Here is a 55,587-nt window from a genome sequence, read left to right as displayed (position 1 = left end):
CGGACGCCCGGTCCAGCCCGGGGCGTGCCGCCGGGGAGAGGTCCACGAACTCCAGCTCATGGCCCGGGAACAGCTCCCGGCAGTGCTGCTGGGCCTGCTCGAGGGTCTTGTCCGGGGCAAAGCGGTAGTTGATCTCGACCGAGGCCGCGTCCGGGATCACATTGCCCGCGGTGCCCCCGCTGATGCGGATCGCGTTGAGCCCCTCCCGGTACGCCAGCCCCTCGACCTCGATCGTGGCCGGCTCGTAGTCGGCCAGCACGGACAGCACGTCGGCGAGCTTGTGGATCGCGTTGTCCCCGCGCCAGGCCCGGCCCGAGTGCGCGGCCAGTCCCTGCGGGGCGATCACGAAGCGCAGCGTGCCGTTGCAGCCGCCCTCGACCGTGCCGTCGGTGGGCTCGAGCAGCACCGCGAAGTCCGCCTGCAGCAGGTCCGGGACGCTGCGCTCCAGACGGGCCAGCCCGGACTTGGCCGAGTCGACCTCCTCGTGGTCGTAGAAGACGTAGGTGATGTCCCGGCTCGGCTCCGTGAGCTCGGCCGCCAGGCCGAGCTGCACGGCCACCCCGCCCTTCATGTCGGTGGCGCCGCGGCCGTAGAGCGTGAGATCGCCGTCGTGGTCCTCCCAGCTCGAGGGCACCGTCCCGCGCGAACCCGCGGCGGTGGGCAGCGGCACCGTGTCCAGGTGACCTGCCAGCACGACGCGTTCGGCCCGGCCCAGCTCGGTGCGGGCGATGATCGCATCGCCGTCGCGGTGCACGCTCAGGTGCTCCAGCCCCCGCAGCGCCTCCTCGACCAGGTCCGCCAGCGGCGTCTCGTGATCGGACACGGACTCGACATCGATCAGCGCGGCCGTGAGCTGCGCGGGATCCGCGGCCAGGTCCAGGGACTGCGGGCGTCCTTCGGGGCTCGAGGGGGATTCGGTGGCGGCGGGTGACTCGGGGCTCGACATGACGCCACCATATCGGCCGACGCGCAGTCCCCGGCCCCTGCGCTGACCGGGCCTATCCGTAGGATGGGCACCATGACTGCAGCCACCCCTGCCCCCAGCAACAACGAGACCCGCCACGCGGCCGGCATCGGCCTGGCCAGCGTCGTCGCCGAGGGCCCCGCGCCGGGACGATCCTGGACGTCTGGTACCCGGCCCCCGTCCTGGGCCAGGAGCCCGACCGCTCGCTCGACGGCGACCTCCGCCGTTCCGCGCTGCCGGATGCCGATCGCAATGTCACGGTCGAGGTCGTGGACCGCGTGATCGACCTGGATGCCGCTCCGGTCGATGCCGCCGACGTCTACCTGCGCCTGCATCTGCTCTCCCACCGCCTGGTGCAGCCCAACACGATCAACCTGGACGGCGTGTTCAGCCTGCTGGCCAACGTGGCCTGGACCGACCGCGGCCCCGTGCTGGCCGAGGAGCTGAACCTGGCCCGCCTGCGCATGCGCTCCACCGGTCACGTCAGCGTGCTGTCCGTGGACAAGTTCCCGCGCATGGTCGACTACGTCGTGCCCTCCGGCGTGCGCATCGGCGACGCCGACCGCGTGCGCCTGGGCGCCCACCTGGCCGAGGGCACCACCGTCATGCACGAGGGCTTCGTGAACTTCAACGCCGGCACGCTCGGCTCCGCCATGGTCGAGGGCCGCATCTCCGCCGGCGTGGTCGTGGAGGATCACACCGACATCGGCGGCGGCGCCTCGATCATGGGCACGCTCTCCGGCGGCGGCAAGCAGCGCATCCGCCTGGGCCAGCGCGTGCTGCTCGGCGCCAATGCCGGCGTGGGCATCTCCCTGGGCGATGACTGCATCGTCGAGGCCGGCCTCTACCTCACCGCCGGAACGCGCGTGCAGGTGCTCGAGGACAGCGCGCAGGAGGCCCGCACCGTCAAGGCGCTCGACCTGTCCGGGGTGTCGAACCTGCTCTTCCGACGCAACTCCACCAGCGGCGCCGTCGAGGCCCTGCCGCGCGGGGGCCGCACGGTGGAGCTGAACGACGCCCTGCACAAGAACTGATCTGTGCGCGCCGGAGCCGGGCTGGCTCCGGCGCGCTCCACCGCGCCCTGTTCATCGGGGGCTGGGCGCAACGCATCCAGCTGAAGGAGAGACATCCGCATGCGCATCCTTGTCACCGGGGGGACCGGCTACATCGGCTCGCACACCGTCCTGGCACTGCTCCAGGCCGAGCACGACGTCATCGTGCTCGACAACCTGGCCAACTCGTCGAAGACGAGCCTCGAGCGCGTCCACCAGCTCGCCGGCCGGGAAGTGCTGGGCTTCGAGGAGGTCGACCTGCTCGATCAGCCGGGGCTGAACCGCGTGTTCGAGCAGTGGAAGCCGGAGGCCGTCATCCACTTCGCCGGTCTGAAGGCCGTGGGCGAGTCCAATGAGAAGCCGCTGTGGTACTACTCCAACAACGTGGGCGGCACGCTGAACCTGCTGCACGCCATGGAGGACAGCGGCTGCCGCACCATCGTCTTCTCCTCCTCCGCGACCGTCTACGGCGACGTCGAGACCATGCCCCTGACCGAGAAGCTCGACAAGGACGCGACCAACCCGTACGGGCGCACCAAGGAGCAGATCGAGGACATCCTCGCGGACATCGCCGCCTCCGACGATCGCTGGAACGTGGCTCTGCTGCGCTACTTCAACCCGGTGGGTGCCCACGAGTCCGGGATCATCGGCGAGGACCCCACGGGCATTCCCAACAACCTCATGCCCTTCGTGGCGCAGGTGGCCGTGGGGCGGCGCGAGAAGCTCAAGGTCTTCGGCGGCGACTACCCCACCCCGGACGGCACCGGCGTGCGCGACTACATCCACGTGGTCGACCTGGCCGACGGCCACGTCCGCGCCCTGGAGTGGCTCGCCGACCACGGCGGCGCCAAGATCTGGAACCTCGGCACCGGGCGCGGCTACTCCGTGCTCGAGGTCCGCGAGGCCTTCGAGAAGGCCTCCGGGGTCGAGATCCCCTACGAGATCGTCGACCGCCGCCCCGGCGATGTGGCGATCAACTATGCCGACCCCGCCTCCGCCCTGGCGGATCTGGGCTGGTCCGCCGATCGCGACATGGACACCATGTGCCGCGACCACTGGAACTGGCAGAAGGCCAACCCCATGGGCTACGGCTCCTGAAGCCACCCCGCCCAGTGTGCGCGAGCGGGCACGACGACGGCGGGCCGCCTCCCAGCTCGGGAGGCGGCCCGCCGTCGTCGCAGCGCGGTGCACCGTGGTAAGTGCCAGTTCAGAGGGCCGATGGCTGCCGGCAGGACGCCCTGCCCTCTCCACCATGCGCACCGGCAGCACCTCGTCGCGGCAGGCGGCGTGCGCTCCCCCGGTCTGCCCGAGCCTCTGCAGGATCAGGCGGGCGGCCCTGCGTCCGATCTCCTCCGGGTCCTGGGCGACGGCGCACACCGGCGGCGTCAACGATTCGGCCATGGGGAAGTCGCCGAAGGACACGAGCGCCATGGGGCTGTGCTGCAGCGCCGGGACGAGCAGCATGCTGGCCCGCGCGTTCGACGAGAAGACGGCGCTCGGCGGATCATCGGCCTGCACCAGTTCCGCCACGGCGCGCTCGGCGGAGCCACGGTCGATGACCCCCAGGCGGATGAGGTCTCTCGAGGTCGGCAACCCGGCCCGGCGCGGCGGGCGCCTCGTCGGCCAGGTATGACTGATCGCCGGAGATCGGCGCGATGATGACACCGCTGGGGGCGCGTCGCAGCACGGAGCGGATCAGCTCCGGCTCTCGCGCCAGATCCTCGCCCAGGCTTGTGACTGAGGTGCACATGTCCGCCCCGTGCGCCTCTTCGTCTGCGGCGCGCACGATCGCCGCGAAGAACGGGTCGAGCAGATCAGGGACCGCCAGGCTGATCATCGGCGAGCGCCCGGAGCGGAAGGCCTTGGCCATCGGGTTGGGCACGTAGTCGAGCTCGGCCATGGCGCGCAGGACCCGCTCGCGCGCCTCCGGTCGGACCTGGGGGTCGTCGTTGAAGACCCGCGAAACGGTCTTCTGGCTGACCCTGACATGGGCCGCAACCTCCCGCATGGTCGTCATCTCCGGTCTCCTCCTCAGCCGGGCAGACAGCGTGACTCATTGAAGCAGAAGAAGACCTGAGCACGATTCAGCGGCTCGTGTAGCCCCCGTCGATCGGCAGGCACACGCCGCTGATCAGCGCGGCGTCCGAGCTGAGGAGGAAGACGATGGGGCCGGCGATCTCGTCCTCGGTGGCCCAGCGGCCCAGGGGCATCTGCTCCAGGAACGGTCCTTCGATCTCCGGACGGCCCCAGTACCAGGCCGACATCGGCGTCATCACCACGGTGGGGTTCACGCTGTTGACCCGGATGCCGTGCTCGCCGAGCTCCAGGGCACTGACCCGGGTGATGTTGTCCATGGCCGCCTTGGAGGACCCGTAGGCGATGTGACCGGCCAGCCCCACCAGGCTGGCCTGGCTGGACACGTTCACGATCGCTCCGCCCCATCCGCCGCAGTTGACGACCCCGTCCAGATCGCGACCCTCGATGGCCGTCCGGATGAAGTCCTCCTCGGTGAGCTCGAAGGGCAGCGGCCGGGCGCCGGTCTCCTCCGCGAGCGCCGCAAGCGCCTCCTCGTCGCGCCCGGCGGCCAGGACCGTCGCGCCCTCTTTCCGCAGCCTGCGCACGGTGGCGCCGCCGATCCCTCCGCTGGCTCCGGTGACGAGGACGGTGCGTCCGCTGAAGCTGTCCCTGATGGCTCTCCTGCCGGTCGATGTGCGGGGCGCTTCGGTGAGCCGTCACGTCGGGCACCGATGTGATGGGCGGCAGTCCAACACGGAACGACTCCGGTGTCATGTGTTCTATGTCATAGTTGACTCCGGAGTCATACCCTCATAGCGCCCCGGAGCAGCACCTGACGAGGGGCATCGCCCAGGACCGCCGATCGGGCGGGACGGCGTGGGGATGGGGAGGAGCCTGCGATGGAGCACGGATCAGCACCCCCGGGCGCGAGCGTCCGGGCCGAGCCGCCCTTGGCCGAGATGCACCGGCGCGCGGAGGAGCTCGTCGCTTCCGGCAACCGCCGCATCCTCGGCATCACGGGCCCGCCGGGAGCCGGCAAGTCGACCGTGTGCCGATCGCTGCTGCAGCACCTCGGCTCCCAGGCCGTCGTGGTCGAGATGGACGGCTTCCACCTGGCCGATGCCGAGCTGGAGCGCCTCGGCCGGAGGCAGCGCAAGGGAGCCCCGGACACCTTCGACGTCTCCGGCTTCGCCGCCCTCCTGTCCCGGCTGCGCGAGCAGCCCGAGCCGGTCGTCTACGCGCCGCGCTTCGACCGAGGCCTGGAGGCGGCCATCGCCGGCTCCACCCCCGTCGCACGGGACGTTTCCCTCGTCATCACGGAGGGCAACTACCTCCTGCACGACCAGGACGGATGGGAGCAGATCTCGGCGCTGCTGGACGAGTGCTGGTTCCTGGACGTCCCGCCATCCGAGCGCGAGCGCCGCCTGGTCGAGCGCCGGCTGATGCACGGCGACGATCCCGAGCACTCCAGGCACTGGGTGACGACGGTGGATCAGGTCAACGGACAGCTGGTGGACAGGTCCAGGCCCCGCGCCCATCGGATCTTCTGAGCCGAGCCCCGCTGTCACGGGGCGCGCGGCCCTGCTCCACCCCCGGTCCCCTGCTTCCCAGCCATTCCGCCCGCTGCGGATGCATCCCCAGATGAGCCCCGCACCGTCCTGACAGCCGTCGGGATCCACCCACCCATCCGCCCGAGCCGCGCTCGGAGAGTCCCTGACAGGGGAAGATCACATGTCCACACCATCGGAAACCTCGCATGACAATGTCACCGCTTCCCGCGGGGCCAACGGACTCGTCATCCGCAGCGCCATCGTCGCCGCGCTGGGCGGTCTGCTCTTCGGCTTCGACACCGCCGTCATCTCGGGAACCACCGGCTCGTTGCAGCGGGTGTTCGACCTCGGCGGATTCGGACTGGGATTCACCGTCGCCACCGCTCTGATCGGCACCGTGATCGGCGCGCTGTTCGCCGGGATCCCCGCCGACAGGTTCGGACGCAAGAACGTGCTCTTCGCCATCGGCGCCCTGTACTTCGTCTCCGCGATCGGCAGCGGCGTCGCCTCCGAGTCCGTCGCCGGATGGTGGTTCTTCATGGTCGCCCGGTTCGTGGGAGGACTCGGCGTGGGGGCCGCCAGCGTGGTCGCGCCGATCTACACATCGGAGATCTCACCGGCCCGACTGCGAGGCCGGCTGGTGGGGCTCGTGCAGTTCAACGTGGTGCTCGGCATCCTGCTGGCCTACCTCTCGAACTGGCTGATCGCGCAGACCCTCAGCGAGACGATTGCCTGGCGCTGGATGTTCCTCGTGGAGGCAGCCCCGGCCCTCGTGTTCTTCCTCCTGGTCTTCACGCTTCCCGAGAGCCCGCGCTGGCTGCACGCCAAGGGCCAGCAGGACAGGGCTCTGAGCGTGCTGGCCAGGCTGACCCGTTCGGAGCGCGAGCTGGCTGCGGAGACGGCCGAGCTCGAGCACTCCGCGGAGGCCGAGCTGTCCATGCCCCACGAGAAGCTGTTCTCCAGGCGCTACCGCAAGGTGATCCTGCTCGCCATCGCCATCGCCGCGTTCAACCAGCTCTCGGGGATCAACGCGGTGCTGTACTACGCCCCAGCCATCTTCGAGATGGCCGGAGCGAGCGGCGACGTGGCCCTGCTGCAGTCGATCGTGGTGGGACTCGTCAACCTCGTCGCCACGATGGCCGCGCTCGTGGTCATCGACCGCTTCGGCAGGCGCCGTCTCATGCTCGTGGGATCCATCGGCTACGTGATCTCCCTGGGTGCCGTGACCGCCGCCTTCTTCACCGGGGACCCCGAGGCAGGGATGAGCTCGGGGGCATCGGCCCTCGTCCTCGCTGGACTGATCCTCTTCATCGCCGCCCATGCCTTTGGCCAGGGCTCCGTCATCTGGGTGTTCATCTCCGAGATCTTCCCCAACCGGGTGCGGGCCAAGGGCCAGGCGCTGGGCAGCTTCACGCACTGGTTCTTCGCCGCTGTCACCTCCTGGACGTTCCCCGGCGTGGCGGCGACCTTCGGCGGCGGGGCCGCCTTCCTCATCTTCCTGATGTGCATGGTGGGCCAGCTCATCTGGGTCCTGAAGGTCATGCCCGAGACCAAGCAGGTGCCCCTCGAGGAGATGGCGGACACGCTGAGCCTGCCGAAAGCCATCGCGAAGGAAGGGTGATCGGCCTTCCGGATACGACGACGGCGGGCCGCCTCCCAGCTCGGGAGGCGGCCCGCCGTCGTCTCAAAGGCCTGCTCGGTGAGCGGCGCGGGCCCGGGAGCCTCAGCAGCCCGCGCCCGCGCGTCCGATCACTTGGTGGGGTAGTCGCGCGCGCCATCGCCCACGTAGAGCTGGCGCGGACGCCCGATCTTGGTCTCGGGGTCCTGGACCATCTCGCGCCACTGGGCGATCCAGCCCGGCAGGCGCCCGATCGCGAACAGCACCGTGAACATGCGCTCCGGGAAGCCCATGGCCTTGTAGATCAGGCCGGTGTAGAAGTCGACGTTCGGGTAGAGCTTGCGCTCCACGAAGTAGTCGTCCGCCAGGGCCTTCTCCTCCAGGCGCATGGCGATGTCGAGCATCTCGTTGTCGCCGCCCAGGCGCTCCAGGATGTCGTGGGCGTAGCCCTTGATGATCTTGGCGCGGGGATCGTAGTTCTTGTAGACGCGGTGCCCGAAGCCCATGAGCTTCACGCCGTCTTCCTTGTTCTTGACCTTCTCCATGAAGTCCTCGGGCGACAGGCCCTGGTTCTGGATCTGGTCGAGCATGGCCAGCACGGCCTCGTTGGCGCCGCCGTGCAGCGGGCCGTAGAGGGCGTTGATGCCGGCGGAGACCGAGGCGAACATGTTGGCCTCGGAGGAGCCCACCAGGCGCACGGTGGAGGTCGAGCAGTTCTGCTCGTGATCCGCGTGCAGCATCAGCAGGATATCCAGGGACTTGGCCAGCGCGGGGTCGATCTCGAGGTCCTCGGCCGGGACGCCGAAGCACATGCGCAGGAAGTTCTCCGCGTAGGACAGCTCGTTGCGCGGGTAGAGCATGGGCTCGCCGATGGACTTCTTGTAGGCGTAGGCCGCCAGCGTGGGCACCTTGGCGAGCAGGCGGATCGTGGAGATCTCGACGTGCTGGGGATCGTGCGGATCCAGCGAGTCGGCATAGAACGTGGACAGCGCCGAGACCGCGGAGGACAGCACCGGCATGGGGTGGGCCGAGCGCGGGAACCCGTTGAAGAACATCTTCAGGTCCTCGTGGACCATGGTGTGGGTGGTGACCCGGTGCACGAAGTCCTCGTACTGCTCTTGCGTGGGCAGCTCGCCGTAGATCAGCAGGTAGGCGGTCTCCAGGAAGTTGGAGTGCTCCGCGAGCTGCTCGATCGGGTAGCCGCGGTAGCGCAGAACGCCGTTCTCGCCGTCGATGTAGGTGACCGCCGAACGCGCGTTCGCGGTGTTCATGAAGCCGGGGTCATAGGTGACCGCACCGGTCTCCTTGCGCAGGGCGCCGATCCCGATGCCCTCGTTGCCCTCGGTGGCACCCAGGACGGGCAGCTCGAGGGGCGCGCCCTCGGAGATGCTCAGCTGGGCCGTGCGGCCGTCCTTGCCGGACTCGGTCATGGGTCTCCTCCATAGTCTGTGAGCCCATGGGGCTCACCTGGTCCCGTTGCGCACCGGTCTTCTGCGGGGGCGTCGGGTCATGGGAGCCGGCGACGTCGCTGTCGCGCGGCGGCAGGTCAAGGGGCGTGTGCAGACACGCCATCGGATGCCAATCTACCCGTACGTCGCCCGCCCCCGCCAATCTGGGACGCGCCTCGCGAGCCCTCGGCGGGGCCCGGGCGCAACTCAGTCGGCGGCGGCCTGCAGCCTGGCGACGGCGGCGTCGATCCGCTCGTCGGAGGCCGTCAGCGCGATCCGGATGAAGCCTGCCGCGGCGTCTCCGTAGAAGACCCCGGGGCCCACCACGATGCCCAGCTCGGCGAACTGACGGACCAGGTCCCATGTGTCCTGCCCCGTGCGGCCGTCGCGCCTGCACCACAGGTAGAGCCCGGCCTCTGAGTGCTCGATGCTCAGCCCGAACGCCTCGACGGCTCGGCGCAGACGATCGCGACGAGCCCGGTACAGCGCCTTCTGCGCGACCACGTGGGCGTCGTCGTCGAGCGCGGCGCGCATGGCCGCCTGCACGGGGGCCGGCACGATCATGCCCGCGTGCTTGCGGGAGTTCACCAGCCCGGCGACGATCTGGGCGTCGCCGGCCACGAAGGCCGCGCGGTAGCCCGCGAGGTTCGACTGCTTGGACAGGGAGTAGACCGACAGCAGGCCCGTGAGATCGCCTCCGGACACGCGCGGATCCAGCACCGAGGGCACGGCCTGGCCGTCCTCCTCGCGATCCCACTCGCCCCAGCCCAGCTCGGCGTAGCACTCGTCCGAGGCCACGACCGCACCCAGCTCGCGAGCCCTCTCCACCGTGGCGCGCATGGCCTCGGCGTCGGCGACCGCACCCGTGGGATTGCCCGGCGAGTTCAGCCAGATCAGGCGGACCCGATCCAGCACGTCCTGTGGCAGCTCCGAGAGATCATCTGCGGCCACGTGCTCCGCACCGGCCAGCTGCGCCCCGATGTCGTAGGTGGGGTAGGCGGCCGAGGGACGCACGACGACGTCCCCGGCGCGCAGTCCCAGCAGCAGGGGCAGCCAGGCCACGAGCTCCTTGGAGCCGACCGTGGGCATGATTTGCTCGGGGTCCAGTCCGGGCACGCCGCGACGGCGGTCGTACCAGCGGGCGATGGCCTCGCGCAGCGCGGGGGTGCCGTGGGTGGTCGGGTAGCCGGGGGCGTCGGAGGCCGCGGCCAGCGCGTCCTGGACCACCAGCGGCGTGGGGTCCACGGGCGTGCCGATCGACAGATCGACGGTCCCCTCCGAGTGCTCGGCGGCGATCCGCCGGTACGGGGCCACCGACTCCCAGGGGTACTCGGGCAGGTCCAGGCCGAAGGCGCGGGGCTGCTGAGTCACGGGACTCAGTCCTGGTTCTGCGGGGGCAGGGCGGCGATGCCCGGGTGGTCCTTGCCGGTGTTGCCCAGGCGGGCGGCGCCGCCGGGCGAGCCGAGGTCGTCGAAGAACTCGACGTTGTACTTGTAGTACTCGGCCCACTCGTCCGGGGTGTCGTCCTCGTAGTAGATGGCCTCGACGGGGCACACGGGCTCGCAGGCTCCGCAGTCCACGCACTCGTCGGGGTGGATGTAGAGGCTGCGCTCGCCCTCGTAGATGCAGTCGACGGGGCACTCTTCCACGCAGGCCTTGTCCTTGACATCGACACAGGGCTGAGCGATCACATAAGTCATGGTGGCGACGGTCCTTTCTCGCGGAGTTCTCCGCCCATTCTACGGGCGAGCGCCCGGTGGCCCGCCCCGCGCGTCATACGCCGATACTGTGAGGCCCATGACGTCCCAGCCTCAGCAGGACCCCGCACGGAGCATCGCCCTGAGCCGCTTGGCCGGCGCAGCGCTCGGCACCCGGTTCAGCGTGCGCTATGCGCTGCCGACCGGGGACCCGTCCGGCAAGGGACGCACGGACGCGATCGGCACGCTCGTCTGCCGGCACGACGATCCCCCCGCCGTGACCCTGCAGACGCGCAGCGGGCAGGTGCTGATCCCGCTCGAGCTCGTCAGGCTCGCCCGCGAGGTCCCGCCTCCGGTGCCGCGCCGACGGCCCCGCTGACGTCCTCAGGGCTGACGAGCGGCTCGGCGTCGAAGGCCTCCGCGGCCTGCTCCGCCAGGTCCCGGCGCACCGCCGCACGACGCCGACGCCACCAGCGACCCACCAGGACCACCGAGACCAGCGTGACCACCAGGATGCCGCCGAACCACAGCAGCCCGGCCAGCCCGATCGCCGAGGTGGTCGATAGGACCACGAGCGGCGAGTCCTGACGGCCGAAGGCCAGCACGAAGGCGGCTGCGTAGGCCACGATCCCGGGCACCGCGGCGGCCCAGATGCGCCGCGTGGTGGTCCCCGACCACACCGACAGGCTCAGCAGGAGGGCCAGCGCCAGCGGGGCGCCCCACGGGATCCACACGCCGTCGCCGAAGCGGGCGATGTTGCCGTGCACCGCCGTGCCGACCACGCCCGCCAGCATGCCGCTGACGATCGCGATGGTCGCCGAGACCGGCACGGACGCCTGATCCACCGACGAACGGCCGCGTCTGCGGCCCTGCTCATCCCATTCGCCGTTCATCGAGCAGGCTCCCGCGGCGCGAGCCTGGCGGCGTCGCCTCCGATGAGACGGAAGGTCTCGGCCTGCGGCATGGTCTGCGGCACCCGGTTCGAGAGCTCGTAGCGCGGATTCGCCGGATCATCGCCCGTCTCGATCTGGGTGGCATGGGCGCGCATGGCCGCGTGGCGGGCGGCGCGCGAGGCCTCGTCGGCGCGCACCACAGCCTGCGGGCGCTCGTCCTGCGGATCCGGCTGGCCCTCGATCGCCCAGGCCAGAGGCCTCAGGGCCGGCTCAGCGCAGGACTCGTCCTCGAGCAGCTCGAGCGCCCGGGCCAGCACGCGCGCGGTGCGCACGTGATCGGGGTGGCCGTAGCCGCCGTCGTCGTCATAGCTCAGGACCGCATGCGGGCGGATCTCGCGCAGGGCCGCTGCCACGTGGGCGGCGGCCTGATCCACGCCGACCGCCGTGAGCGCCTTCGGCGAGACGTCCTCGGCGGGCTGGGCCCGGCCGTCGGGGCCCCAGGACATGCCGGAGTCCATGAAGCGGTCCCCGCCGCCCGGGAAGCCCGTCTGGGCGTCCAGGGCGGGCGACTGGCCCGCGTAGACGTGGTGCTCCACGCCCAGGGCACGGCAGGCCGCGGCCAGCTCGCCCTCGCGATAGGCGCCCAGGGCGGTGCCGCCGTCGTGGTTGTCCGGGTGCCCGACCTCCAGGTGGGCCAGCTCCGGGATCATCACCTCGCCGCGCTCCCCGCGGGTCATGGTGATCAGGTGGACCTGCGCCCCGGCCTGGGCCAGCGAGGCCAGCGCCAGCCCGGAGACCAGGGTCTCGTCGTCGGGATGCGCGTGCACGGCCACCACGCGGGCCTGCTCGGGGGCCGTGCCGCGCGGCAGCAGCGAGTCCACGGCATCCGGGCGGATCAGCGTGCCGGGCTCCGGGTACGACGGCGGCGCCGAGGTCTCCCCCAGCGCCGCCGTGTCGTGGTGCTGATCAGGCACGGTTGCGCTGGCGCGCCTGGCGCACGCGCTCGTTGGACTCCAGGATCACCTTGCGGATGCGGATGGCCTCCGGGGTGACCTCCACGCACTCGTCCTCGCGGGCGAACTCGAGGCACTCCTCCAGCGTCATCTGGCGCGGCGGGGTGAGGTTCTCGAAGTTGTCGGCCGCGGCCGAGCGCATGTTGGTGAGCTTCTTCTCCTTGGTGATGTTCACCTCCATGTCATCGGCGCGCGCGTTCTCGCCGACGACCATGCCCTCGTAGACCTCCTCGGTCGGCTTCACGAAGATCGTGCCGCGCTCCTGGAGGTTGATCATGGCGAACGGGGTGGCCACACCGGCGCGGTCCGAGATCATGGAGCCGTTGGTGCGGTATTCGATCGGGCCGAACCAGGGCTCGAAGCCATCGGAGTAGGACGAGGCGATGCCCGCGCCGCGGGTCTCCGTCATGAAGGTGGTGCGGAAGCCGATCAGACCGCGGGCGGGCACCACGAACTCCATGCGCACCCAGCCGGTGCCGTGGTTCGTCATGGTCTCCATGCGGCCCTTGCGGGTGGCCATGATCTGGGTGATCGCACCCAGGAACTCGTCCGGGGTGTCGATGGTCATGCGCTCGACCGGCTCGTGGACCTTGCCGTCGATCTCGCGGGTGACGACCTGCGGCTTGCCGACCGTGAGCTCGAAGCCCTCGCGGCGCATCTGCTCCACCAGGATCGACAGGGCGAGCTCGCCGCGGCCCTGGACCTCCCAGGCGTCCGGGCGCTCGGTCGGCAGCACGCGCAGCGACACGTTGCCCACGAGCTCCTTGTCCAGGCGGTCCTTGACCTGGCGGGCGGTGACCTTGGCGTTCTTGACGCGACCGGCCATGGGCGAGGTGTTGATGCCGATGGTCATGGAGATCGCGGGATCGTCGACCGTGATGACCGGAAGCGGCTTGGGGTTCTCGGGATCGGTCAGCGTCTCGCCGATCGTGATGTCCTCGATGCCCGCCACAGCCACGATCTCGCCGGGGCCGGCCGACTCGGCCGGGACGCGGTCCAGGCCCTTGGTGGCCAGCAGCTCGGAGATGCGCACGTTCTTCAGGGAGCCGTCCTTGCGCGCCCAGGCCACAGTCTGGCCCTTCTTCAGCGTGCCCGAGAAGATGCGCAGCAGGGCCAGGCGGCCCAGGAACGGCGAGGCGTCCAGGTTGGTCACGTGGGCCTGCAGCACGCCGTCGTCCTCGTAGGACGGAGCCGGGATGTGCTCCATGATCGTCTTGAACAGCGGCTCGAGGTCCTCGCTGGCCGGCAGGTTGCCGTCGCCGGGGAACTCGGTGTCGGCGCGGCCGGCCTTGCCGGAGGCGTAGACGACCGGGACGTCGAGCACGGCGTCCAGGTCCATGTCCGGGTAGTCCTCGGCGATATCGGAGGCCAGGCCGAGCAGCAGGTCCATGGTCTCGGAGACGACCTCCTCAGCACGGGCGTCGGGGCGATCGATCTTGTTGACGACCACGATCACCGGCAGCTTGGCCTCGAGGGCCTTGCGCAGCACGAAGCGGGTCTGCGGCAGCGGCCCCTCGGAAGCGTCCACGAGCAGCACGACGCCGTCGACCATGGACAGGCCGCGCTCGACCTCGCCGCCGAAGTCGGCGTGCCCCGGGGTGTCGATCACGTTGATGGTGATGACCTCGCCGTTCGCCGACGGGCCCTCGTAGAACACCGTGGTGTTCTTGGCGAGGATGGTGATGCCCTTCTCGCGCTCGAGATCGCCCGAGTCCATGACGCGCTCGGCCACCTCGCCGTGCTCGGAGAACGTGTTCGTCTGCCGGAGCATGGCGTCGACGATCGTGGTCTTGCCGTGATCCACATGGGCCACGATCGCGACGTTGCGGAGGTCGGTGCGCTGGGCAGTGCTCATACGAGTGGGGTCTCTCTTCAGACGATGGCGTGCTCCCGCCCCTTCTGCCAGGACGGTGCTCGGTTCCGGCCCGTGGCCGGCGGGGGTCGCGACGAGGGTCGCGGAAGTCCGCCGGCGAGTCTAGCGCGCAAGTCCAACCCCTCCCCCGGGACGTCGCGCACCTCACACGCCGATGTCGCCGTCGCAGCGCTCGCACGCCGCTCAGCCCGTCGCCGGCACCCGCTCCGGCACCGGCCCCGCACATCGAGTGGCCGCTTCTGACCCCTCTCCCATCGAGTGGCCGTTCCATCACCGGTTCCGCCGGGAAACGGTGAGCTTCTGGCCACTCGATGCATGAACGGTGAGAGATCGGCCGCTCGACGCGACAGGATCAACGCGTGGCTTGGGAGCCGCTTCCCTGTCCGGGCGATCCGTCTCCTCGGCACAGCGGCCGAACAGCTGAGGGTGCGACACACACCGAGGGACGACGCCTGCGCCCCGGCTCGGCCTCCACACGGACAGCTCGCGGAGGACGCCGTCGACGTTTCGGTAAACCCTGGGCGCACGCCGCAGCGTCATCAGGTTCCCCAGCCTCTTGCAGGGCGCATCTTCGCTCGCCCGGAGGCGATGGCCGTCGGCCTCACTTCGCGGCAGCTGCGAGCGCCCTAACTAAGCGTGCCACGGCCCGGAACGGGTGGACGGAGATCCGACTCACGGCGCGCGATCTGGTGGAGCAGGAGCTCCTCGCCGGGCGTTGGGTCCCTCGCGCTGTCGCCCTCGTGGCCAGGGCGGCTGCCGGCCTCTCGGCCTGAGAATCGACTCAGTCGTCGATGCGCCGCGGGCGACGACGCGCCATGACGAAGCCCTGAGGGTGCCGCTCGTGCACCGGCTCCCGTCGGATCGCGGCCGTCGTAGCCCATCCCGTGCGATGCAGCATTTCGGCGATCTCGACAGGCTCCCGCAGATGCTTGGGCATCGTGTGCGCCGTCCCGTAGGCCCGTGCGCCGGGCGCCTGACCCGTGCCCGTATGGAAGGCCGTCAGGAGCCTGCCGTCGTCGCGGGTCACACGGGCCAGCTCCGCCAGCGCATCGTGCAGCGATGAAGCATCGTGGTGGATCAGCGAGTACCAGGCCACGACGCCGTCGAAGCTCGCGTCATCGAAGGGCAGCTCCGCGAGATCCGCCACATGAAGCTCGGCTCCGGGCATCGCGGAACGGGCCTCGGCGAGCATTGCCGGGGAGAGATCGATGCCGACGGCCCTCAGCCCGAGCTCCTGCAGCGGACCCAGCATGCGGCCGGTCCCGCACCCGGCGTCCAGCACCCGATCGCCGCCCGCCTCCTGGACCTCTTCGGCGAGGACCCGCAGCAGCGCCCGGTCGAGTGGCTGCTCCGCTCGCAGATCCGGCAGGGCCGCGGCATAGGCCGGTGCCACCTCGTCGTAGATCGCTCGGATGGTCTCGCGATCACGCACGGAGCGTTCCTCCTGTCTCTGGGCTGCGTCGACCGGCATTGGGTGCGCCACCGAGTGGCCGATTCCCAACGGAACCCGCATCGAGGGGCCGATCCTTCACCGGCTCGACGTCGAATCGGTGAAGGATCGGCCAGTCGCGGCGGAACAGGTGAGGAATCGACCAGTCGCGGGGCAGGCGGTGTGCGGTGGTCGGGTGGGCGGGGCCGGCGCGGCCCGGTGGGGCGCGGTGGGACGTCGCGGTTGGGTGCGTGCGGCGGTACGGCTCGGTACAGAACGCAGCCGAGGACGCACGTGATCCGGTGCGGGTCACAGGCCCCGGAAGGACTCCACGATCTCGGCGGCGGGGCGGGCTCGGCACGCGGGGAAGCCCGTGCCCGCCCACAGGTGCACCAGCTCCCGCTTCCCCGCAGCAGCCGCGGCCTTGCGGATCGGCGACGTCAGCGAGTTGACCTGCGGATAGCCCGCGATCTCGTGCTCGGCCATCGCCTCGGTGAACGGCGTGGACAGCGCCCGAGCAGGGCGACCGGAGAACGCGCGCGTCACCACGGTCTGCGCCGACGACGGATCGCCCGCCGCAGCCAGCACTGCCTCCCGATGGACCGCCCCGGTGCCGGCCTCCTCGGCGGCGAGGAAGAGGGTGCCCACCTGCACGGCGTGGGCCCCCGTTTCCAGCAGCCGAGACGCGTCCGCGCGGAAGGAGATGCCGCCCGCCGCGATGACCGGCAGCTGCGGATGGGACGACGCCAGCGTCGACAGCGTCTGCTCCAGCAGCTCCGGCAGCGGGGTGGTCCCCGGCGCAGTGTCCTGCGCGAGCGTGAAGCGATGCCCGCCGGCGTCGGGGCCCTGCAGGACCAGGGCGTCGGGGCCGAAGGCCGCGGCCTCCACCGCCTCCTCGGACGAGGACACCGACAGCAGCACAGTCGTGCCCGCATCCTGCAGCGCCCGGATCGTGGCCGCAGGCGGCAGGCCGAAGGTGAAGCTCACGACAGGCACCGGATCCTCGACCAACAGGGCGATCTTCTGATCCCAGCCGTCGTCCGAGTACTCGGGAAGCGGGCGCGCCGCGGCCTGCTCCCCCATCTCGGCATCGAGCGCAGCGACCGCCTGCACCCACCGCGAGCGGAAGTCCGCGAGCTGCTGCGTATCGGTGGGCGAGGACTCCGCCACGAACACGTTGACGCCGAACAGACGGTCGACGTCACGCAGCCCCGAGCGCACCGCCGCGATCTGCTCGGCGAGCGCCTCGGCCGACTGATACCCGGCAGCCAGCATCCCCAGTCCGCCGGCGCGCGCGACCGCGACCGCGAGCTCCGGACTCGACGGCCCGCCGGCCATGGGCGCTGCGATCAGCGGCACCTCGAGGGCATCGAGTGCGAACGGACGGGCGGCCGGAGCATCCATCGACATGGAGGGACCTTTCAGGCGAGTAGCGTGGTGGCTGATCGAACGTGCCGAGAATCACTCTAGGGGCCACGCCATGGAGCCTGGATGCTGAGCGACCTCTCGTGGGGTGCTCTGGTGCTGGCTGCCGCGGCGATCCTGATCGGCTCCGCGCTGCAGCGGCTCTCGGGCACCGGCGTGGGGCTGGTGGTGACCCCGGTGCTCTCCCTGCTGCTCGGACCCGTGGCCGGGGTGCTGCTGACGAATGCGGTCACCACCGTCTCCGGATTCACGATCATGCTCTCGGTCCGCAAGCTCGTGGACTGGCGCCGCGCGGGGATCGTGGTCGCCGCTGCCCTGCCGGGGGCGGTTCTGGGCGCTCTGCTGGTGCTGTGGCTGGAGGCCTCCTGGCTGCAGATCGGCATCGGCGTGCTGGTGCTCATCGCCCTGTCGCTCACCGTCGCCACGCCGGAGCTGCCGCATGTCACGAATCGCGCCGCGCTGCCCGTGGCCGGAGCTGTCGGCGGCCTGCTGAACACCACCGCAGGAGTGGCCGCCCCGGCCATGGTCATCGTCTCGCGGCTCACCCGCTGGGAGCAGAAGGCGTTCGCGGCGTCGCTGCAGCCGATCTTCATGTCCATGGGACTGATGTCGGTCGTGCTCAAGTCCCTGATGGGCGCCACCGGAGACCAGGGACTGCCCCCGTGGTGGGTCCTGCCCGCGGTGATCGCCCTGGTGCTCTGCGGGGTGGGAGTCGCCGCCGCCCTCGAGTCCCGCGTGACGCCCGAGCGCGCCCGCACGCTTGCGCTGATCCTCGCCGGTCTCGGCGGGGCGGCCGCCGTGGTCAAGGGAGTGCTCGGCCTGCTCTGAACGACGACGGCCACCCAGCACTCCGCCGGAGGCCGCACCGGAGCCCGCGACCACGACCTACGCCCCAGGACGTCATACCCCGGGATGACCAGACAACTGCCCCGAATAGGCCGTCGGTCCGATGTGCCGCAGGCCTGGAGGGCGCAGTCTTGGACCATGAGCACCTCACCTGAGTCATCTGCCCCGTCCGGTCACACCCACGAAGCCATCCCGCACACTCCCTGGCAGCCCCCGCGGGAGTTCGCGGTGGCCGCCCGGAACGTCTCCAAGACCTACGGCGACGGCGAGCTGACCGTCACCGCCCTGGACTCCGTCTCCCTGGACATCGAGCGCGGGACCTTCACCGCGGTCGTGGGACCGTCGGGCTCCGGCAAGTCGACCCTCGTGCACTGCCTGGCCGGTCTGGACTCCCCCGATCGTCGCCCGGAGACCTCCATCGTGGTGGGCGGCCGGGACATCGTCTCCCTCAACGACAAGGAGCTCACCGAGTTCCGTCGCGAGCACGTGGGCTTCGTGTTCCAGGCCTTCAACCTGGTGCCGGTGCTCACCGCGCGGCAGAACATCGAGCTGCCCCTGACCCTGGCCGGGCACCGGCCCGATCCCGAGCTGCTGGCCCGGATCACCGACAGCCTGGGCCTCGCCGAGCGCCTGGACCACCGCCCCGACGAACTCTCGGGCGGTCAGCAGCAGCGCGTGGCGATCGCCCGCGCGCTGATCACCAGCCCGGACGTCATCATCGCCGACGAGCCCACCGGAGCCCTGGACACCGACACCACCACCCAGGTCCTGCAGCTGCTGGCCGACACCGTCCACCAGCAGGGCCACACGGTCGTCGTCGTGACCCACGACCCCCGTGTGGCGGACTTCGCGGACCGCACCGTGCGCGTGCAGGACGGGTCGATCGTCTCGGACGAGTCCCGCGCCGGCCGCCCGGTCGCCGACGGCAGCAGGGCAGGGGGTGTGCGCTGATGCGCCGCATCGTCCTGAGCCGACTGCGCCTGCAGTGGACCCGCTACGTCCTGATCCTGCTGGCGATCGCCGTCTCGGCCGCCTTCGCGACCGGGTCGCTGATGCTCGGCACGACCATGCAGCACTCGATGGTCTCGACCATCGCCGACTCGACCCGCAACGCGGCTCTGGTGGTGAGCGAGGACTGGGAGAACAGCACCTATGCAGAGACCGAGGAGACCGAGGCCACGGATCCTGACGACCCCGAGACCGTCTACGGAGCGGACTACGTCACCACCGGTGACATGAACGACCTCCAGGACATCGACGGGGTGGAGACCGTGTGGGCCTCACCGAGCGCGGGGATCGACGTCGAGACCGGCGAGGGCTCCACCAACTTCCTCTACCTCGGCACGGCTCCGGAGGATTCCCAGATCTTCCCCTGGGAGCTCGACGAGGGCTCCATGCCCCGGGGCGACGGCGAGATCGCGCTGAACACGACACAGGCCGAGCAGCTCGGGGTGGGTGTCGGGGACACGCTGACCCTGTCCCCCCCCTCGCCGGAAGAGCAGGGCATCTCGGGTGCCGAGAGCTACCCCACCGGCGAGGACGCCGAAGTCACCGTCACGGGCATCGTGGGGGCCGAGTCCAGCGCCGACACGTACAACGGGTGGGTCTCCCCCGAGGTGATGAGCACCATCTCCCCGTTCGACACCGACCTGCTTCCGCTGACGAGCAGCGCGCAGATCATGCTCTCCGACGGCGCGGACCTGGAGACCGTGCGCGCGGACATCCAGGATCAGCTCGAGTCCCTGCCCGGCGACACCGCCTTCCTGGTGCAGACCCCGCAGGAGCAGACCGAGGACGCCCTCGAGGACATGGCAGGCGCCGCCGCAGGCCTGTCCGCCTTCCTGCTGGCCTTCGCGATGCTGGCCGTGCTGGTGGCCTTCCTGGTGATCACCACGACCTTCGGCGTGCTCACGGCCCAGCGGGCCCGGGAGCTGGCCCTGCTGCGCTGCCTGGGTGCCACCGGCGGCCAGATCCAGCGCTCGGTGCTGCTCGAGGCGCTCGTGCTCGGGCTCGTCTCCTCGGCGATCGGCGTAGCGGCGGTGGTCGGTGCGGGCTTCGCACTCGAGCCGCTGCTTCCCGCCACCGCCCCGATCGACGTCGCCGTGGCCCTCAAGGACATCGTCCTGGGCCTGGTGATCGGCATCCTGGTGACCGTGCTGGCCTCGCTCGGGCCCGCGCGCCGGGCCATGGGCGCCTCCCCGCTGGACGGCATGCGCGGCTCCCGTCGCGCCGAGCGGATCCCGTGGGTGCGCTCCGGGTTCGGGCTGCTTGTGCTGATCCCCTCGGTGATCGCCCTGGCATGGGCCGCCTTCACGCACGACCACCCCGCCGTGGGCGTCGTGAGCGGCATCGGCGCGGGCGTGGGCCTGATCCTCACCTCGCGGCTGTGGATGCCGGCGATCGTCGGCGTGCTGGGACGGATCCTGCCCGGCGGCGTCCCGTCACGGTTGGCAGCCGCGAACGCGATCCGGCACAAGTCCCGCACCACGACGACGGCCACCGCGCTGCTGATCGGCATCACGCTGGTGACCACCGTGCTCACCGGCCACGCCGTGGCGCAGAAGTCGGTGCTCGATGACCTGGACCGCTCCATGCCGGTGGACATCACCGTCTCCCAGCAGGTGGACCAGGACACCCTGCAGCAGATCGAGGACGTCGACTCGGTGGTCTCCGTCGAGCAGACGGACGACGTCGTGGAGGTGGATCTCGAGCGCGGCATCGGCTCCACGGAGACCACGACCGCAGCACAGGAGATCGCCGAGCTCACGGACACCGAGGTCTACGAGATCGCGGCGAACGGCATGCAGAAGGCCATGATGGTCGACATCCTCAACGTGATGCTCTGGGTTGCGCTGGGCCTGCTGGCCGCCGCCGTGGCGGTCTCCGTCCTGGGCATCACGTCCACGATGTCGCTGTCCGTGCTGGAGCGCACGCGGGAGAACTCGCTGCTGCGGGCCCTGGGGCTCTCGCGCGCTCAGCTGGGCGCCATGATCCGCCGCGAGGCACTGGTCATCTCCGCCGCGGCCGGCGTCGCGGGAGCGGTGGCCGGCTGGCTGCTGGGCACCGGCGTCGTCTCCGCGATGGTCACCGACACCATCCCCGTGGCGATCACCGTTCCGTGGGGCGGTCTGCTCGCCGTGGCGATCGGCGTGCTCGTCGTGGCCCTGGTGTCCTCGGCCCTGCCGGCCCGCCGCGCCACACGGGTGGCCCCCGTGGAGGGTCTGGCATCGTTGGACTGATCCGATCCGCATCCGCGGCCGGGACCCGATCCGTCGGATCCCGGCCGCGGCCGTTGCCCTGAGCACTCTCCGCTGTCCTGTCGACGCGGCCGCCTCGAGGCCCGTCGCCCTAGTGCCGACGCGATGCCCATCCGCTCGATTCCCCCGAGGTCCCATGCAGCTGCATCACCGCGTGGCCGACTGGCTGCGCACCCACTCCGTCTGGGCCAATGCCCTGTTCCTCCTGGTGCTGGCCGCCTTCACCGTGCTCGTGGCCGTGAGCTCTCCGGTGCAGATGGCCTGCTCGCTGGGGCTCATCGCCGTGCTGGTCCTGCGGCCCCTTCGTCCCGCCCTGTCCGCCGCGCTGTTCGCCCTCTTCTCCGTGATCGCCACGGTGGTGCTGGGCGTCTTCCCCCTGGGCATCGGCCTGCTCGGCGTGCCCTGGCTGCTCTACACCGTGGCCTCGCGCTGCCGCCGTCGCACCCGTGTGTCGGTGCTGGCGCTGGCCCTGCTGGTGGCTGCGATCGTCAGCACCAGCTGGCCCGGATGGCGCCAGGGCGGTCCCCTGTCCTTCGGCATCGCCGAGGTCACGACCACTGAGTGGGCCATCGGCGCCGCCACCCAGGGGATCATGATGATGCTGATCATCGTCGCCTCGTACCTGGCCGGCGATCTGCATCGTGTAACCCTGCAGCGTCGTGAGGCCGAGGCGCACCGCGCCGAGGTCCTCGCCGAGAGGGCGCACCGCCTGGAGGTCGAGCGCGATCAGGAGGTGCGCCTGGCCGCACAGGACGAGCGCACCCGCATCGCCCGGGAGATGCACGATGTGGTGGCCCACTCGCTGTCCGTCGTGATCGCCCAGGCCGACGGCGCCCGGTACGCCGTGCGCAGCGATCCCTCGGTGGCCGCCGACGTCCTGGCCACGATCGCCACGACCGCTCGCGGGTCGCTCAGCGAGATGCGCAGCCTGCTGGGCGTGCTGCGCACCGAAGGCGAGGAGGCCGAGCGCGCTCCGGTCCCCACCGTGCAGGACCTCCCGGCGCTCGTGGACTCGGTGCGCAGCGCCGGTCTGCAGATCGATGTGGAGACCTGCCCGGAGCCGCTGCCGGAGCTGGCCTCAGGACCCTCCTTGGCGTCCTACCGCCTCGTGCAGGAGGGCCTGACCAACACGCTCAAGCACGCCCCGGATGCCTCCCGGGTCAGGGTCGAGCTCCGCCACGACGGCGCGGAGCTGACCGTCCGCGTCACCAGCGACGGCCTGGGCACGGAGTCCCCCGAGCCTCCCCGCCCGGGGCACGACGGCGGCGGACAGGGCCTGCGCGGCCTGCGCGAGCGCTTCGGTCTCTATGGCGGGACCATCCAGGCCGGCCCCGACCCCGCATCGCCCGGACGATGGCTGCTCGCCGGTCGCCTGCCCGCCGAGGCCCAGAACGTGCAGGCCGCCTCGTCCGAGGCATCCGACCAACAGGACGAACGAGACCAGCCGACCGCACGGGATCAGCCGGCCGAGAAGGATCCGCATCTTCCACGTGATCCGCAGGCCACCGACCCGCAGAACGGCAGCCCCACGACCACCGAGGAGGGCACCCGATGACCGATCCCCTGCGCATCCTGCTGATCGACGACCAGCCCCTGATCCGCAGCGGCATGGTCATGCTGATCGGCTCGCAGCCCGACCTCGTCGTGGCCGGCGAGGCCGGGGACGGCCAGGCGGCCGTGGACCTCGTCGCGCGCCTGGCCGCGACCGGTGAGGCGCCCGATGTCCTGCTCATGGACATCCGCATGCCCGGCATGGACGGCCTGGAGGCCACCCGTCGCATCCTGGCCGAGCATCCGCAGGTCACGGTGGTCCTGCTGACCACGTTCGATCTGGACGAGTACGCGCTCGAGGGCATCCGAGCCGGGGCTTCGGGCTTCCTGCTCAAGGACGCCGAGCCGGAGGAGCTGCTCGGCGCCCTGCGCACCTGTGCCCGTGGCGACGCCGTGATCGCGCCGTCGACCACGCAGCGCCTGATGCGCCGGTTCATCGACCCGCCGCAGCGCACCGTGGCCGATGACCCCCGCCTCCGGTCCCTGACGCCCCGGGAGCAGGAGGTCTTCGAGCTCGTGGGCCGCGGGATGTCGAACCACGAGATCATGGAGGCTCTGGTGCTCTCCGAGCCGACCGTGAAGACACATGTCTCCCGCGTGCTCGCCAAGACAGGGGCTCGCGACCGCGTGCAGGCCGTGGTGCTGGCCCACGAGCTCGGGCTGGTGGGCTGAGCAGGAACGCGGAAGGGCCCCGTCGCCGTCCCGGAAGGAGACGACGACGGGGCCCGGTGCGGGACCGCGCTCAGACCTCCAGGAGGTCCTTGCCGGGGATCGCGTCGAGCAGTCGGCGCGTGTACTCCTGCTGCGGGTTCTCGAACACCGAGTCCACGGTGCCGGTCTCCACGAGCCTGCCCTTCTCCATGACGCAGACGTCGTGGGCGATCTCCCGCACCACGGCCAGGTCGTGGGTGATGAACAGGTAGGTCAGACCGAGATCCTGCTGCAGCTGGCCGAGCAGCTGCAGGACCTGCTCCTGGACCAGGACGTCGAGGGCCGAGACGGCCTCGTCACACACCACGATCTCCGGATCCAGTGCGAGCGCCCGGGCGATGGCCACGCGCTGGCGCTGACCGCCCGAGAGCTCGTTCGGGTAGCGATCGCCGAGCTGGCGCGGCAGCGCCACGCGGTCCAGCAGGTCATGGACCTTCGCCCGGCGCGAGGCGGCATCGCCCACCTTGTGCACCTTCAGCGGCTCCTCGATGCAGCGGAAGACGCTGCGCATGGGATCCAGCGAGCCGTAGGGGTCCTGGAAGATCGGCTGCACCTTGCGGCGGTAGTCGAACCACTGTCGGCCCTTGAACCCGCTGATGTCGTGGCCGTCCACGGTCACGGTCCCGGAGGTGATGTCCTCCAGTCCCAGCAGCATCTTGGCGATCGTGGACTTGCCCGAGCCGGACTCCCCCACGATCGCGGTCGTGCGTCCGCGACGCACCGTGAAGGAGACGTCGTCCACGGCGCGGAACTCGGAGGACCGGCCCCACGAGCCGCGGATCTTGTACTCCTTGACCAGATCCTTCACCTGGATGAGCTCCGGGGCGGCGCTGTCCACGCTCGCTGCGAGATCATCCGGGGACAGCGACGGCACCGCCGCCACCAGCTCCTTGGTGTAGGGATGCTGCGGGTCGCGCAGCAGGCTCAGCGCGGGGCCGGACTCGACCACGCGGCCCTTCTGCATCACGATCACCCGGTCCGCGCGCTCGGCGGCCAGGCCGAGGTCGTGGGTGATCAGCAGCACCGCGGTGCCGAGCTCGCTGGTCAGCCGCCCCAGGTGATCCAGGATCTGGCGCTGGACGGTGACGTCGAGTGCGGAGGTCGGCTCATCGGCGATCAGCAGCTGCGGGCGGCACGAGAGCCCGATGGCGATCAGCGCGCGCTGGCGCATGCCGCCGGAGAACTCGTGCGGGTACTGCTTCATGCGCCGCTCGGCATCCGGCAGCCCGGCCTCCTCCAGCGCCCGGACCACGTCGGCGTCGCCGTGCGGCTTGTCATTGGCCTTGAGCGTCTCGCGGACCTGCGCGCCGATGGTCCACACCGGGTTGAGGTTCGACATGGGGTCCTGCGGGACCATGCCGATCTGCGAGCCGCGCAGGGCCTCGAGCCGCTTGGCCGACGGATGCGTGATGTCCTCTCCGTCGAAGAGGATCTGCCCGGAGGACACGCGCCCGTTCGAGGCCAGCAGCCCGATGGCCGCCAGCGCCGAGGTGGACTTGCCCGAGCCGGACTCGCCCACGATGGCCACGGTCTCCCCGCGCATCACGCGGATGTCCGAGTCGGCCACGGCCTGGACGTCGCCCGTGCCGGTCTTGAAGGTGATGCCCACCCCCTTCATCTCCAGCAGCGGCGTCTGCCCCTGCTGGCGCTGCCCCGAGGCGTCTGAACCCGCGTTGAGGATCTCGTGGGCCTTGAGGCTGACCATCCGGCCCGTGCGGGTCAGCGGCTCCTGCCCGGGGGCCCAGGGCCCCTGGGTCTCGGCCCGGTGCTTCCCGCCGCCGTCGGGCTGGGGGCTGTTCGCCGAGGTGCTCACTTGGTCCTCCCCTTGGGGTCGAGGGCGTCGCGCAGCGAGTCGCCCATCATGATGAAGCTCAGCACGGTGATGGAGAGCATGAGCGAGGGCCAGAACAGCGTCTCGGGGTTGGTGCGCAGCTGCGGGCGCGCCGCCGAGATGTCATTGCCCCAGGAGATCGCCTCCGCGGGCAGCCCGATGCCCAGGAACGACAGCGTGGACTCGGCCACGATGAACGTGCCCAGCGAGATCGTGGCGATCACGATGACGGGCCCGGCGGCGTTGGGGATCACGTGCTTGAACAGGATGCCGAGCCGGCTCATGCCCAGCGAGCGCGCCGCGGTCACGAAGTCAGCATTGCGCACCGAGATCACGGAGCTTCGCGTGATGCGCGCGATCGACGGCCACCCGAAGATCACCAGAGTGATCGCCAGCGTGGTCACGCCGCGGTTCTCCCGCATGAGCGGTACCTGCATGAACACGATCGCGCCCAGGATCAGCGGCAGCGCGAAGATGATGTCCATGAAGCGAGAGATGATCGCGTCGATCCAGCCGCCGAAGTAGCCGGCCAGCGCGCCCAGCAGCCCGCCGATGAGCACGACGCCGAGGGTGGCGCCGAAGCCCACCATGATCGAGGGGCCCGTTCCGTGGACCACGCGGGCCAGGATGTCGCAGCCCTGGTTGGTGTAGCCCAGCGGATGCCCGGGGGCGGGGCCGCCGTTGGAGTTCGACAGCTCGCACCCGGCGTTGGGTGCAGCCGAGGTGAACACCCCGGGGAACGCGGCCACGAACAGGACGAAGAGCATCAGCACGGCGGAGACGAGGAAGACCGGGTTGCGGCGCAGGGTCGACCAGGCGTCGCGCCACAGGCTCGAGGGCTTGCCCTCGAGCTGGTTCTCGATGCCGGCGCGGCCCTGCTCCTCCACCACCGGGGCCACGAAGTGATCCGGCAGGTAGACCTCGTGCGAGCCCATCACGCGCGGCGAAGGATCCAGGGTCTCGTGCACCGAGCCCTGCGGGGAATCCGGGTTCTGGTTCTGGCTCTGCTCAGGCATATCGGATCCTCGGGTCGAGCACGGCGTAGAGCAGGTCGACGACCAGGTTGGTGATCAGGAAGATGACCACCACGAGCGTCACGATGGAGACCACCATGGCGCCGTCGCCCAGGTTGATCGCCTTGTAGAGCTGATTGCCGATGCCGTTGACGTTGAAGATGGACTCGGTGACGATCGCCCCTCCCATCAGCGCGCCGAGATCGGCGCCCAGGAAGGTCACGACCGGGATCAGGGAGTTGCGCAGCACGTGCACAGTGATGACCTTCCGCCGCGGCAGGCCCTTGGCCGTGGCGGTGCGGACGTGGTCGGACTCGCGGTTCTCGGCGATCGAGTTGCGGGTCAGCCGCAGCACGTAGGCGAAGGACAGCGCTCCCAGCACCAGCGCTGGAAGTATCAGCTCGTTGAGCGGTGCGCCTCCCGAGACCGTGGGTCTGGCCAGCCCGAAGTGGATGCCGATCACGTACTGGGCCACGAAGGCGAGCACGAACACGGGCACGGCGATCACCAGCAGGGAGACGACGAGCAGGGTCGAATCGATCCAGGTGCCCTTGCGCAGGCCGGCGATCACGCCGAAGAGGATGCCGAAGACCGCCTCGAAGATCACGGCGAGCGCAGCCAGCTTGATCGTGGTGGGGAACGTGTCGGCGATGACCGACATGATCGGGCGTCCGGAGAAGTTGTCGCCCAGGTCCAGGGTCACGACGCCCTTGAGGTAGAGCAGGAACTGGATCAGGAAGGGCTTGTCGAGGTTGTACTGGGCCTCGAGCGCGGCCTTGGTGCCGGGGGTGCAGCCCTTCTCGCCGCACAGCGCGGCGGTGGGATCGCCGGAGGTGGCGAACATCAGGAAGTAGACGATGAAGATGGCTCCCAGGAAGACCGGGATCATCTGGAGGAGGCGGCGGACGAGGTACCAGGCCATGTCAGCGGGCACCTCCCGTCGTACGGGGATGCCGGAGGGCCGGCGCGTGGTGAGTCATGGTGCGAGAGGCTCCTGGAACGATGCGGCTGCGGGAAAAGCGCGACCGGGCCGGAGCTGCTCAGCGGCTCCGGCCCGGTCGCGAGGCATCAGGCCCGGGTGACCTTGGTGTAGTCGATCTCGCCGTTCCAGGTCAGCGCGACGTTGTCCACGGCCTCGCTGTAGCCGCTGGTGCGGTTCGGGTAGTACAGCGGGATCGCCGGGAGGTCCTCGAGCAGCATGTCGTCGGCCTCCAGGAAGGCCTTGTTCGCCTCGTCGTCCGAGCTGGCGGCCAGGCCCTCCTTGAGCTTGTCGTCGAACGCCTTGTTCTCGTAGTGGGCGTCGTTCGACGAGCCGTCCGTGGCGTACTGCGCGGAGAGGAAGTTGTACAGCGACGGGTAGTCCGCCATCCAGCCCGAGCGGAAGGCCGAGGTGAGCTTGCCGTCGTTGGCCTCGGTGCGCAGCTCCTTGAAGGTCGGGTACGACTTGCCCGCGGCCTCGATGTCGAGATTGTTCTTGATCATGTTGCAGACAGCGTCGACCCACTCCTTGTGGCCGCCGTCGGCGTTGTAGGCGATCTCGAACGTGTTGCCGTTGTAGGGCTCGATGCCCTCGGCCTGGTCCCACAGCTTCTTGGCCTCGTCGGCGTCGAACTCGACGTTGGCCGTGTTCTTCAGGGCGTCGGCGTCGTAGCCGGCCACGACCGGCGAGGTGAAGTCCACCGCGGGAGTGTTCTCGCCCTTGAAGATCACCTCGATGAGCTCGTCCCGGTCGATCGCCTTGGAGATGGCCTGGCGGCGCAGCTTGCCGGCCTCTCCGGACCACCCCTCGAGGTAGTACGGGATGCCGAACGTGTAGTTGCCCGCGTACTCGCGGTCGGTCAGGCGCCCGGAGAGGTCGTCCTCGGAGACCTCGATGTTCGACGGCGGGATGGTGTCGAGCAGATCCAGGTTGCCGCCCACGAGGTCGGTGTATCCCGCCTCCAGGGACTGGTAGAGCTTGAAGGTCACGGCGTCGTTGGCCGCCGGCGTGGAGCCGTCGTAGTCCTCGTTCTTGACCAGGCGCATCTCCTGGTCGTGGACCCAGGCGCCCTCGCCGTCCATCTTGTACGGGCCCCAGCCCACGGGGTTCTCGCCGAAGGCCTCCATGTCGTCGAAGGCCGAGGGCGGCATGGGGGCGTAGGAGGAGTAGCCCAGGCGGTTGCCGAACGTGGAGTCGGGGCCCGAGAGGGTGACCTCCAGGGTGGTGTCGTCCACCGCCACCAGGCCCTCCATCTCGTCCTCCTCCGAGCCCTCGGCGGAGACCTTGTCGTAGCCCTTGATGGTCTCGAAGAAGTAGGAGCCCTGCTGGGCGTTCTTGGCGGCGGCGCCGTAGTTCCAGGAGTCCACGAAGCTCTGGGCGGTGATGTCCTCGCCGTTGGTGAACTTCTTGCCGGACTTGATCTTGATGGTCCACACGGTGTTGTCGTCGTTGGCCTCGATGGACTCGGCCAGCTCGTTGACAGCCTCGGAATTGTCGTCGTAGCTGATCAGGCCCACGAAGATCAGGGTGACCACGCGGCCACCGCCCTGCTCGGTGGTGTTGGTGGGGACCAGCGGGTTCTCGGGCTCGGTGCCGAAGGCCGTGATGGGGCCGTCGCTGTCCTCGCCGCCGCCTCCGCCGCAGGCGGTCAGGACGAGGGCAGAGGCCGAGGTGAGGGCGAAGGCGCCCAGCAGTCCGCGGCGGGAGAAGGAAGGGTTCATGGTGACCTCCTGTGGAGAGTGCTGGTGGGGCTCTGCCGTCGCTGATGTGATCCGAGACACCCCTGTATGTGAGACAGGCTACAGCTCGCACCCAGCATTTCTGAAGATTTCAGGGACGCTCCCACGCATACCCCCGCGCCACCACCCGCTCCGTCTGCCGGATCGCCCCGTCGGAGCCCGACTGTCCAGCGCCGGAGCGGTTTCGACCCCTGGATCGGGCGCTTTGATTCCGACCGGCATTCTCGGCGGACATCGGCGTGTCGCCGAGCTCGCCGCTCAGGCCACCGCCGTGTAGCCCAGATGCGCCAGCGTGCCGAAGACGACGCCCCACAGCGTGATCCCCGCGACCTGCCACAGGATCACCCAGCCGCGCGAGGCCCCCACGGAGACCAGCAGCGGCGCGGTGAGCTGACTCGGCAGCACCCACTGCCCGAACAGGGAGACCCCGGGAACGCCGAACCGCTCGGACAGGCGCAGGATGCGCTGGCGGCGCGGCGAGAGCTCCTTGTGCTCCTGCGAGGCTCCGCGACGGACCCTCGAGCGCGTCAGGTGGGCGATCTGCACGACCAGCGCCATCGACAGCGCATTGCCCACGACGGCCGCCGCGATCGCCACGACCACCGGCACGCCGGCCACCACCCCCAGGGCCGAGCCGAGGATCGACTCCACGAACGGGATGGCGGAGATCAGCATCACCCCCACCCACTGCAGCGCCTCCGGCATGGACTGGGTGAAATCCCGCAGCGACTCCAACATGATGATCTGCTCCTCCTGCTCGATCCGCGCCGCCCGTCGTCCGGGTCGGCGTCGCTTTCATTCACCACTGTTCCGCGGCCGCGCAGCCGCGTGCAGTGCCGCGGTGTCACCGGGATCCGTGGATCCCCCATGCCCGGACGGTGACATCTGTCATCGGTCTACGGTGGCCCTCATGACTGAGACCGCCGCTGCCCCGCGCACCGGACGCGGAGTGCGCGCCACCTGGTGGTACACCTGGTCCTCGATCGCTGTAATGGTGCTCGGACTGAACGGGCTGACGGCCCTGTGGCTGGGGCTCCTGCCCTCCGTCCCGATCGCCCTGAGAGCCGGACTGATCGCACTGGTGGTGCTGAACGCGATCCTCCAGCTGCGCTTCTCCCTGCTGCATCGGGCCGGGCTGTGGAGCGGTGCGGCCGGGACTCGCACCGTTGTCACCCTGCTCGTTCCGGCCGCGCTGACTTCCCTGCTCTGCCTGGCCGCAGCACCCCGTCTGCTCGCCGGGGTCCTCCCGCTGATCGTCGCCCTGTCGGTGCTGGCCGCCGAGCGGCCCCGCCCTGGTGCGCGCCCTTGTCCGCGGCCGTGGTGGCCGCGCTGATCGTGCACGGCACCGTCGGGTCGCGGATCGACCCCCTCCTGGGGGATCAGCCCACATCCGAGCAGCTCGAGGTCCTGGCGGGGCTGGATCGCGCCGCGATCTATCTGGCTCTGTTCGCGCTGCTGGCGATCCTGGCCGGGGTGTGGATGTGGGGCGTGGTCCAGCGCCTCGACGAGGCCCGCAGCGCCGAGGCCGACCTGGCGGTGGCGCGCGAGCGGCTGCGCTTCGCCGCCGACCTGCACGACATCCAGGGGCATCATCTGCAGGTCATCGCGCTGCAGGCGGAGCTCGCCGAACGACTGCTCGAGCGAGACCCGGACGCAGCGCGTCAGAAGCTGCGCGAGACGCGCGAGATCGCCCGCCAGGCCCTCGAGGAGACCCGGAGCCTGGTCCAGGGGCTGCGGCAGGTGTCGCTGGTCCAGGAGCTGGACAACGCCGCCGACGTCCTGCGTGCCGCCGGCATCGACTGCCGCCGCAGGGCCGAGGCCGAGCCGCAGGATCCCCAGATCCGCCAGGCCCTGGGCCTGGCCGTGCGGGAGGCCACGACCAACATCCTGCGCCACGCGAGCGCCGGCTCGGCGTCCTACGAGGTGTTCCGGGAGGCGACCGGAGCGCACGACGGCACGACCTGGCGGCTCGAGATCGTCAACGACGGCGCCGATGCCGCCCCGAGCGCGTCCCCCGGGACCGGGCTGCAGGGTCTGCGCGAGCGCGTCGAATCCCTGAACGGGACGCTCACCGCACAGCACCGCGACGGACGCTTCATCCTGGAGATCCTGCTCCCCCAGCCACAGCCCGAGAGGACCACGACATGATCCGCCTGCTGATCGCCGATGACGAGCACCTCATCCGCGGGGCGCTGGTGTCCCTGCTGAACCTCGAGGATGACATCGAGGTGGTGGCCGAGGCCTCGACCTCGGACGGCGCGATCGAGCAGGCCCGCGCCCACGCCCCGGACGTCTGCCTGCTGGACCTGGAGATGCCTCCGGCCGACGGCCTCGCGGCCTCCGAGCAGATCCTGTCGTCGGTGGCCACCCGCACCGTGATCGTCACCCGGCACGCCCGCCCCGGCGTGCTGCGCCGGGCCCTGGCCAGCCGCGTCTCCGGATTCGTGCCCAAGTCCACGCCCGCCGAGGAGCTGGCGGATGTCATCCGGCAGGTGCACGCGGGGCGGCGCTACGTGGATCCGGAGATCGCCGCAGCCGCGCTGAGCGCCGAGCGGTGCCCGCTGACCGACCGCGAGCTCGACGTGCTGCGCGAATCCCGCAGCCCGCGCCCCGTCGAGGAGATCGCCGCCCGCCTCTCCCTGGCCCCGGGGACGGTGCGCAACTATCTGTCCTCTGCGATGTCGAAGGTCGGCGCCCGTTCGCGCCACGAGGCGGCGCAGACCGCCTGGGAGCAGGGTTGGATCTGAGGCTCTCTTGTGGCACATGATACGTCACGTTATTCTCGGGCGCATGAGCGAAGACCCGCCGTTCTACCTCGACAAGGCCGATCCCGCCTCCTGGAAGGCCCTCAACGGCCTCTCCCGGCAGGTGGCCGATTCCCTGGCGGAGGCCGGCCTGTCCAGGGTCGTCGCCGAGCTGATCAACGTGCGGGTCTCCCAGCTCAACGGCTGCGGGTTCTGCCTGGACATGCACGTGAAGCTGGCGCGTCGGGCCGGTGTCACGGATCGTCAGCTGGCCGTGCTGACCGCCTGGGAGGAGACCGAGCTGTTCGACGACGTCGAATGCGCCGCGCTCACCGTGGCCGAGATCGCCGCCGAGCTGCCCGATCAGGTCACCCGCCGCTCGCGCCTGGAGGCCGCCCGCGAGGTGCTGACCGACGCCCAGTTCTCGGCGGTGCAGTGGGCGGCCATCACCATCGGGACCTTCAACCGCCTCTCCATCCTGTCCGAGTACCCCGTCCAGGAGCGCGCACTGGACCGCAAGAAGAAGGCCGAGGCACGCCATGACTGAGCTGAGCTTCCGCAACGACGACGGCCCCCAGCGCTACGAGGCGCTGTCCGGGGACGCCATCGCCGGCAAGACGTACTGGGTGGATGCCTCGGAGGCCGAGAAGCCCGAGCGCATCTTCTTCCACACCGAGGTCGACGACACCTTCGAGGGTCAGGGCGTGGCCTCCCAGCTGGTGCGCTTCGCCCTGGACGACGCGATCGAGCGCGGCTTCCGGATCGTGCCGGTGTGCCCGTACGTCAAGGCCTGGCTGGAGAGGCACGACGACTATGCGCAGCACGCGGTCGCGGTCCGCCCGCGCCATCTGGAGGCGGTCCAGGCGCGCCAGCGACGCAGCTCCTGAGCCGACGCACTCGGAAGCTGTCAGGGAACGCAGTGCGCGAGGGCGCCCGCACCGGTCATGGTGCGGGCACCCTCGTCGTGCAGTCGGGTCTTCCGGCAGCGTCTGCGCCGGGTCGGCTCACCAGGCCGGCAGCTGCGGGGCCTCGTCGACGCCCTCGGGCAGGTAGATGCCCTCGGTGCGCCCGCGCGAGAGCCAGTCGAGGATGCCCTCGCGGTCGCCCTCCACGCGCAGGGAGCCGTCGCCGACGACCCACTCGTCGCCCTCGTCGGTGACGATGGTCAAGCCCGGAGAGTCCTTCACGGACAGGTTCAGCACTCCGGCGGTCACGGCGTTGAGCAGGGAGTCGGGATCGGCCTCCTCGACCTCCCACTGGGTGTCCAGATCGGCGTGGTGGACCACGACCTCCGCGATCAGCACGGCGGGGATGGAGGTGGCCGGGAAGCGCTTGGGGCCGATGCCGACCTCCTCGGCCGTCAGCTCACCGGTCAGGACCTCGGCGTCGGCGATGAAGGCCTCCAGCGCGGCGCGGGACTCGGCCTTGAGCTCCTCGCGCGGCTTGGCGGCCAGCTGCTCGACGGCCTCGGTGCGCTCCTGCCTGGACTCGAATAGCTTCTGCTCCTCACCGGTCTCCGCCCACTCCAGCAGGCGCTTGAAGCGACGGGCCGCGACCGCCACGTGGGCGATGACCATGGCGCGGTTCCAGCCCTCGCAGTGCGACGGCTTGTCGAACTCGTCGTCGTGGAAGGACTCGACGGTGGAGAGGTACTGCTCGGACTCGCGCCCCAGGCGGGAGAGGTCCGAGCGGACACGGGCAGGATTCAGGACAGGATGGATGGCGCTCATGGGACCAGGCTATCGGCCCGGTGTAAGGCGCAACACATCGGGCGCGCGTCCGCCTCAGCGCACCGGCGCGCACCAGGATCCTCCCGTACGCTCGTGCGCATGGTTCCGCATGACAACGCCCAGTTCGGCACGCGCCGCTCCGACTCCTCCGCAGCCTCCGCCGTCGTCGACCCCGCCGAGGCCAGCTCTCTTCCGGAGCAGGGGACGACCACCCCGGCCGCGCCCGCCGTGGCCGACGAGCCGACCGTCGAGCCGTCGGCCTCCGCCCCCAGCACCACGTACCTGCTGGTCGACGGCGAGAACATCGACGCCACCCTGGGCATGTCCCTGCTCGAGCGCAAGCCCAAGCCGGAGGAGCGGCCGCGCTGGGAGAAGGTCATGAGGGGCGCCCGCAAGCTGTGGCGCCAGGACACCAACGGCCTGTTCTTCCTCAACGGCTCCCACGGGCACCTGCCCTTCAGCTTCGTGGCCGCGCTGCGCGGCTTCGACTACCAGGTCATCCCCCTGGCCGCCCCGCCCAAGGTCAAGGTCGTCGACGTCGGCATCCAGCGCATGCTCAAGGCGATCCTGGACCAGGGCCACGGCGACGTCATCCTGGCCTCCCACGACATCGACTTCCACGACGAGATCGAGGCCCTGCTCGACGACGGCCGCCGCGTGGCCGTGCTGTGCTTCCGCGAGCTGCTCTCGGCCGGGCTGCACGAGATGGAGGACAAGGGCCTGCAGATCGTCGACCTGGAGGACGACTTCGAGGCCTTCAAGGCCCCGCTGCCGCGCCTGCGCATCATCGAGCTCGACGCCTTCGATCCGTCGCGCTACCTCTGATCCGCTGCTGCTGATCCGCACCGCCTGAGGAGAGTCGTTGGCCGTTGCCCTGCTGCTGACGGTGATCGCCGGGCTCGCCACGGGCCTGGGCGGTCTGGCCGTCTTCCTCACCAACCGCACGAACGGGTCGTTCCTGGCGCTGAGCCTGGGCTTCTCCGCGGGAGTGATGCTCTACGTCTCGTTCGTGGAGATCCTGGCCGAGGCGAGCGACCTCCTGAGCGCCGCCTGGGGGCCCGGTCGCGGGACCTGGGGCATGGTCGGGGGCTTCTTCGCAGGCATCGCGGTGATCGCGGTGATCGATCGGCTCGTGCCGCATCAGGCCAATCCGCACGAGTTCGCCTATCAGCCCGGCGATGCCGAACCCGACGCCGCGTTCGCAGCGCCCGCAGCCGACTCCCGGCTGCTGCGCACCGGCATGCTGACCGCCCTGGCCATCGCGATCCACAACTTCCCGGAGGGCTTCGCGACCTTCGCCGCGGCCCTGGGCGACCCGTCGGTGGCCGTGGCCATCACGGTGGCGATCGCCCTGCACAACATCCCCGAGGGCATCGCCGTGGCCGTGCCCGTCTTCCAGGCCACCGGCTCCCGCGCCCGCGCGATCGGCCTGTCCTTCCTCTCCGGGCTCTCGGAGCCGCTGGGCGCGGTGATCGGCTTCCTGCTGCTGCGCCCGTTCCTGACCGATGCCCTGTTCGGGGCCTCTCTGGCCGCCGTGGCGGGGATCATGGTCTTCATCTCGCTGGACAAGCTGCTGCCCACGGCCGAGAAGTACGGCGGGCACCATCTGTGCGTCTACGGCATCGTGGCCGGGATGGCGATCATGGCCGTGAGCCTGGCGATGCTGGGCTGAGCAGGCGGAGTGCTCAGCGGCCGCGGCCGGTGGGATCCTCCGGGTCGTAGATCTCGCCCTCGTGCAGGCGGCCGTCGTCGCCGCGGTACTGGTAGGTGTCCGGCCCCGCTGCGCCGCGGGGCCTGCGAGCCGCCGCGCACGGGCGGCCGTAGGGATCGCGGCCCGGAACGGCACCGGGACGCTGCTCGACCACGACGACGTCGCGCCGCCTGGGCTCGAACGCGCCCATGAACATGCTGACCAGCGAGATCACGAGCGAGCCGAGCACGGCCGCCGGCCAGAACGACTCGACGGCCCAGTAGCCGCCGAAGACCTCCATGACGGTGGAGACCACCAGCAGCATGGCGGCGTTGATCACGATCAGGAACAGCCCGAACGTCAGGATGATCAGGCAGCCGCTGAGCAGCTGCAGCACGGGCTTGACCACGGCATTGAACGCACCGAGCACGGCGGCCACGATCACGATCACCAGGATCTGCGTGCCGAGGGTCGCGGTGTTCAGGTGGATGCCGGGCACCAGGGCGGTGGCCAGGGCCACCGCGATCGAATTGACGAGCCATCTCCAGAGCATGGACCCGTTCTACCCGCTCCAGCTGTCCGGAAGCTGAGGCAGGGACGCGCTGACGTCGGCGTTCGCGCCGCGCGCAACAGCGGACCCGTCGTCCCAGCCTGCCGCCCGGGCAGCGTGACCCAGGCCTCTGATGGAGAGGTCGGATCGGGTAGGTTTGAAGGCGATCACGCACCGCATGACGTCGAACGAAGGAGTCACGACTCATATGCCCAAGATCATCTGGACCAAGACCGATGAGGCCCCGTTGCTGGCCACCTACTCCTTCAAGCCGATCGTGGAGGCGTTCGCCACCACCGCCGGCGTGGAGGTCGAGACCCGTGACATCTCGCTGGCCGGTCGCATCATCGCCCTGTTCCCGGAGCGCCTGACCGAGGACCAGCGCCTGGACGACGCCCTCGCCGAGCTCGGTGAGCTGGCCAAGACGCCCGAGGCGAACATCGTCAAGCTGCCGAACATCTCGGCCTCCGTCCCGCAGCTCAAGGCCGCGGTCAAGGAGCTGCAGGCCGCCGGCTTCGACATCCCGGACTACCCCGAGGACCCGCAGACGGACGAGGAGAAGGACGTCCGCGCCCGCTACGACAAGGTCAAGGGCTCGGCCGTGAACCCGGTCCTGCGCGAGGGCAACTCGGATCGCCGCGCCCCCAAGGCCGTGAAGAACTACGCCAAGAAGAACCCCCACAAGATGGGCGCGTGGTCGAAGGACTCCAAGACCAACGTCGCGACCATGGACGCGAACGACTTCCGCGACAACGAGCAGTCCGTCGTGATCCCCGCCGATGACACCCTGACCATCCGCCTGCGCTCGCAGGACGGCGAGCAGGTGCTCAAGGAGTCCGTGCCGGTGCTCGCGGGTGAGGTCGTGGACTCGACCAACATGTCCGCCCGCGCCCTGGACGGTTTCCTGGCCGAGCAGGTCCAGCGCGCCAAGTCCGAGGGCGTGCTGTTCTCCGTGCACTTGAAGGCCACCATGATGAAGGTCTCCGACCCCATCATCTTCGGCCACGTGGTCCGCGCCTTCTTCCCCACCCTGTTCGAGGTCTACGGCGATCAGCTCGCCGCGGCCGGCCTGTCCGCCAACGACGGCCTGGCCTCGATCCTCTCGGGCGCGGAGCAGCTGGATCCCGAGGTCCGTGACGGCATCAAGGCCGAGATCGAGAAGGGCCTGGCAGAGGGCCCGGCCCTGGCCTACGTGAACTCGCACAAGGGCATCACGAACCTGCACGTGCCCTCGGACGTCATCGTGGACGCCTCCATGCCGGCCATGATCCGCACCTCGGGGCACATGTGGTCCAAGGACGACACCGAGGAGGACACGCTGGCCGTGCTGCCGGACTCCTCCTACGCCGGCGTCTACCAGGCCGTGATCGACGACTGCCGCGCCAACGGCGCCTATGACCCCACCACCATGGGCACCGTCCCAAACGTGGGCCTCATGGCGCAGAAGGCCGAGGAGTACGGCTCGCACGACAAGACCTTCGAGATCCCCGCCCCGGGAACCGTCGAGGTCGTGAACTCGGCGGGCGAGGTCCTGATGTCCCACGAGGTCGAGCAGGGCGACATCTGGCGCGCCTGCCAGGCCAAGGACGCCCCGATCAAGGACTGGGTCCAGCTCGCCGTGCGCCGCTCGCGCGAGTCCGGCATGCCGGCCGTGTTCTGGCTCGACGAGTCCCGCGCCCACGACCGCAACCTCATCGAGAAGGTCGAGAAGTACCTGGCCGAGGAGGACACCGAGGGACTGGATCTGCGCATCCTGAGCCCGATCGAGGCCACCAAGTTCTCGATCGAGCGCATCCGCAAGGGCGAGGACACCATCTCGGTGACCGGCAACGTCCTGCGCGACTACCTCACGGACCTGTTCCCCATCCTGGAGCTCGGCACCTCCGCCAAGATGCTCTCGATCGTCCCGCTGATGAACGGCGGCGGCCTGTTCGAGACCGGGGCCGGCGGCTCCGCACCCAAGCACGTGCAGCAGCTGGTCGAGGAGAACCACCTGCGCTGGGACTCTCTGGGCGAGTTCCTGGCGCTGGCGGCCTCCTTCGAGCACCTGGCCTCGCGCTACGACAACCCCAAGGCGCAGGTCCTGGCCGACGCCCTGGACGAGGCCACCGGCCGCTTCCTGGAGGAGAACAAGTCGCCCTCGCGCAAGGTCGGCGAGATCGACAACCGCGGCTCGCACTACTACCTGGCCCTGTACTGGGCCCAGGCTCTGGCGCAGCAGAGCGAGGACTCCGAGCTGGCCTCGGCCTTCGCCGACGTCGCCCAGCGCCTGTCCGACGGCGAGGAGAAGATCGTCGCCGAGCTGCTCGAGGTCCAGGGCTCTCCCGCGGACATCGGCGGCTACTACCGCCCCGAGGACGAGAAGGCCTTCGCGGTCATGCGTCCCTCGACCACGCTGAACGAGGCGATCGACAGCCTCAAGAAGTGATCTCCCGCCTCTGCTGAGGCACCGGATCAGACTGCGGCCCCGCTCACCGATCGGTGAGCGGGGCCGCAGTGCGTCGCAGGGCCGTTCCGGCGGGTCGCGCGACGCGGACGGCTCAGCCCGCCGCGCTGATCTGCCAGTTCACGCCCCAGCGGTCCTGCAGCCACACGAAGGCGGGGCTGAAGGGGTACTCCCCCCGCGGCATGAGCTCGGTGCCGCCGTCGAGCAGGGCCTCGTGAGCGGCGCGGACCTGCTCCTGCGTGTCGAGCTCGACGAACATCGACACCGCCGGGGTCAGCGGGAAGCCGTGGTCGAAGGCGCTGTCGAAGGCCCGCACGGTGGTCCCCGCCACGCGGATCAGGCCCTGGGAGATCGTGCCCGCGACCTCCTTCTCGTCGTCCTCGGACCACCGCGACAGCTCGAGCACCTCTGAGTCGGGGAATGCGCTGACCCACGTGCTCAGGGCGGTCTCCGCCTGTCCGTGGTTCTCGCCGAAGAACATGATGAAGGGGCTCAGTCGTGCTGCCATGGGGTCCTCCTGGGAGGTGATGCTCGGGTGCTGGTTCTCGGGATCAGTGTGGCATCGGTACGGCTGCGCTCCGTCACGGGCTTCGGCGCGGCAGTCCCGTCCACGGCTCGACGGACGTCGTTCCGCTCAGCTCGCCACGAGCAGCGCCCCGGGGCGGACCTCGGCCCGGACCTGGACAGCGCGGCCCAGCAGATCGCCGTCGGCCTGCAGCAGAAGCGGGCTCCGCGCTCGCAGCTCGACGGACAGGGCGCAGTCGTAATGCAGGGCGCGCGCCCGCTGGGGTCGTCGGATCAGCCCGAGCCAGCCGATGCTCGCCCAGTCGCGCAGGGACTGAGGCGCTCGCAGCAGCTCGAGGTCCCCGGAGTCCGTGCGCACGTGCGGGAAGACGCGGATGGCCAGCGGGATCCGCGGCGCGCTGCCGATCAGCACGGACCAGGCGAGCAGCTCGAGCTCGGGACCGTCGTCCACGCGCATGCCGAGGGTGTGCAGGGGCGAGCGCAGCCTGGCGGCACCGCGCAGCAGGTAGGCCGGCCAGCCGGTGCGGGATTTGAGCGCCTCGTCCGTGGCGGCCACGACCGCTGCGTCCTCGCCCATGCCGGCGACCGCCAGGAAGACGTCGTCATGCCGCTGCAGATCGGTGCCGCGCCAGCTCAGGAGGCCGACGTCTTGCGGGGTCGGGTCTGCTGCGAACGCTCGACGCAGGGCGGCCTCCAGCGCCTTGGCGGTGCGCGGCGCACGGAGGCCCAGATTCCGGGCGAAGAGGTTGGCGGTGCCCGTCGGGATGATCCCCAGCGCCGCTCCCGAGCCTGCCAGGCCGGAAGCGACGCTGCGGACGGTGCCGTCGCCGCCGGCGACGATCACCCGAGCCGCTCCGTCGGCCACGGCCCGGGCGGCCTGCTGCGCGCCGGGCGCTGCGAGGTGGTCGCCTCGAAGCGCACCCGCAGCCCGGCCGCGGCCGCTCGCTGCCGCAGCAGGGGCTCGATCGCAGCGGCATGGCGCCTCAGCGGATGCACGATGACGACGACGTCCGCACGATCGCTCACGGAGAGCCGCTTCCGACGACGGCCGCATGCCTCGGCACGACGACGGCCGCGTCCCGCACAGGCGAGGACGCGGCCGTCATGGAGATGCTCCGCGGATCGATCAGCGCGCTCAGCGCAGCGTGGACTTGATGCGCTCGCGCTCCTTCTCGAGCTTGCGCACGCGACGGTTCACGGCGAACAGTCGCACCGAGCCGACCAGGGCCATGACCAGGGCGCCGGCGATCGCGGCGAGCAGCATGGCCACGCCGGTGGGCATGGAGGAGGTCCAGGACATGAAGTGGATCGTGGCGTCCTCCATATTCTGGAGGATGAAGATCAGCAGGACGACCAGCACCAGGATGCCCACGATCAGCGCGGCCCACACGCCGGCGCCCGGGCCGGAGCTGTGGCCGTCGAGCTTGGGATCGGTCGGTGAGGCCTGGCGCGGAGCCTGCTGGGGCGCAGGCGCCGGCTCCTGCGCGGGACGAGGCTGCTCCGGCTGCTGTCCGGGCACCTCGGAGGCGGACACGCCGGCCGGGCTGGTCTCCGGGTTCCAGGTCGGCTCGGAAGGGGTGTTCTGCGACATGGGGTCTCCTCGCTCTCAGGGGCGGCGGCACCGGAAGGGGACGCACGGCCGCCGCGCATTCCGTGGGCCCAATCTACGGGATCATCACCTCGCTGACGGCCTGACATCGGGTCTCACCCGGACCTTGTGATGTCGGACTTGCTTCCTAGGGTCATGGGAGTTCGCTTCCCCGGCCCGTTCTCGTCCCCGCATCCGCCGGAGCGCCCTGATGGAGGCCCGCCGTGACCGTTCGTTTCCTGCACACCAGCGACTGGCAGCTGGGCATGACCCGGCACTACCTGGCCGGTGAGGCTCAGCCGCGCTTCACCGCCGACCGGGTGGACACCGTGCGCACCCTCCTGGCGCTGGCCCTGGAGCGCGAATGCTCGTTCGTGGTCGTGGCAGGAGACGTGTTCGACCATGCCAATCTCAGCCCTCAGGACATGGGCCGGGCGCTGGAGGCCATGCGCTGCGAGCTGCCGGTGCTGCTGCTTCCGGGCAACCACGACCCTCTGGGCACGGGCTCGCTGTGGGACTCGCCCGCCGTGCGCGACGGCCTCCCAGACAACGTCATGCTGCTGCGGGACTCCGGTCCCGTCCAGGTGCTCGACGGCGTCCAGGTGGTCGGGGCGCCGTGGCGGACCCGCAAGCCGGACGCGGATCCCGTGGCTCCGGCGCTGGAGGGTCTGGAGGCAGATGGGACCGTCCGCGTGCTCGTCGGCCACGGCATGCTGGAGGAGCTGGATCCGGATGCCTCCTCCCCCGTCACCGTCAGGCGGGCACCGCTGGAGGCAGCCTTGGCGGACGGGCGGATCCACTACGTCGCACTGGGCGATCGCCACATCCGCTGGCCGCAGGACGGACGCGGGGCCATCCAGTACTCGGGGGCCCACGAGACCACCAGCTTCCGGGAGACCGGTCTGGGCCTGGTGCTGGAGGTCCAGATCGATCCGCAGGCCCCGGCCGGGTCCCAGGTCACGGTGCAGGACCACCAGGTCGGGCGGTGGCGCCACGTGGTGATCGAGCGCGAGCTCGACGGCCCGGAGGACCTCGAGGCGCTGGCCGCCGAGCTGGATGCTCAGACGCCCAAGGAGCGGACCATGGTCAAGACGGCTCTGCGGGGAGCCCTCACGGTCGGGCAGGCGGCGCAGCTGGACGAGCTGCTCGAATCCCAGGGGGCGCGCTTCGCGTCGCTGGAGGCCTGGGACCGGCACACGGACATCGTGATCCTGCCCAGCCAGGAGGAGATGCAGGAGATCTCGCTGGGCGGCTTCGCCCAGCAGACCCTCGAGGAGCTTCGGGAGAGGGCCTGGCAGCCCGAGCGGGAGCGCGCTGAGGACGGGTCGCCCGAGCCGATCGCCGCAGAAGAGCTCTCGGAGCAGGCCGAGCAGGAGGAGATGCTCCGCGAGCCGGCGCCGCCTGCTGAGCACGAGACCGCCCAGGATGCCCTGCGCCTGCTGGTGCGGCTGAGCGGAGGGCAGCGCGCATGAGGATCCACCGCATCGCCGTCGACAGCTTCAAGGGAGTCCGGGACCGCACGGTCGAGTTCCCGGACACAGGGATCACCGTGCTGCAGGGGCGCAACGAGTCCGGGAAGTCGTCCCTCATCGAGGCCTTCGACCTCCTGCTGGAGATCCCGGACAGCTCCGGGGCCAAGGCCGTCAAGGCGGCGGATCCCGTGGGCGATGACCTGGGGATCGCCGTGGAGGCGGAGTTCACCCTGGAGGGCCACCGCCTGCTGTACCGCAAGCAGTGGCTCAAGGCCAAGAAGACCACCCTGCGCTTCCTCGAGGGACCGCGCTCCGGGGACACGCTCTCGGGGCGGGAGGCCCACGACACCGTCATGGCCCTGCGAGAGCGCTCCGATCAGACGCTGTGGTCGGCGCTGCGCATGCTGCAGGGCTCGGCCTCGGGCCGGGAGAGGCTCACCGACTCCTCGGCGCTGAAGTCCGCCCTGGAGCAGGCCAGCGGAGGCAGCGCCCAGAGCGAGTCCGGTTCGAGCCTGCTCGCTCTGGCCCAGGCCGAGCGCGAGCGGTACTGGACGGCCGGCGGCAAGGAGAACGCCGCCACCAAGGCCGTGCGCGACCGGCACCGTGAGGCCGTGGCCGACCATGAGCGAGCCGACGCCGAGCTCGCGAGCCTCGTGGAAGCCGAGGAGCGCCTGGAGCGGGACGAGCGCGCGCTGACCGCCGCCCAGCGCACCCTCGCGTCAGCGGAGGAGGACGCCGAGCAGGCCAGAGTCTCGGCCGCCGCGCTCACTCAGCTGCAGACCCGCAGGGAGCAGGCCGCAGCGGCGGCGGAGGCGGCTTCATCGCGCACCGAGCAGCGCCGATCCGATCTCGAGCAGCGCGAGCGGCTGCGCACCCGGGCACAGGAGGCTCACCAGCGTGCCGCGCAGCTGCGTACGGAGGCAGAAGCGCTGCAGGTCAAGCTCGACTCCGCGCAGGAAGCAGCGCAGCAGCACCGCACCGAGCTCGAGAGCGCTCGCACTGCGGAGGAGCAGGCCCGGGGCAGAGTCCGAGCGCTGCGCACCGCCCAGCGCCTGGTCCAGCACCGGCAGCGCCACGGCGAGCTGGCACAGCAGCTGCACGAGCTCGAGGAGATCGCCCAGCAGCTCGAGGCGCTGGGTCAGGCTCCTGACTCCCCCATCGGCGCCGCCGACGTCGAGCGGATCGATGCCGCCGAGCGGGCCCTGGCGACCGCTCGAGCGCAGGTCGCAGCCGGTTCCGCCGAGCTGACGGTGACCGCCCTGGGAGGCCCCCGCACGGTGCACCTGGGCGACGAGTCGATCGAGCTGCTCGATCAGCAAGCGCAGACCCGCGCCGTGACCGAGCAGATCGACCTCGAGCTGCCGGGGCAGCTGCGGGTGAGCGTGGTCCCCGAAAAGGGGCGCGAGGACCGCAGCCGGGCCGCGAACGACGCTCAGGAGGCCCTGCGGCAAGCGCTGGTCCGGTGGGAGGTCGCCTCCCCGCAGGAGGCCCGCGATCTGCTGCGCGAGCAGACGGAGGCGCAGCGCGAGCGCACCGCCCTGGTACAGCGCCGCCGCAGCGTGCTCGCCCAGCACGACGAGGCCGAGCTGCGCCGCGAGCACGAGCGGCTTGCCTCCTTGCTGGCCGATTCGGAGCGGCCCGCGGACTCAGATCCTCCGGCCATGACCGGATCGGCGCAGGAAGCCGCAGATGCCCTGCAGGAGGCGGAGGAGGCCGCCGAGGACGCCCGCAGCACGCTGGAGACCGTGCGCGACGACGTCTCCGGCGCAGAAGCGGCCCTGTCAGCCCGGCGGGAGGAGCTGGGTGCCGCGCGGGCCGCGCTGGACGCGCAGGCGGAGTCCGCGCAGCGCGACGAGCAGCAGCTCGCCCACGAGCGCGAGCAGATCGCCGACGATGCCGTGGAGGCCTCGCATCAGGAGGCCATCGACGAGCTCGCGCGGGCCCAGGAGCAGGCAGCCCAGCTCGAGCGGCAGTGGCAGGACCAGGACGGCGAGCACAAGCGCAGCCAGTACGAGGCGCGCATGCGCCGCCCAGAGGCACTGCGCCGGGTGCTGGATCAGGCCCGCGATCAGCGCGCCCAGTCCCGGGGTGCTCTGATGGCATTGGACCGAGACCAGAAGCAGTCCGATTTCGACACCGCGCTCACCCGGCGCCGCGCGGTCGCTCAGGAGCTGAGCAGCCATCTGCGGCGGGCAGCGGCCGCCAAGCTGCTGGCCGACACCCTGGAGCGCTTCCAGGCGGAGGCGCATCGCCGCTACACGGAGCCGTTCCGCCAGCAGCTGGAGCGGCTGGGGGCCCACGTCTTCGGCTTAAGCTTCCGGGTCGAGGTCGACGAGGATCTGGAGGTCACCCGCCGCTTCATGCACGGGACCTGGATCGACGAGTCGTCGCTGTCCACGGGCGCCCGCGAGCAGCTCGCCGTGCTGGTGCGCCTGGCCGTGGCCACCCTGGTGGATCCGGTGGAGGGAGTGCCGGTGATCTTCGACGACGCCCTTGGCCACTCCGACCCCGAGCGTCTGGCCAGCCTGGCCGCGGCTCTCGAATCGGCCGGACGCCGGGCTCAGGTCATCCTGCTCACCGCCACGCCGGAGCGCTTCGCAGCGGTCGCAGGCACGGCCGAGGTCCGGATCGGCGACTGAGCGCAGCGCGCTCTCCGATGATCCCGGACGGCAGCGACTGCGAGTCCCGGTCCAGCACGGAAGGCCGGGACTGCGACTCCCGGCCCCGGACGGCAGGACCTCCGGGGCTCGGCCGCAGACGCGGGCCGGACTGCGCTGAGTGCGCCAGCAGGCTCAGGCGGCGAGCTCGCCGATCCTGAACTCCGCGAGCTGCTCGGCCACCCGATCGCTGCCCTCGTGCTGGCCGGTGAAGGCCTCGGTGCCGTCGCTCCCGCACAGCGACTCGATCGCGCCCTCACCCCCGGGATGCTGGGCGATCCAGTCGCTGAGGTCGTAGACGCCGCCGTCGAACGCGGCCCAGCAGGACTCGTCGCCGTCGTGCTCGGCAACCTCATCCATCGTGTAGGTCTCAGCCTCGGACTCGGTGGCGGCCGAGGACGACTCCTCGGCGCTGGTGCCCGCAGGGTCGCCCGTGGCCATGGCCCCTGACCACGCGGCCTGGGCGCCCGTGTGACCGGTCTGCACGGCGAAGATCAGCACGGCCGCGCCCGTCAGAGCGCTCAGCGCGCCCAGGACCGTCGGCAGCGCACCTGCGCCCGAGCCCTCGACCTCGGCGCTGCTTCCGGTCGGCGAGGACCCGGCTGATCCACCAGGCCGTCGTCAGCACGAACAGCGCGATCGAGGCCGCGAGCAGGCGGTTCGCGGCGTCGGCGTGCTGCTGCGGCATGCCGACCTGCTGGGCGAAGGCGTCGCCGGAGATCAGGGCCAGGATGACCCCGGCCAGCCCGAGCGCGGCGCCGATCACGGACAGGCCCAGGACGCGTCGACGCACGGCTGGCACCACCGCCGCGACGATCAGCAGGATGGCCGTCAGCGGCAGCACCACGACCGGAAGATGCACCACGAGCGGATGCAGAGGAAGGTCGCCTACGGCGGTGAACGGACTGGTCTGCAGGGAAATCTGCGAGTTCATGTTTCCACGGTACGGGAAAAAGATGACGCGTCCCTCAAATTGTCGGACTCAGTGGAGTGAGACCCCGCATGTCGCTGACGCGGGAAGCTTCCGTGACGGGTCAGGAGCGCTCGTCTGCCAAGGCTGCGGGCGCCTCGGAGGCCTGCGTCGAGTCGCTCGCCTCCGCTGTGCTGCGACCCGCCACCGGTGCGGGGCGGCGCCGGCGTCGGGTGGTCCCGCTGATCCAACGGGCCAGGGCGCCGCGGGAAGCACGGGCCTGCTCGGCAGCCGCCGACGACAGCCCGTCCTCCGGCGAGGAGGCGATCAGCGCGTTGACGAAGCGCACGTCTGGGTTGGGATCCACGAGCAGGGCCTTGACCAGCAGCGTGGCCGGCAGGGCGAGCAGCGCCCCCAGCGGGCCGAGCACGAGCGACCACAGCAGCACGGAGACGAACGAGACCATCGGGGTGACTCCCACGGCGTCGCCGGTGAACTTGGGCTGGATGAACGACTGCATGACCAGGTTGATCACGCTGAAGCCCAGGATCACGGCCAGCGCATCGAGCCAGCCGCCCTCGAGCAGGCCCATCATGGTCGGCGGGATCATGCCGATGACGAACCCGATGTTGGGGATGTAGTTCGTCACGAAGGCCAGCACCGCCCAGACACCGGCCAGCGGGATCCCCAGGGCCCACAGGTAGCCCAGGTCCATGAGCGCCACGATCAGCCCGAAGACCGTCGTGACGATCCAGTACCTGCGCACCCCGGCGGCGAAGCTGAGCAGCGCGCGGCCCACCAGGGGCTTCTGCAGCAGGATCACGCCCATCCGCCGGCGGATGGTCATGGAGTCCAGGGTGAGGAAGAAGATCGCGGTGATGACGATCGCCAGCATGGTGGCCACTACGGAGACGTTCGAGGCCACATCGAGCAGCCATTCCGTCGAGAAGCCCACGATGTCGGGCACATTGGCTTCGATGTTGGCCGCCATGGTCTCGGTCGTCACGCCGAACTGCGCGAGCCACTGCATGAGGTCATCGCCCAGCGCGGCGAACTCTCCGGAGTAGCCGGGCAATGCCGTCAGCAGCGCGAAGATCGCCCATCCCATGGAGTAGAAGAAGGCCAGCAGCGCGATCAGCACGACTACCAGAGCGGTGATCGCGGCCAGCCAGACCGGCCACCGCAGCCTTCGCACGAGCCAGGCGTGCAGGGGGTGGACGATGATCACCATGTTCAGCGCGAAGAAGACCGGGGCGATGAAGCTGGCGTAGCGGCTGATCCCCTCCAGAGCCAGCAGTGCCGCCGCCACCCCGACCAGCATCAGCACCAGACGACGCGACCCGGCCTCGCCCCCGCGCATCGAAGCGGCTGTGTCGAGGGTCGGCCCGGTCACCTTTTCCTGTCCCTGTGGCTGTCCGTCATCAGGGGATCCGTCGCGTGCGGCCTCGAAGGCCTCGACCGGGGTCAGGGTGGTGCGGTCCTCGGCAGGCAGCCCCGTCTCCGGGGATTCCTGGACGGGCTGCTCGTCCAGCAGATCCGCGAGACCGGCGGACTCATCGGCCGGATGATCCGTGGGCGTGGGTCCTGTGGATTCAGGTGATCCGGCACTCGAGTTCGACCGCACAGACGACGCTGTTCCGGGCTCACCGAGCGTCGAGCGGTCGGTCTTGCGGGTTCCGTGCGGCTCAGCCGGGGACATCGAGGCTCCTGTGGGGCAGCGGCGCCGCGGCTGCGACGCACGGGCGGCCCTGCGGCCGTCGAGCAGATCCTAGACCCGCCTGATGTCCCGCAGATGTCCGGGCGCCCGAGCGGCCGCATCGCCGCTCCCCTTCCAGCGACTGGCCGATTGCCCACCGCTCCTGGATCCGGTGGCCGCTTCCTCACCGCAAGCCGCCGGAACCGGTGACGACTTGGCCTGTCGGTGGCGGTGCGGTTCGGATTCGGGCAGTCGGGTGGGGGCTCAGGGCCCGGGCGCACGCAGATAGGGTCGGGCCATGACCGAAGCTCATGCCGACTTCCCCGCCCAGCACCTGCCGGATCTGCCCCTGTCCACACCTGCGGTGGTGGTGGATCGTCGGATCCTGGATGCCAATATCGCTCGGGTGGCCGACTCGGCGGCTCGGCGCGGCCTGATGCTGCGCCCGCATGCCAAGACGCACAAGATCCCGGAGATCGCCCGCCGGCAGATCGACGCCGGTGCGGTGGGCCTGACCGTGGCCACGATCGGCGAGGCGGAGGTCTTCGCTGGTGCCGGCATCGAGGACCTGTTCATCGCCTATCCCCTGTGGGTCGACATGCGCAAGGCTGTGCGGCTGAAGCTGCTGGCGGAGAAGACGCGGCTGCGCATCGGCACGGATTCGGTCGAGGCCGTCGAGCAGATCGCCCGCGAGCTGGGCGATGCGCCGCTCTCGGTGTCCCTGGAGCTGGACAGCGGCCACCACCGCAGCGGCGTGCTGCCCGACGACGCCCTGCCGATCGCGCAGCGCGCCCGGGAGCTGGGCGTGCGACTGGACGGCCTCTTCACCTTCCCGGGGCACAGCTACGCCCCGGGCGAGCAGTCCTCGGCGGCCACCCAGGAGAGCGCGATCCTTACAGGCACTGCCCGAGAGCTGCGCGAGGCCGGCCACGAGATCGTGCACGTCAGCGGCGGCTCGAGCCCCACCGCCGAGGTGGAGGAGCCCACGGCGGCGCAGGAGATCCGCCCGGGCGTCTACGTCTTCGGCGACGCCCAGCAGCTCGAGCTCGGGCGCATCGGCATCCAGGACGTGTCCCTGTCGGTCGCGGCCACCGTCGTCTCCCGCCACGACCACGAGGAAGCGGAGGACGACGGACCGTCGCTGCGTCGGATCGTGCTGGACGCGGGCTCGAAGGTCCTCGGCAGCGACCGCCCGGCGTGGGCCACCGGGTACGGGCGCCTGCCGAACCACCCGCGGGCGCGGATCACGGCGCTGTCCGAGCACCACGCGACCGTCGTCTTCCCGCCCGAGGACGCGCTGCCGGCCATGGGCGAGCAGCTGCGCGTGATCCCCAACCACGTGTGCCTGACCCTGAACCTCATCGGCTCCGTCACGGTGATCGACGGCGGGGCCGTGCTGGGCTCGTGGAAGGTCGCCGCCCGCGGGCTCAACAGCTGAAGCGCTCGAACCCGACGACGACGCCTGCGCTCAGGCGAACGCGCTGAAGCCCGTCAGGTCTCGGCCGATTAGCAGCGCCTGCACCGACTCGGTGCCCTCGTAGGTGTGGATCGCCTCGATGTCCGCCAGGTGGCGCATGACCCCGTTGTCGATCAGGATCCCGTTGCCGCCCATGAGGTCGCGGGCCTCGGCGGCGATCGCGCGGGCCGTGCGGGTGTTGTGGTATTTCGCCAGCGAGGCCTGGGTGGGCCGCAGATGCCCTCCGGCCTCGGAGGCGGCGAGCTGGGAGCAGTACAGCTGCATGGACGTGAGCATGGACAGCATGCGGGTCAGCCGCTCCTGCACGAGCTGGTGCTCAGCCAGGGGCTTGCCGAACTGGCGTCGCTGCTTGGCGTAGGACAGCGCGGACTCGAAGCAGCCGGTCGCGTGGCCCAGCGCGGACCAGGCCACCCCGGAGCGGGTCGCGTAGAGCACGCGCGAGGCGTCGCGGAAGCTCGTGGAGCCGGGCAGCACGGCATCTGCGGGGACCTTCACATCCTCCAGGCGGATCAGCGCCTGGTCGATCGCGCGCAGAGCGCCCTTGCCCTTGATGACCTCGGCGCGGTAGCCGAGCGTCTCCTGCGGGATCAGGAAGCAGCGCACCGAGCCGGTGGCCCCGGGCACGCCCTCGGGCACGGAATCGTCGACTACGCGCGCCCACACGAAGCTGATCCCGCCGGCGGCCCCGTTGCCGATCCACTTCTTGGCCCCGCGCAGCGTCCATCCCTCGGCCGTGCGCTCGGCGACGGTCTCCAGCTGCGCGGAGTCCGAGCCGTGATCCGGTTCGGTGAGCGCGAAGGCGCCGAAGACCTCGCCTGAAGCCAGCGGCTTCGCCCAGCGCTGCTGCTGCTCGGGCCTGCCGTGCAGGATCAGGCTGCGCAGGGCCAGACCGCCCTGCACCGCCACGATGGTGCCGAGCGAGCCGTCGATGCGGGAGAGCTCCATGTTCACGAGCCCGGCCCCCAGCGGGGACATCTCGCTCAGCAGGGGGTGCTCGAGCCCGTCGACGAACAGGTCGGCGGCCCCCAGCGCGGCAACAGCCTCGAGCGGGTACTCGTGGGCGTCCCACGCCGCGGCCATGCGCTCCTGCAGCCCGGTGCCCACCTCCCGAGCCCGTTCCCAGAGCTCGCGGTCGGCCTCCGGGATCTGCGTGAAGAGGCTGTAGTAGTCGATGTCCAGGGCGTCGGTCACCGAGTACTCGGGCTCGGTGGCGCCGGGAAGCGGGGTCTCAGTCATGGCCCCACTCTAGCGATACTGCGTCTCAAATGGAATGAGACGCAGTATCACCTCAGCTCAGAGCTCTGCGCACCTTCTCGACGACAGCGTCGACATCGACCCCGGAGCCCGACGACGACGGCGCCGTGGCCACCACGACCGTCACCTCATCCGCCGCAGAGCTGTCCGCCCGACTGCCTCCATCGAGCATGCCTGGACCGCTGTGCGCGCCCGGACCGCCGTGGCCATCGCCGTCTTCGCCGGTTTCGCCGCCGAGCCCCGCCGAGCCGGTCGCCAGCCGGGCGCCCAGATCCTTGAGGGCTGCGCGCAGCGGCTCGACGGCCGCGTCGACGGCTTGCGGCTGCTGGGCATGCTCATCGCGCAGCAGAGAGCGCAGCGCGTGATTGTGCGCCGCGGTCACGGCGGCGGCGAAGACCACGGTGCCCAGGGAATCCGCCTGCGGCAGGTGGGCGCGCAGGGTCTGGACGAACAGCCGCTCGTAGCGCCGCTCGGTGACGATCTCGCGCTCGCGCAGAGCCGCCACGTAGCGGACCACGCCGTAGCGTCGCCGGGCCGCCGGAAGGTCTCGAGCCAGGTGGGACAGGACCTGCAGGGAGGCCTCGCACACGATCACGTGCGCTTCCGCCCCGTCCTCCGCGAGCCGCTGGAGCATCCAAGCCTCGATGCGCTCGAGCAGCGGGGGGTGATCGGCGAAGACCGCGTCCTCCTTGCCGCCCACCTGACGGAAGAAGGTGGCTCGGGAGATGCCCGCCGCGGCGGCGATGTCCGCCACGCTCGTGGCTTCGAACCCTTCGCGCTCGAACAGCTCGACGGCCCAGCGCACCGACTGGGTGCGCAGGTCGTCCTCGGCGGGTTCCGCAGCGCGTACGGGATCGACTGAGGGCTGCGACGACGGGGCGACTGGGCGCGAGCGCCCTCCTGCCGCAGAGGTCTCGCTCACGGGCTGCTGCTGCGCGGGGTCCATGGCTTCGGGACGCTACCAGCCCCGCCGAGGGTCAGTCCGCCGAGCGCACCGCCTTCAGGATCTCGTCGTGCGTGTGGCCGCCGCCGGCGCCGCCCTCCACATGGCGGGGACGACGCTCGCGGACGGCGATCTCCCAGCGCGAGGAGCGCTGCAGCGCAGCCTCCAGATCGTCGATCGAGAGGTAGTCCTCCGGATCGAAGCCGCGAGCCCGGGCTTCCTCGGGGTCGATGTCCGCGTGGCCGACGAACAGCAGCGTGCCTCCCGGGGCGACTGCGCCGAGCAGCGCGATGAGGTTCACGCCCTCAGGCTGCGACGGCAGGGCCGGGTAGAACACCGAGACGAGGTCGAAGCCATCCTCGGGCAGCTCGACGTCGTCGAGCCCGGAGTGGATCCACTCGGCCCGCACACCGGCGGCCTCCGCCGCGGCGCGGGCGTGCTCGAGGGCCACCCCGGAGATGTCCAGGCCGGTGACCTGCCACCCCTGTTGGGCGAGCCAGACGGTGTCGGCGCCCTCTCCGCAGCCGACGTCGAGCGCGGTGCCGGGCTCGAGGCCTGCGACCTCGGCCCTGAGCGCCTGGTTCGGCTGGCCGCTCCAGCGACGCTCGGCGGGCGAGTAGATCGCATCCCATGCCTCGGCGGTGTTCCCGCGGCGCAGCAGCTCGAGGTCCTCTCCCGCCGTGGTCATGGTCGTGGGAGTGGCTGTGCGGCTGCGGGGTGCTCATCGAATCGCTCATGACCACGATTATGAACCGCGACGGGTGCGGGCCGGACCGCGGGGCCGCCCGCACCCGTCGCCGCGCTCAGTGCGGGTGGTGCCCGCCGTCGTGCCCGGACGATCCGTGACCGGCGTGGAAGGTCATGATGTCCCGCGGCAGGACCGTGAAGGGGCGCATCATCGTGTGATCCTCGTGATCCAGGATGTGGCAGTGGTACATGAAGCTGCCCGAGGCCCCCTCGAAGTGCCCGGCCACGCTGTACCATTCGCCGGCGTTCATGGTCCACGTGTCCTTGGGCGCGCGCACCAGGTCGTCGAACTCCTCCGGCGGCACTGGCCTGCCCACCAGCGGGGCCGTGGTGCGGGCCCGCACCGGATCCCACGAGGCCGGGTCGATCCGGCGGCGTCCGATGGCCTGGAAGTCGGCCATGTGGATGTGCATCGGATGCGCCGGTCCGCCCAGGTGCAGGAAGTGCCACGCGGCCCAGTCCCCGCGGTTCAGCCGGATCGTCGTGGCGTCGTCGAAGAGCTTGGCCACCGGGCGCAGCGAGCGGACCGCTCCGCCGTGCTCCACGACCTGGATGAGCTCGCGCTCCGGCAGAGTCTCGCCCGCCGGGATCTCCGCCAGCTCCCACATCTCCGGGTGCACCCCGCCGGCCGGTCCTGGCGGGATGATCCCGACCCAGAGGTGCTCGTGGTGCTCCACGATCTCGTGGCCGGCTCGCAGACGCCCTCCCTCCAGGTGCTCATACCTTCGGAACGAGCGGTCGAGCACCGCCGGCGGCTCCCACGTCTCGCACCGCGCCCCGGCGCCGGCCCACGCGCAGCTGCAGGATCGACGCCTCAGCGTCGCCAGGCACGGCGTGCAGCACGCCGTCCTCGTTGCGCAGCTCGACGGGCGTCTCGTCGAGCCCGCGCAGGTCCACGAGCACGTCCAGCCGCTCGCCGGGCCCGAGCACGACCGTGTCGCCGAAAGGCCGGTGAGGGGCCGGCAGCAGTCCGGCATCCCGCACCGATCACGACCAGGCGCCCGCTCAGCCGCGAGGCGGCCTTGCGCGCCGCCCGCACCTGCGCATCGCCCGAGGCCCACTGGGCATCCCGGGAGCCTTCCGTCCTCGCCGGATCGCGGCGCGGGTCGTGCAGCGCGAGCCGCAGGACCCGGGAGTTCGAGGCATTGAGCAGCCGCAGCCGATGCCAGCGCGGCTCGACGTCGACGAAGGGCCAGATCCTCCCGTTGACCAGGCTGTACGGCCCGACGATCGGGACCTCCCCGGGCTGCCCGCCGGGCGTGAAGGTGAATCCCGCCTGCTTGTAGAGCATCCGTCCGGTGAGGCCCCCTGGCCCACGGCCCGCAGGAGACGTCTCGAGATTGCGGTCCCCGATCATCAGCGGGATCTCGCGCTCCCCGTCGGGAAGCCCCAGGGAGCGCTCGTTCCTGTCGCGGATCAGCCAGAACCCGGCCAGTCCCGCGTACACGTTGAAGCGAGTCACGGCCATGGCATGGTCGTGGTACCACATGGTCCGGGCGCTCTGCCGGTTCGGATAGCGGGTGCGGGCGGTATCGCCCAGGGCCAGGACGTTGTGCGCCCAACCGTCGTCGTGGCCGTTGGTCAGCGCGCCGTGGACATGGACGGAGATCCAGCCGCGCAGCTGCTCGGTGCCGGGCAGGGCAGGAAAGGCCCTCGGTCCGCTGCCGCGCGATGCCGACTAGCCGCCGGGGCTCACGGCTTCGGTGCGGTCGCCGTTGAACGGGAGCCCAGGTTCCGGCCGCTGCGGGACGCGCACGACGTCGTAGGGCAGCGCAGCCGGGGCGCCCTTGCGGTCGCCCAGGCTGTTGACCCAGTCGATCTCGAGGGCCTGGTCGCGCTCGACCTCGATCGTGGGCCCCGGGCAGGAGCCCTCCCATCCCCAGATCTCGGTCTCCGGCAGCTCGGCATGCAGCCTGGTCCGCACCACGTCCGCGCGGATCTCCAGACCGCGCCCCGACGGACGCCGCGAGGCCCGCAGCACCGGCGGGATCGGGAGCCGGTCGACGAACTTCTTCAGGATCAGGTTCGACGGCACGGGGCCGCCGGCCCGGGACGGCGCCGGCCGGGCGGTCTCGGGGCGGACGGCCTCCGGGAGAGCAGCCTCCGGAGCAGGCGCTGCGGGCCCGGCTCCACGTCCTCAGGGGCGGAGCCGAGCCGGTGGCGGCCAGGAACGCGTACTCGAGGGTGCCCGGCTCGGGCAGAGTCGCGGCAGGATCAGGAGCTGGTGCGGAGGAGTCGGCGGCGGGGCGGTCGGCAGAGGCGGATCGATCGGACATGGCAGTGTCCCTTCGGCGAGGTGAGCGGCGTGCGCTTCTCACCCTTCTCCATGATTCATGATCGCACAATATTATCGACTGCAATGTTGTGCGATCGGAACCTTCGGAGGGTGCTCCCGGCCTCGGCGGCTCCCGGAGTCAGTGCCCCGGCCGGGCTCGGCGTGCCCGCGCATGTGATCCTGGCGGCCTGCCAGGCGGCAGCGGCATCCGGCAAGCTGCGCCACGCGGACGTGGTCGAGCTGAATCCTGCCTTCGACGTGGACTCCCGCACGGCGCGCACCGCCGCGCGGCTGATCCACACGATCCTCAGCGAGGCAGCGCGGACCCGGTGAGAGCGCTGGCGGCGAGCTCGCGGTCGAACTCACCGGCCAGGTACCGCTGGTGGATCTCCGCGGCCACGTGGAACGGACGGGCTGGGGCATGCCAGTCGTGGAAGTCGATCACGATCGGCTCCCCGCGGTGCATGGTCATTCGCGTGGAAGTGCCGTTCGAGCGCAGCCGTCGACCGTCGCGCAGGACCACTACCACGGCGCCTGACCAGTAGAAGCTCCTGTCGACCTCGAGATGATCCACCGCCGGCCAGGGAATCTGGCGAGTGCGCCCCATCCTGCGCACGACCAGGCCACGCGAGGTGACGGTGAAGCGCCACAGCTGCGACATCCACAGCAGCGTGCACAGCCCCGCTGTCGGCAGCACCATCACAGCGACCAGGACGATGCCCGTTCGCCAGCTCCCGTTGGCCAGCACGATGGTCGGCACGATGCCCGCCAGTACGAGGAGCATGCCGATGCACAGCGCCGCGAGCACCCGGAACAGGACATGGCAGCGCGCGGAGTAGAACACGAAGCCCCCGTCGACGCTGCCTTGGTCCCTCTGTGCGGATGCCATAGTCCGAGTTTACCTCAGCAAATTCCACCCTGCCATGCGTGCGATGCCTACGCTGGCCCCATGCACAGCACGGAGCAGCTCGCGATCCTCGAGGAGGACGGGCTGCTGATCATCCCCTCGAACCCGCGCCGCACCGCCCTGAGGCTTCTGGGCGGTCTGATGGTCTCGGCCGTCGGGGCGCTGCTGTGCGCGCTGGCCGGGCGCGGGCTGGAGTCCGTCGCACAGATCTTCCTGCGCCCCGGACTGTGGCTCGGTGCCGTGCTCGTGGTCCTCGGGTGCCACGCGGTGCGACGCGCTCTGGGCATCCGCCGCTGCGGCCTCCAGCTGATCCTCACGGACGAGTCCCTGGTGCTCGAGCACAGGCCGGAAGGCACCTGGTCCACTCTGCACCGGCTGCGCTGGGACGAGATCATCGCCTTCGCCCCGGCCCACGGGTCGCTGCCCGGGGCGGCCGGGCACGTTCTCTACACGCCGCGCCCGGCAGCGGCCCGACGGATCGACGAGCAGCGCGCCGCCCTGGACGATCCGGCGCACCGCCCGAGCTGGGCCGAGCGCGCCACGCGGATCGAGTCGGGCCGCGGAGCCATCCCCGCGCAGATCGGCGACGGACCGACGCAGCTGCTGGAGACCCTGCGCGCCGCCCACCGCCGGTTCGGCTGAGAACTCAGCCCGAGAGCTCGGCGGCCTCCCGCCGACGCCGCAGCCCGACCAGCACGTCATGAAGCGCCTCCCGCTCGGAGGAGTCCAGCTCGATCCCGAGCTCGATGGCGGCGTCGACGGCCTCGCGCGCAGTGATCTCCTGGTGCTGCGTCGGCTTCCCGTCGGCGCGCACCACCCGGGTGGTGTCCGTGATGGAGACGTGGCCCTCATCCGTCCAGCGGTTGGCCATCAGCATCACGGTGAACGGGCCAGGGGCGAGGCCGCCGGAGGTGATCTGGTCCCCGGTGTGCATGTCGACCGGGCGCACGGGCAGCCTGTCGGAGACGTGCTGGAACTCGCCGTCGCGGTGCAGCGCCCAGCCCGTGGACGGCCCCTCCCCCACCAGGCTCAGCTCGAAGAGCCGGCCGCCCTCGTCGCGCTCCGCGCCAT

At 70.6% G+C, this 55,587-nt stretch carries 53 protein-coding genes and 4 pseudogenes (2 of these 57 running past the window's edge); 23 read left to right on the top strand and 34 right to left on the bottom strand.

Annotated elements, in window-relative coordinates; genetic code table 11:
• On the bottom strand, positions 1-946 hold the 5' portion of the coding sequence (gene dapE, locus OVA15_RS01380; protein ID WP_268142617.1) for a succinyl-diaminopimelate desuccinylase. It extends 200 nt beyond the left edge of the window; the window shows 946 of its 1,146 coding nt (coding positions 1-946); the start codon lies at positions 944-946; its stop codon lies off the left edge, out of view.
• Between the two features lie 72 nt (positions 947-1,018).
• On the opposite strand from dapE, the pseudogene dapD reads away from it, so the two are divergent.
• Together dapD and galE are read left to right on the top strand one after the other, a co-directional pair.
• A pseudogene (gene dapD, locus OVA15_RS01375) lies at positions 1,019-1,998 on the top strand (2,3,4,5-tetrahydropyridine-2,6-dicarboxylate N-succinyltransferase).
• Between the two features lie 99 nt (positions 1,999-2,097).
• The gene (galE, locus tag OVA15_RS01370; protein ID WP_006215787.1) at positions 2,098-3,114 is read left to right on the top strand and encodes a UDP-glucose 4-epimerase GalE; all 1,017 of its coding nucleotides are present in this window, start codon (positions 2,098-2,100) and stop codon (positions 3,112-3,114) included.
• 201 nt (positions 3,115-3,315) lie between these two features.
• Here the strand turns inward: galE and OVA15_RS13345 are convergent.
• The 3 genes and pseudogenes from OVA15_RS13345 to OVA15_RS01360 all read right to left on the bottom strand — a co-directional run.
• Positions 3,316-3,534: pseudogene (locus OVA15_RS13345) on the bottom strand (substrate-binding domain-containing protein); the annotation flags it as partial.
• Positions 3,521-4,033, bottom strand: a complete 513-nt coding sequence (locus OVA15_RS01365) for a LacI family DNA-binding transcriptional regulator (protein ID WP_268142612.1) — start codon at positions 4,031-4,033, stop codon at positions 3,521-3,523. The gene OVA15_RS01365 and the pseudogene OVA15_RS13345, both read right to left, overlap by 14 nt.
• A gap of 67 nt (positions 4,034-4,100) precedes the next feature.
• Positions 4,101-4,706, bottom strand: coding sequence for an SDR family oxidoreductase (locus OVA15_RS01360; protein WP_268145558.1), 606 nt, complete (start codon positions 4,704-4,706; stop codon positions 4,101-4,103).
• A 225-nt stretch (positions 4,707-4,931) separates the two neighbouring features.
• Between OVA15_RS01360 and OVA15_RS01355 the strand changes: the two genes are divergently transcribed.
• Entirely contained in the window at positions 4,932-5,582 is a 651-nt protein-coding gene (locus tag OVA15_RS01355) for a nucleoside/nucleotide kinase family protein (RefSeq protein WP_268142610.1), read from the top strand.
• A 181-nt stretch (positions 5,583-5,763) separates the two neighbouring features.
• Entirely contained in the window at positions 5,764-7,203 is a 1,440-nt protein-coding gene (locus OVA15_RS01350; RefSeq protein ID WP_268142608.1) for a sugar porter family MFS transporter, read from the top strand.
• Between the two features lie 128 nt (positions 7,204-7,331).
• Here the strand turns inward: OVA15_RS01350 and OVA15_RS01345 are convergent, their stop codons facing one another.
• The 3 genes from OVA15_RS01345 to fdxA all read right to left on the bottom strand — a co-directional run bounded on the left by OVA15_RS01345 (position 7,332) and on the right by fdxA (position 10,348).
• Positions 7,332-8,630, bottom strand: coding sequence for a citrate synthase (locus tag OVA15_RS01345; RefSeq protein WP_268142606.1), 1,299 nt, complete (start codon positions 8,628-8,630; stop codon positions 7,332-7,334).
• 225 nt (positions 8,631-8,855) lie between these two features.
• Entirely contained in the window at positions 8,856-10,019 is a 1,164-nt protein-coding gene (dapC, locus tag OVA15_RS01340; RefSeq protein WP_268142604.1) for a succinyldiaminopimelate transaminase, read from the bottom strand.
• 5 nt (positions 10,020-10,024) lie between these two features.
• A complete protein-coding gene (fdxA, locus tag OVA15_RS01335; RefSeq protein ID WP_006214921.1) occupies positions 10,025-10,348 on the bottom strand; it encodes a ferredoxin in 324 nt (107 codons plus the stop codon).
• A gap of 97 nt (positions 10,349-10,445) precedes the next feature.
• Between fdxA and OVA15_RS01330 the strand changes: the two genes are divergently transcribed.
• On the top strand, positions 10,446-10,724 hold the full coding sequence (locus OVA15_RS01330; RefSeq protein ID WP_249933757.1) for a putative acetyltransferase: 279 nt from the start codon (positions 10,446-10,448) through the stop codon (positions 10,722-10,724).
• On the opposite strand, the gene OVA15_RS01325 is transcribed toward OVA15_RS01330, so the two are convergent.
• The 5 genes from OVA15_RS01325 to OVA15_RS01305 form a co-directional block, all read right to left on the bottom strand.
• Positions 10,672-11,238, bottom strand: a complete 567-nt coding sequence (locus tag OVA15_RS01325; protein ID WP_268142600.1) for a hypothetical protein — start codon at positions 11,236-11,238, stop codon at positions 10,672-10,674. The genes OVA15_RS01330 and OVA15_RS01325 overlap by 53 nt on opposite strands.
• Entirely contained in the window at positions 11,235-12,212 is a 978-nt protein-coding gene (locus tag OVA15_RS01320) for a PIG-L family deacetylase (protein ID WP_268142598.1), read from the bottom strand. Before OVA15_RS01320 ends, OVA15_RS01325 begins: the two co-directional genes overlap by 4 nt.
• Positions 12,205-14,106, bottom strand: coding sequence for a translational GTPase TypA (gene typA, locus OVA15_RS01315; protein ID WP_006214924.1), 1,902 nt, complete (start codon positions 14,104-14,106; stop codon positions 12,205-12,207). Before typA ends, OVA15_RS01320 begins: the two co-directional genes overlap by 8 nt.
• 799 nt (positions 14,107-14,905) lie before the next feature.
• A complete protein-coding gene (locus OVA15_RS01310; RefSeq protein WP_268142595.1) occupies positions 14,906-15,556 on the bottom strand; it encodes a class I SAM-dependent DNA methyltransferase in 651 nt (216 codons plus the stop codon).
• A gap of 306 nt (positions 15,557-15,862) precedes the next feature.
• On the bottom strand, positions 15,863-16,963 hold the full coding sequence (locus tag OVA15_RS01305) for an NAD(P)H-dependent flavin oxidoreductase (protein WP_268142593.1): 1,101 nt from the start codon (positions 16,961-16,963) through the stop codon (positions 15,863-15,865).
• Between the two features lie 81 nt (positions 16,964-17,044).
• On the opposite strand from OVA15_RS01305, the gene OVA15_RS01300 reads away from it, so the two are divergent.
• From OVA15_RS01300 to OVA15_RS01280, 5 genes are all read left to right on the top strand, one after another.
• Positions 17,045-17,806 (top strand): sulfite exporter TauE/SafE family protein, encoded by a 762-nt coding sequence (locus OVA15_RS01300; protein WP_268142591.1) that lies wholly within the window; start codon positions 17,045-17,047, stop codon positions 17,804-17,806.
• Between the two features lie 156 nt (positions 17,807-17,962).
• Complete coding sequence (locus tag OVA15_RS01295) at positions 17,963-18,775, top strand: ABC transporter ATP-binding protein (protein WP_259903194.1); 813 nt, start codon at positions 17,963-17,965, stop codon at positions 18,773-18,775.
• Positions 18,775-21,063 carry an ABC transporter permease gene (locus OVA15_RS01290; RefSeq protein WP_268142589.1) on the top strand — a complete coding sequence of 763 codons (2,289 nt, stop codon included), beginning with the start codon at positions 18,775-18,777 and terminating at the stop codon, positions 21,061-21,063. The genes OVA15_RS01295 and OVA15_RS01290 overlap by 1 nt, the downstream gene beginning before the upstream one ends.
• 154 nt (positions 21,064-21,217) lie before the next feature.
• Positions 21,218-22,636, top strand: a complete 1,419-nt coding sequence (locus OVA15_RS01285) for a sensor histidine kinase (protein WP_268142587.1) — start codon at positions 21,218-21,220, stop codon at positions 22,634-22,636.
• Positions 22,633-23,304 carry a response regulator gene (locus OVA15_RS01280; RefSeq protein WP_268142585.1) on the top strand — a complete coding sequence of 224 codons (672 nt, stop codon included), beginning with the start codon at positions 22,633-22,635 and terminating at the stop codon, positions 23,302-23,304. The genes OVA15_RS01285 and OVA15_RS01280 overlap by 4 nt, the downstream gene beginning before the upstream one ends.
• A 70-nt stretch (positions 23,305-23,374) precedes the next feature.
• Here OVA15_RS01280 and OVA15_RS01275 read toward each other — a convergent pair whose 3' ends face one another.
• From OVA15_RS01275 to OVA15_RS01255, 5 genes are all read right to left on the bottom strand, one after another.
• Entirely contained in the window at positions 23,375-24,961 is a 1,587-nt protein-coding gene (locus tag OVA15_RS01275) for a dipeptide ABC transporter ATP-binding protein (RefSeq protein WP_231861065.1), read from the bottom strand.
• A 191-nt stretch (positions 24,962-25,152) separates the two neighbouring features.
• The gene (locus OVA15_RS01270) at positions 25,153-26,190 is read right to left on the bottom strand and encodes an ABC transporter permease (RefSeq protein WP_268142583.1); all 1,038 of its coding nucleotides are present in this window, start codon (positions 26,188-26,190) and stop codon (positions 25,153-25,155) included.
• Complete coding sequence (locus OVA15_RS01265; protein WP_259903191.1) at positions 26,183-27,109, bottom strand: ABC transporter permease; 927 nt, start codon at positions 27,107-27,109, stop codon at positions 26,183-26,185. The genes OVA15_RS01270 and OVA15_RS01265 overlap by 8 nt, the downstream gene beginning before the upstream one ends.
• 146 nt (positions 27,110-27,255) lie before the next feature.
• Complete coding sequence (locus OVA15_RS01260) at positions 27,256-28,887, bottom strand: peptide ABC transporter substrate-binding protein (protein WP_268142578.1); 1,632 nt, start codon at positions 28,885-28,887, stop codon at positions 27,256-27,258.
• A 276-nt stretch (positions 28,888-29,163) separates the two neighbouring features.
• Positions 29,164-29,643: a hypothetical protein gene (locus OVA15_RS01255; protein WP_268142576.1), complete on the bottom strand. Its 480-nt coding sequence runs from the start codon at positions 29,641-29,643 to the stop codon at positions 29,164-29,166.
• 172 nt (positions 29,644-29,815) lie between these two features.
• On the opposite strand from OVA15_RS01255, the gene OVA15_RS01250 reads away from it, so the two are divergent.
• From OVA15_RS01250 to OVA15_RS01230, 5 genes are read left to right on the top strand one after another with little or no spacing between them, the layout of a single operon-like run.
• Positions 29,816-30,238 (top strand): hypothetical protein, encoded by a 423-nt coding sequence (locus OVA15_RS01250; RefSeq protein ID WP_268142574.1) that lies wholly within the window; start codon positions 29,816-29,818, stop codon positions 30,236-30,238.
• Positions 30,211-31,053: a sensor histidine kinase gene (locus OVA15_RS01245; protein ID WP_268142572.1), complete on the top strand. Its 843-nt coding sequence runs from the start codon at positions 30,211-30,213 to the stop codon at positions 31,051-31,053. The genes OVA15_RS01250 and OVA15_RS01245 overlap by 28 nt, the downstream gene beginning before the upstream one ends.
• Complete coding sequence (locus tag OVA15_RS01240; RefSeq protein ID WP_268142570.1) at positions 31,050-31,652, top strand: response regulator transcription factor; 603 nt, start codon at positions 31,050-31,052, stop codon at positions 31,650-31,652. The genes OVA15_RS01245 and OVA15_RS01240 overlap by 4 nt, the downstream gene beginning before the upstream one ends.
• A gap of 43 nt (positions 31,653-31,695) precedes the next feature.
• Positions 31,696-32,196 (top strand): carboxymuconolactone decarboxylase family protein, encoded by a 501-nt coding sequence (locus OVA15_RS01235; RefSeq protein WP_268142568.1) that lies wholly within the window; start codon positions 31,696-31,698, stop codon positions 32,194-32,196.
• Entirely contained in the window at positions 32,189-32,536 is a 348-nt protein-coding gene (locus tag OVA15_RS01230) for a GNAT family N-acetyltransferase (protein ID WP_268142566.1), read from the top strand. Before OVA15_RS01235 ends, OVA15_RS01230 begins: the two co-directional genes overlap by 8 nt.
• A gap of 117 nt (positions 32,537-32,653) precedes the next feature.
• Here OVA15_RS01230 and OVA15_RS01225 read toward each other — a convergent pair whose 3' ends face one another.
• On the bottom strand, positions 32,654-33,379 hold the full coding sequence (locus OVA15_RS01225; RefSeq protein WP_268142564.1) for a maleylpyruvate isomerase family mycothiol-dependent enzyme: 726 nt from the start codon (positions 33,377-33,379) through the stop codon (positions 32,654-32,656).
• Positions 33,380-33,478: 99 nt separating this feature from the next.
• On the opposite strand from OVA15_RS01225, the gene OVA15_RS01220 reads away from it, so the two are divergent.
• Both OVA15_RS01220 and zupT read left to right on the top strand, forming a co-directional pair.
• Positions 33,479-34,204, top strand: a complete 726-nt coding sequence (locus tag OVA15_RS01220; protein WP_326493249.1) for a nuclease — start codon at positions 33,479-33,481, stop codon at positions 34,202-34,204.
• Positions 34,205-34,241: 37 nt separating this feature from the next.
• On the top strand, positions 34,242-35,051 hold the full coding sequence (zupT, locus tag OVA15_RS01215; protein ID WP_268142562.1) for a zinc transporter ZupT: 810 nt from the start codon (positions 34,242-34,244) through the stop codon (positions 35,049-35,051).
• 13 nt (positions 35,052-35,064) lie between these two features.
• Here zupT and OVA15_RS01210 read toward each other — a convergent pair whose 3' ends face one another.
• Positions 35,065-35,622, bottom strand: coding sequence for a phage holin family protein (locus OVA15_RS01210; RefSeq protein ID WP_268142561.1), 558 nt, complete (start codon positions 35,620-35,622; stop codon positions 35,065-35,067).
• Between the two features lie 205 nt (positions 35,623-35,827).
• Between OVA15_RS01210 and OVA15_RS01205 the strand changes: the two genes are divergently transcribed.
• Positions 35,828-38,047: an NADP-dependent isocitrate dehydrogenase gene (locus tag OVA15_RS01205; RefSeq protein ID WP_268142559.1), complete on the top strand. Its 2,220-nt coding sequence runs from the start codon at positions 35,828-35,830 to the stop codon at positions 38,045-38,047.
• A 112-nt stretch (positions 38,048-38,159) separates the two neighbouring features.
• On the opposite strand, the gene OVA15_RS01200 is transcribed toward OVA15_RS01205, so the two are convergent.
• The 4 genes from OVA15_RS01200 to OVA15_RS01185 form a co-directional block, all read right to left on the bottom strand.
• Positions 38,160-38,573: a VOC family protein gene (locus OVA15_RS01200; protein ID WP_268142557.1), complete on the bottom strand. Its 414-nt coding sequence runs from the start codon at positions 38,571-38,573 to the stop codon at positions 38,160-38,162.
• Between the two features lie 126 nt (positions 38,574-38,699).
• Positions 38,700-39,434: a diacylglycerol/lipid kinase family protein gene (locus OVA15_RS01195; protein WP_268142555.1), complete on the bottom strand. Its 735-nt coding sequence runs from the start codon at positions 39,432-39,434 to the stop codon at positions 38,700-38,702.
• Positions 39,431-39,616 carry a hypothetical protein gene (locus tag OVA15_RS01190; RefSeq protein ID WP_268142553.1) on the bottom strand — a complete coding sequence of 62 codons (186 nt, stop codon included), beginning with the start codon at positions 39,614-39,616 and terminating at the stop codon, positions 39,431-39,433. The genes OVA15_RS01195 and OVA15_RS01190 overlap by 4 nt, the downstream gene beginning before the upstream one ends.
• Positions 39,617-39,725: 109 nt before the next feature.
• Positions 39,726-40,181, bottom strand: a complete 456-nt coding sequence (locus OVA15_RS01185; protein ID WP_024290941.1) for a lipopolysaccharide assembly protein LapA domain-containing protein — start codon at positions 40,179-40,181, stop codon at positions 39,726-39,728.
• 221 nt (positions 40,182-40,402) lie between these two features.
• On the opposite strand from OVA15_RS01185, the gene OVA15_RS01180 reads away from it, so the two are divergent.
• Entirely contained in the window at positions 40,403-41,650 is a 1,248-nt protein-coding gene (locus tag OVA15_RS01180; protein ID WP_053447043.1) for a metallophosphoesterase family protein, read from the top strand.
• Positions 41,647-44,289: an AAA family ATPase gene (locus tag OVA15_RS01175; RefSeq protein ID WP_268142551.1), complete on the top strand. Its 2,643-nt coding sequence runs from the start codon at positions 41,647-41,649 to the stop codon at positions 44,287-44,289. The genes OVA15_RS01180 and OVA15_RS01175 overlap by 4 nt, the downstream gene beginning before the upstream one ends.
• A gap of 153 nt (positions 44,290-44,442) precedes the next feature.
• Here OVA15_RS01175 and OVA15_RS01170 read toward each other — a convergent pair whose 3' ends face one another.
• The 3 genes and pseudogenes from OVA15_RS01170 to OVA15_RS01160 all read right to left on the bottom strand — a co-directional run bounded on the left by OVA15_RS01170 (position 44,443) and on the right by OVA15_RS01160 (position 46,916).
• A complete protein-coding gene (locus tag OVA15_RS01170) occupies positions 44,443-44,808 on the bottom strand; it encodes a cytochrome b5 domain-containing protein (protein WP_268142549.1) in 366 nt (121 codons plus the stop codon).
• A gap of 133 nt (positions 44,809-44,941) precedes the next feature.
• Positions 44,942-45,241 (bottom strand): annotated as a pseudogene (locus OVA15_RS13340) (DUF2231 domain-containing protein); the annotation flags it as partial.
• Between the two features lie 100 nt (positions 45,242-45,341).
• Complete coding sequence (locus tag OVA15_RS01160; RefSeq protein ID WP_268142546.1) at positions 45,342-46,916, bottom strand: AI-2E family transporter; 1,575 nt, start codon at positions 46,914-46,916, stop codon at positions 45,342-45,344.
• 295 nt (positions 46,917-47,211) lie between these two features.
• On the opposite strand from OVA15_RS01160, the gene OVA15_RS01155 reads away from it, so the two are divergent.
• The gene (locus OVA15_RS01155) at positions 47,212-48,351 is read left to right on the top strand and encodes an alanine racemase (RefSeq protein WP_053447039.1); all 1,140 of its coding nucleotides are present in this window, start codon (positions 47,212-47,214) and stop codon (positions 48,349-48,351) included.
• A 30-nt stretch (positions 48,352-48,381) separates the two neighbouring features.
• Here the strand turns inward: OVA15_RS01155 and OVA15_RS01150 are convergent, their stop codons facing one another.
• The 6 genes from OVA15_RS01150 to OVA15_RS01125 all read right to left on the bottom strand — a co-directional run bounded on the left by OVA15_RS01150 (position 48,382) and on the right by OVA15_RS01125 (position 53,369).
• Complete coding sequence (locus tag OVA15_RS01150) at positions 48,382-49,626, bottom strand: acyl-CoA dehydrogenase family protein (protein WP_268142543.1); 1,245 nt, start codon at positions 49,624-49,626, stop codon at positions 48,382-48,384.
• Positions 49,627-49,678: 52 nt separating this feature from the next.
• On the bottom strand, positions 49,679-50,590 hold the full coding sequence (locus OVA15_RS01145; protein ID WP_268142541.1) for a TetR/AcrR family transcriptional regulator: 912 nt from the start codon (positions 50,588-50,590) through the stop codon (positions 49,679-49,681).
• A 31-nt stretch (positions 50,591-50,621) separates the two neighbouring features.
• Entirely contained in the window at positions 50,622-51,275 is a 654-nt protein-coding gene (locus OVA15_RS01140; protein ID WP_268142539.1) for a class I SAM-dependent methyltransferase, read from the bottom strand.
• A 115-nt stretch (positions 51,276-51,390) separates the two neighbouring features.
• Positions 51,391-52,080 carry a multicopper oxidase domain-containing protein gene (locus tag OVA15_RS01135; RefSeq protein ID WP_268142537.1) on the bottom strand — a complete coding sequence of 230 codons (690 nt, stop codon included), beginning with the start codon at positions 52,078-52,080 and terminating at the stop codon, positions 51,391-51,393.
• 68 nt (positions 52,081-52,148) lie between these two features.
• Positions 52,149-52,943, bottom strand: a complete 795-nt coding sequence (locus tag OVA15_RS01130; RefSeq protein WP_268145555.1) for a multicopper oxidase family protein — start codon at positions 52,941-52,943, stop codon at positions 52,149-52,151.
• Positions 52,944-53,012: 69 nt separating this feature from the next.
• Positions 53,013-53,369 carry a multicopper oxidase domain-containing protein gene (locus OVA15_RS01125; RefSeq protein WP_268142535.1) on the bottom strand — a complete coding sequence of 119 codons (357 nt, stop codon included), beginning with the start codon at positions 53,367-53,369 and terminating at the stop codon, positions 53,013-53,015.
• 351 nt (positions 53,370-53,720) lie between these two features.
• Here OVA15_RS01125 and OVA15_RS01120 point away from each other — a divergent pair.
• Positions 53,721-53,942 (top strand): annotated as a pseudogene (locus OVA15_RS01120) (arginase family protein); the annotation flags it as partial.
• On the opposite strand, the gene OVA15_RS01115 reads toward OVA15_RS01120, so the two are convergent.
• A complete protein-coding gene (locus tag OVA15_RS01115) occupies positions 53,917-54,498 on the bottom strand; it encodes a PH domain-containing protein (RefSeq protein WP_268142533.1) in 582 nt (193 codons plus the stop codon). The pseudogene OVA15_RS01120 and the gene OVA15_RS01115 sit on opposite strands and share 26 nt — an antisense overlap.
• A 60-nt stretch (positions 54,499-54,558) precedes the next feature.
• Here OVA15_RS01115 and OVA15_RS01110 point away from each other — a divergent pair, with 60 nt between their 5' ends.
• Entirely contained in the window at positions 54,559-55,158 is a 600-nt protein-coding gene (locus tag OVA15_RS01110; RefSeq protein ID WP_268142531.1) for a hypothetical protein, read from the top strand.
• Positions 55,159-55,162: 4 nt separating this feature from the next.
• Here OVA15_RS01110 and OVA15_RS01105 read toward each other — a convergent pair whose 3' ends face one another.
• A protein-coding gene (locus tag OVA15_RS01105) for an arylamine N-acetyltransferase (protein WP_268145553.1) crosses the window boundary here: on the bottom strand, positions 55,163-55,587 show its 3' portion. Its footprint extends 145 nt past the window's final position; 425 of the gene's 570 nt are visible here — the last part of the coding sequence; the start codon falls outside the window, past its right edge; the stop codon is at positions 55,163-55,165.

Origin of the sequence: Kocuria sp. SL71 (assembly GCF_026672465.1) — a bacterium.
Taxonomy (GTDB): domain Bacteria; phylum Actinomycetota; class Actinomycetes; order Actinomycetales; family Micrococcaceae; genus Kocuria; species Kocuria palustris.
Note: the sequence above shows the minus strand (reverse complement) of the source record. Positions and strands in the feature narration are given on the sequence as shown.

Bases quoted from the DNA above. Each gene is read 5' to 3' on its own strand.
- galE (WP_006215787.1), top strand. From the start codon at position 2,098: ATGCGCATCCTTGTCACCGGGGGGACCGGCTACATCGGCTCGCACACC.
- OVA15_RS01365 (WP_268142612.1), bottom strand. From the start codon at position 4,033: ATGACGACCATGCGGGAGGTTGCGGCCCATGTCAGGGTCAGCCAGAAG.
- OVA15_RS01355 (WP_268142610.1), top strand. From the start codon at position 4,932: ATGGAGCACGGATCAGCACCCCCGGGCGCGAGCGTCCGGGCCGAGCCG.
- OVA15_RS01350 (WP_268142608.1), top strand. From the start codon at position 5,764: ATGTCCACACCATCGGAAACCTCGCATGACAATGTCACCGCTTCCCGC.
- OVA15_RS01345 (WP_268142606.1), bottom strand. From the start codon at position 8,630: ATGACCGAGTCCGGCAAGGACGGCCGCACGGCCCAGCTGAGCATCTCC.
- fdxA (WP_006214921.1), bottom strand. From the start codon at position 10,348: ATGACTTATGTGATCGCTCAGCCCTGTGTCGATGTCAAGGACAAGGCC.
- OVA15_RS01330 (WP_249933757.1), top strand. From the start codon at position 10,446: ATGACGTCCCAGCCTCAGCAGGACCCCGCACGGAGCATCGCCCTGAGC.
- OVA15_RS01325 (WP_268142600.1), bottom strand. From the start codon at position 11,238: ATGAACGGCGAATGGGATGAGCAGGGCCGCAGACGCGGCCGTTCGTCG.
- typA (WP_006214924.1), bottom strand. From the start codon at position 14,106: ATGAGCACTGCCCAGCGCACCGACCTCCGCAACGTCGCGATCGTGGCC.
- OVA15_RS01305 (WP_268142593.1), bottom strand. From the start codon at position 16,963: ATGTCGATGGATGCTCCGGCCGCCCGTCCGTTCGCACTCGATGCCCTC.
- OVA15_RS01300 (WP_268142591.1), top strand. From the start codon at position 17,045: ATGCTGAGCGACCTCTCGTGGGGTGCTCTGGTGCTGGCTGCCGCGGCG.
- OVA15_RS01295 (WP_259903194.1), top strand. From the start codon at position 17,963: ATGAGCACCTCACCTGAGTCATCTGCCCCGTCCGGTCACACCCACGAA.
- OVA15_RS01290 (WP_268142589.1), top strand. From the start codon at position 18,775: ATGCGCCGCATCGTCCTGAGCCGACTGCGCCTGCAGTGGACCCGCTAC.
- OVA15_RS01285 (WP_268142587.1), top strand. From the start codon at position 21,218: ATGCAGCTGCATCACCGCGTGGCCGACTGGCTGCGCACCCACTCCGTC.
- OVA15_RS01280 (WP_268142585.1), top strand. From the start codon at position 22,633: ATGACCGATCCCCTGCGCATCCTGCTGATCGACGACCAGCCCCTGATC.
- OVA15_RS01275 (WP_231861065.1), bottom strand. From the start codon at position 24,961: ATGAAGGGGGTGGGCATCACCTTCAAGACCGGCACGGGCGACGTCCAG.
- OVA15_RS01270 (WP_268142583.1), bottom strand. From the start codon at position 26,190: ATGCCTGAGCAGAGCCAGAACCAGAACCCGGATTCCCCGCAGGGCTCG.
- OVA15_RS01265 (WP_259903191.1), bottom strand. From the start codon at position 27,109: ATGGCCTGGTACCTCGTCCGCCGCCTCCTCCAGATGATCCCGGTCTTC.
- OVA15_RS01260 (WP_268142578.1), bottom strand. From the start codon at position 28,887: ATGAACCCTTCCTTCTCCCGCCGCGGACTGCTGGGCGCCTTCGCCCTC.
- OVA15_RS01255 (WP_268142576.1), bottom strand. From the start codon at position 29,643: ATGTTGGAGTCGCTGCGGGATTTCACCCAGTCCATGCCGGAGGCGCTG.
- OVA15_RS01250 (WP_268142574.1), top strand. From the start codon at position 29,816: ATGACTGAGACCGCCGCTGCCCCGCGCACCGGACGCGGAGTGCGCGCC.
- OVA15_RS01240 (WP_268142570.1), top strand. From the start codon at position 31,050: ATGATCCGCCTGCTGATCGCCGATGACGAGCACCTCATCCGCGGGGCG.
- OVA15_RS01235 (WP_268142568.1), top strand. From the start codon at position 31,696: ATGAGCGAAGACCCGCCGTTCTACCTCGACAAGGCCGATCCCGCCTCC.
- OVA15_RS01230 (WP_268142566.1), top strand. From the start codon at position 32,189: ATGACTGAGCTGAGCTTCCGCAACGACGACGGCCCCCAGCGCTACGAG.
- OVA15_RS01225 (WP_268142564.1), bottom strand. From the start codon at position 33,379: ATGAGCGCCATCCATCCTGTCCTGAATCCTGCCCGTGTCCGCTCGGAC.
- OVA15_RS01220 (WP_326493249.1), top strand. From the start codon at position 33,479: ATGGTTCCGCATGACAACGCCCAGTTCGGCACGCGCCGCTCCGACTCC.
- OVA15_RS01210 (WP_268142561.1), bottom strand. From the start codon at position 35,622: ATGCTCTGGAGATGGCTCGTCAATTCGATCGCGGTGGCCCTGGCCACC.
- OVA15_RS01205 (WP_268142559.1), top strand. From the start codon at position 35,828: ATGCCCAAGATCATCTGGACCAAGACCGATGAGGCCCCGTTGCTGGCC.
- OVA15_RS01200 (WP_268142557.1), bottom strand. From the start codon at position 38,573: ATGGCAGCACGACTGAGCCCCTTCATCATGTTCTTCGGCGAGAACCAC.
- OVA15_RS01185 (WP_024290941.1), bottom strand. From the start codon at position 40,181: ATGTCGCAGAACACCCCTTCCGAGCCGACCTGGAACCCGGAGACCAGC.
- OVA15_RS01175 (WP_268142551.1), top strand. From the start codon at position 41,647: ATGAGGATCCACCGCATCGCCGTCGACAGCTTCAAGGGAGTCCGGGAC.
- OVA15_RS01160 (WP_268142546.1), bottom strand. From the start codon at position 46,916: ATGTCCCCGGCTGAGCCGCACGGAACCCGCAAGACCGACCGCTCGACG.
- OVA15_RS01155 (WP_053447039.1), top strand. From the start codon at position 47,212: ATGACCGAAGCTCATGCCGACTTCCCCGCCCAGCACCTGCCGGATCTG.
- OVA15_RS01150 (WP_268142543.1), bottom strand. From the start codon at position 49,626: ATGACTGAGACCCCGCTTCCCGGCGCCACCGAGCCCGAGTACTCGGTG.
- OVA15_RS01145 (WP_268142541.1), bottom strand. From the start codon at position 50,590: ATGGACCCCGCGCAGCAGCAGCCCGTGAGCGAGACCTCTGCGGCAGGA.
- OVA15_RS01140 (WP_268142539.1), bottom strand. From the start codon at position 51,275: ATGACCACGGCGGGAGAGGACCTCGAGCTGCTGCGCCGCGGGAACACC.
- OVA15_RS01115 (WP_268142533.1), bottom strand. From the start codon at position 54,498: ATGGCATCCGCACAGAGGGACCAAGGCAGCGTCGACGGGGGCTTCGTG.
- OVA15_RS01110 (WP_268142531.1), top strand. From the start codon at position 54,559: ATGCACAGCACGGAGCAGCTCGCGATCCTCGAGGAGGACGGGCTGCTG.